Source organism: Comamonas denitrificans, from assembly GCF_017368815.1.
GTDB classification, from domain to species: Bacteria; Pseudomonadota; Gammaproteobacteria; order Burkholderiales; family Burkholderiaceae_C; genus Comamonas; species Comamonas denitrificans.
Map to the genome: position 1 here is coordinate 55,603 of NZ_JAFNME010000008.1, position 53,873 is coordinate 109,475.

At 60.9% G+C, this 53,873-nt stretch carries 50 protein-coding genes and 2 tRNA genes (1 of these 52 running past the window's edge); 26 read left to right on the forward strand and 26 right to left on the reverse strand.

The annotated features are described in order from the left end of the window. The 10 genes from aspS to J1777_RS05330 all read right to left on the reverse strand — a co-directional run. On the reverse strand, positions 1 to 93 hold the beginning of the coding sequence (gene aspS / locus J1777_RS05285) for an aspartate--tRNA ligase (RefSeq protein WP_207574792.1). It extends 1,710 nt beyond the left edge of the window; 93 of the gene's 1,803 nt are visible here — the first part of the coding sequence; the start codon lies at positions 91 to 93; its stop codon lies beyond the left edge, outside the window. A gap of 40 nt (positions 94 to 133) precedes the next feature. Then, a complete protein-coding gene (locus J1777_RS05290; RefSeq protein WP_207574793.1) occupies positions 134 to 757 on the reverse strand; it encodes a DUF502 domain-containing protein in 624 nt (207 codons plus the stop codon). Between the two features lie 193 nt (positions 758 to 950). Further along, positions 951 to 2,417 carry a high affinity choline transporter 1 gene (locus tag J1777_RS05295; protein ID WP_207574794.1) on the reverse strand — a complete coding sequence of 489 codons (1,467 nt, stop codon included), beginning with the start codon at positions 2,415 to 2,417 and terminating at the stop codon, positions 951 to 953. 225 nt (positions 2,418 to 2,642) lie between these two features. Further along, positions 2,643 to 4,208 carry a ubiquinone biosynthesis regulatory protein kinase UbiB gene (ubiB, locus tag J1777_RS05300; RefSeq protein WP_207574795.1) on the reverse strand — a complete coding sequence of 522 codons (1,566 nt, stop codon included), beginning with the start codon at positions 4,206 to 4,208 and terminating at the stop codon, positions 2,643 to 2,645. A gap of 13 nt (positions 4,209 to 4,221) precedes the next feature. Then, positions 4,222 to 4,785, reverse strand: a complete 564-nt coding sequence (locus J1777_RS05305) for a hypothetical protein (protein WP_207574796.1) — start codon at positions 4,783 to 4,785, stop codon at positions 4,222 to 4,224. 52 nt (positions 4,786 to 4,837) lie between these two features. Beyond that, complete coding sequence (locus tag J1777_RS05310) at positions 4,838 to 5,827, reverse strand: Tim44 domain-containing protein (protein ID WP_207574797.1); 990 nt, start codon at positions 5,825 to 5,827, stop codon at positions 4,838 to 4,840. Between the two features lie 133 nt (positions 5,828 to 5,960). Next, positions 5,961 to 6,692: a bifunctional demethylmenaquinone methyltransferase/2-methoxy-6-polyprenyl-1,4-benzoquinol methylase UbiE gene (gene ubiE / locus J1777_RS05315; protein WP_207574798.1), complete on the reverse strand. Its 732-nt coding sequence runs from the start codon at positions 6,690 to 6,692 to the stop codon at positions 5,961 to 5,963. 36 nt (positions 6,693 to 6,728) lie between these two features. Next, entirely contained in the window at positions 6,729 to 7,148 is a 420-nt protein-coding gene (locus tag J1777_RS05320) for a gamma-butyrobetaine hydroxylase family protein (protein ID WP_207574799.1), read from the reverse strand. Positions 7,149 to 7,243: 95 nt separating this feature from the next. Beyond that, positions 7,244 to 7,678 carry an HIT family protein gene (locus J1777_RS05325; RefSeq protein ID WP_207574800.1) on the reverse strand — a complete coding sequence of 145 codons (435 nt, stop codon included), beginning with the start codon at positions 7,676 to 7,678 and terminating at the stop codon, positions 7,244 to 7,246. Further along, positions 7,675 to 11,568, reverse strand: a complete 3,894-nt coding sequence (locus J1777_RS05330; RefSeq protein WP_207574801.1) for a DUF3683 domain-containing protein — start codon at positions 11,566 to 11,568, stop codon at positions 7,675 to 7,677. Before J1777_RS05330 ends, J1777_RS05325 begins: the two co-directional genes overlap by 4 nt. Positions 11,569 to 11,927: 359 nt before the next feature. Between J1777_RS05330 and J1777_RS14450 the strand changes: the two genes are divergently transcribed. The 6 genes from J1777_RS14450 (at position 11,928) to J1777_RS05360 (ending at position 17,798) form a co-directional block, all read left to right on the forward strand. Further along, on the forward strand, positions 11,928 to 13,739 hold the full coding sequence (locus J1777_RS14450; RefSeq protein WP_341352937.1) for a methyl-accepting chemotaxis protein: 1,812 nt from the start codon (positions 11,928 to 11,930) through the stop codon (positions 13,737 to 13,739). A gap of 245 nt (positions 13,740 to 13,984) precedes the next feature. Then, the gene (locus tag J1777_RS05340; protein WP_207574802.1) at positions 13,985 to 14,533 is read left to right on the forward strand and encodes a bactofilin family protein; all 549 of its coding nucleotides are present in this window, start codon (positions 13,985 to 13,987) and stop codon (positions 14,531 to 14,533) included. Positions 14,534 to 14,785: 252 nt separating this feature from the next. Next, the gene (locus J1777_RS05345; protein WP_232092874.1) at positions 14,786 to 15,004 is read left to right on the forward strand and encodes a helix-turn-helix transcriptional regulator; all 219 of its coding nucleotides are present in this window, start codon (positions 14,786 to 14,788) and stop codon (positions 15,002 to 15,004) included. 38 nt (positions 15,005 to 15,042) lie between these two features. Then, positions 15,043 to 15,957, forward strand: a complete 915-nt coding sequence (locus tag J1777_RS05350) for a hypothetical protein (protein WP_197971486.1) — start codon at positions 15,043 to 15,045, stop codon at positions 15,955 to 15,957. Positions 15,958 to 16,938: 981 nt separating this feature from the next. Beyond that, positions 16,939 to 17,577 carry a DNA-binding protein gene (locus J1777_RS05355; protein ID WP_033944999.1) on the forward strand — a complete coding sequence of 213 codons (639 nt, stop codon included), beginning with the start codon at positions 16,939 to 16,941 and terminating at the stop codon, positions 17,575 to 17,577. Next, positions 17,577 to 17,798, forward strand: a complete 222-nt coding sequence (locus tag J1777_RS05360) for a hypothetical protein (RefSeq protein WP_033945001.1) — start codon at positions 17,577 to 17,579, stop codon at positions 17,796 to 17,798. The genes J1777_RS05355 and J1777_RS05360 overlap by 1 nt, the downstream gene beginning before the upstream one ends. 2 nt (positions 17,799 to 17,800) lie before the next feature. Here the strand turns inward: J1777_RS05360 and J1777_RS05365 are convergent, their stop codons facing one another. The 10 genes from J1777_RS05365 to traD all read right to left on the reverse strand — a co-directional run bounded on the left by J1777_RS05365 (position 17,801) and on the right by traD (position 25,800). After that, complete coding sequence (locus J1777_RS05365; protein ID WP_124083171.1) at positions 17,801 to 18,070, reverse strand: hypothetical protein; 270 nt, start codon at positions 18,068 to 18,070, stop codon at positions 17,801 to 17,803. Between the two features lie 56 nt (positions 18,071 to 18,126). Further along, positions 18,127 to 19,248, reverse strand: a complete 1,122-nt coding sequence (locus J1777_RS05370) for a M23 family metallopeptidase (protein WP_096247777.1) — start codon at positions 19,246 to 19,248, stop codon at positions 18,127 to 18,129. Continuing rightward, entirely contained in the window at positions 19,245 to 19,772 is a 528-nt protein-coding gene (locus J1777_RS05375) for a hypothetical protein (RefSeq protein WP_033945004.1), read from the reverse strand. The genes J1777_RS05370 and J1777_RS05375 overlap by 4 nt, the downstream gene beginning before the upstream one ends. Positions 19,773 to 19,787: 15 nt before the next feature. After that, positions 19,788 to 20,861: a hypothetical protein gene (locus J1777_RS05380; RefSeq protein WP_207574803.1), complete on the reverse strand. Its 1,074-nt coding sequence runs from the start codon at positions 20,859 to 20,861 to the stop codon at positions 19,788 to 19,790. Next, positions 20,848 to 21,036: a hypothetical protein gene (locus J1777_RS05385; protein WP_033945006.1), complete on the reverse strand. Its 189-nt coding sequence runs from the start codon at positions 21,034 to 21,036 to the stop codon at positions 20,848 to 20,850. Before J1777_RS05385 ends, J1777_RS05380 begins: the two co-directional genes overlap by 14 nt. Beyond that, the gene (locus J1777_RS05390; protein ID WP_033945008.1) at positions 21,023 to 21,262 is read right to left on the reverse strand and encodes a hypothetical protein; all 240 of its coding nucleotides are present in this window, start codon (positions 21,260 to 21,262) and stop codon (positions 21,023 to 21,025) included. Before J1777_RS05390 ends, J1777_RS05385 begins: the two co-directional genes overlap by 14 nt. Continuing rightward, a complete protein-coding gene (locus J1777_RS05395; protein WP_033945009.1) occupies positions 21,262 to 21,867 on the reverse strand; it encodes a hypothetical protein in 606 nt (201 codons plus the stop codon). The genes J1777_RS05390 and J1777_RS05395 overlap by 1 nt, the downstream gene beginning before the upstream one ends. Positions 21,868 to 21,991: 124 nt before the next feature. Then, positions 21,992 to 22,438 (reverse strand): hypothetical protein, encoded by a 447-nt coding sequence (locus tag J1777_RS05400; RefSeq protein WP_033945011.1) that lies wholly within the window; start codon positions 22,436 to 22,438, stop codon positions 21,992 to 21,994. A gap of 5 nt (positions 22,439 to 22,443) precedes the next feature. Next, positions 22,444 to 25,326, reverse strand: coding sequence for a DotA/TraY family protein (locus J1777_RS05405; RefSeq protein ID WP_033945012.1), 2,883 nt, complete (start codon positions 25,324 to 25,326; stop codon positions 22,444 to 22,446). Further along, positions 25,327 to 25,800, reverse strand: a complete 474-nt coding sequence (gene traD, locus J1777_RS14455) for a conjugal transfer protein TraD (protein ID WP_033945014.1) — start codon at positions 25,798 to 25,800, stop codon at positions 25,327 to 25,329. A 528-nt stretch (positions 25,801 to 26,328) separates the two neighbouring features. On the opposite strand from traD, the gene mobQ reads away from it, so the two are divergent. The 9 genes from mobQ (at position 26,329) to J1777_RS05455 (ending at position 37,201) form a co-directional block, all read left to right on the forward strand. Continuing rightward, the gene (mobQ, locus tag J1777_RS05415; RefSeq protein WP_052178704.1) at positions 26,329 to 27,552 is read left to right on the forward strand and encodes a MobQ family relaxase; all 1,224 of its coding nucleotides are present in this window, start codon (positions 26,329 to 26,331) and stop codon (positions 27,550 to 27,552) included. 224 nt (positions 27,553 to 27,776) lie between these two features. Then, a complete protein-coding gene (locus J1777_RS05420) occupies positions 27,777 to 28,112 on the forward strand; it encodes a hypothetical protein (RefSeq protein ID WP_033945016.1) in 336 nt (111 codons plus the stop codon). Beyond that, positions 28,109 to 29,377 (forward strand): hypothetical protein, encoded by a 1,269-nt coding sequence (locus tag J1777_RS05425; RefSeq protein ID WP_033945018.1) that lies wholly within the window; start codon positions 28,109 to 28,111, stop codon positions 29,375 to 29,377. The genes J1777_RS05420 and J1777_RS05425 overlap by 4 nt, the downstream gene beginning before the upstream one ends. Then, positions 29,374 to 29,664 carry a hypothetical protein gene (locus J1777_RS05430; protein ID WP_033945020.1) on the forward strand — a complete coding sequence of 97 codons (291 nt, stop codon included), beginning with the start codon at positions 29,374 to 29,376 and terminating at the stop codon, positions 29,662 to 29,664. The genes J1777_RS05425 and J1777_RS05430 overlap by 4 nt, the downstream gene beginning before the upstream one ends. 137 nt (positions 29,665 to 29,801) lie before the next feature. Further along, the gene (locus J1777_RS05435; protein WP_124083170.1) at positions 29,802 to 30,026 is read left to right on the forward strand and encodes a hypothetical protein; all 225 of its coding nucleotides are present in this window, start codon (positions 29,802 to 29,804) and stop codon (positions 30,024 to 30,026) included. Positions 30,027 to 30,052: 26 nt separating this feature from the next. Continuing rightward, entirely contained in the window at positions 30,053 to 30,262 is a 210-nt protein-coding gene (locus tag J1777_RS05440) for a helix-turn-helix domain-containing protein (protein WP_033945022.1), read from the forward strand. A gap of 396 nt (positions 30,263 to 30,658) precedes the next feature. Next, positions 30,659 to 31,243, forward strand: a complete 585-nt coding sequence (locus J1777_RS05445) for a recombinase family protein (RefSeq protein WP_033943682.1) — start codon at positions 30,659 to 30,661, stop codon at positions 31,241 to 31,243. A gap of 18 nt (positions 31,244 to 31,261) precedes the next feature. Continuing rightward, positions 31,262 to 34,528 carry an Eco57I restriction-modification methylase domain-containing protein gene (locus J1777_RS05450; protein WP_096247778.1) on the forward strand — a complete coding sequence of 1,089 codons (3,267 nt, stop codon included), beginning with the start codon at positions 31,262 to 31,264 and terminating at the stop codon, positions 34,526 to 34,528. A gap of 18 nt (positions 34,529 to 34,546) precedes the next feature. Next, a complete protein-coding gene (locus tag J1777_RS05455) occupies positions 34,547 to 37,201 on the forward strand; it encodes a TrlF family AAA-like ATPase (RefSeq protein ID WP_033943677.1) in 2,655 nt (884 codons plus the stop codon). Here the strand turns inward: J1777_RS05455 and J1777_RS05460 are convergent. From J1777_RS05460 to ychF, 4 genes are all read right to left on the reverse strand, one after another. Then, positions 37,198 to 37,722 (reverse strand): hypothetical protein, encoded by a 525-nt coding sequence (locus J1777_RS05460; protein ID WP_207574804.1) that lies wholly within the window; start codon positions 37,720 to 37,722, stop codon positions 37,198 to 37,200. The two genes, J1777_RS05455 and J1777_RS05460, sit on opposite strands and share 4 nt — an antisense overlap. Before the next feature lie 85 nt (positions 37,723 to 37,807). Then, a complete protein-coding gene (locus J1777_RS05465) occupies positions 37,808 to 38,512 on the reverse strand; it encodes a hypothetical protein (protein WP_033943673.1) in 705 nt (234 codons plus the stop codon). Continuing rightward, positions 38,499 to 39,686 carry a tyrosine-type recombinase/integrase gene (locus tag J1777_RS05470; RefSeq protein WP_033943671.1) on the reverse strand — a complete coding sequence of 396 codons (1,188 nt, stop codon included), beginning with the start codon at positions 39,684 to 39,686 and terminating at the stop codon, positions 38,499 to 38,501. The genes J1777_RS05465 and J1777_RS05470 overlap by 14 nt, the downstream gene beginning before the upstream one ends. 221 nt (positions 39,687 to 39,907) lie before the next feature. After that, entirely contained in the window at positions 39,908 to 41,002 is a 1,095-nt protein-coding gene (gene ychF, locus J1777_RS05475; RefSeq protein WP_207574805.1) for a redox-regulated ATPase YchF, read from the reverse strand. Between the two features lie 138 nt (positions 41,003 to 41,140). On the opposite strand from ychF, the gene J1777_RS05480 reads away from it, so the two are divergent. From J1777_RS05480 to J1777_RS05510, 7 genes are all read left to right on the forward strand, one after another. Continuing rightward, positions 41,141 to 42,271: an FAD-dependent monooxygenase gene (locus J1777_RS05480; protein ID WP_207574806.1), complete on the forward strand. Its 1,131-nt coding sequence runs from the start codon at positions 41,141 to 41,143 to the stop codon at positions 42,269 to 42,271. 85 nt (positions 42,272 to 42,356) lie between these two features. Next, a complete protein-coding gene (locus J1777_RS05485; RefSeq protein WP_207574807.1) occupies positions 42,357 to 43,073 on the forward strand; it encodes a DsbC family protein in 717 nt (238 codons plus the stop codon). Between the two features lie 49 nt (positions 43,074 to 43,122). Continuing rightward, a complete protein-coding gene (locus J1777_RS05490) occupies positions 43,123 to 44,937 on the forward strand; it encodes a M61 family metallopeptidase (protein WP_207574808.1) in 1,815 nt (604 codons plus the stop codon). A gap of 50 nt (positions 44,938 to 44,987) precedes the next feature. Beyond that, a complete protein-coding gene (locus J1777_RS05495; RefSeq protein WP_207574809.1) occupies positions 44,988 to 45,767 on the forward strand; it encodes an enoyl-CoA hydratase in 780 nt (259 codons plus the stop codon). 57 nt (positions 45,768 to 45,824) lie between these two features. After that, positions 45,825 to 45,901 (forward strand) — tRNA-Met (locus J1777_RS05500). A gap of 23 nt (positions 45,902 to 45,924) precedes the next feature. Continuing rightward, positions 45,925 to 46,001 (forward strand) — tRNA-Met (locus tag J1777_RS05505). Between the two features lie 41 nt (positions 46,002 to 46,042). Next, complete coding sequence (locus J1777_RS05510) at positions 46,043 to 47,284, forward strand: BaiN/RdsA family NAD(P)/FAD-dependent oxidoreductase (protein ID WP_207574810.1); 1,242 nt, start codon at positions 46,043 to 46,045, stop codon at positions 47,282 to 47,284. A gap of 26 nt (positions 47,285 to 47,310) precedes the next feature. Here J1777_RS05510 and J1777_RS05515 read toward each other — a convergent pair whose 3' ends face one another. Together J1777_RS05515 and ffh are read right to left on the reverse strand one after the other, a co-directional pair. Further along, complete coding sequence (locus tag J1777_RS05515) at positions 47,311 to 47,895, reverse strand: C40 family peptidase (RefSeq protein ID WP_242700404.1); 585 nt, start codon at positions 47,893 to 47,895, stop codon at positions 47,311 to 47,313. Between the two features lie 128 nt (positions 47,896 to 48,023). Continuing rightward, positions 48,024 to 49,412: a signal recognition particle protein gene (gene ffh / locus J1777_RS05520; protein ID WP_207574811.1), complete on the reverse strand. Its 1,389-nt coding sequence runs from the start codon at positions 49,410 to 49,412 to the stop codon at positions 48,024 to 48,026. Between the two features lie 124 nt (positions 49,413 to 49,536). Here ffh and J1777_RS05525 point away from each other — a divergent pair, with 124 nt between their 5' ends. Genes J1777_RS05525 through J1777_RS05540 form a run of 4 tightly spaced genes read left to right on the forward strand, consistent with a single transcriptional unit; the run spans position 49,537 to position 53,857 of the window. Then, positions 49,537 to 50,343, forward strand: coding sequence for a cytochrome C assembly family protein (locus J1777_RS05525; protein WP_207574812.1), 807 nt, complete (start codon positions 49,537 to 49,539; stop codon positions 50,341 to 50,343). Continuing rightward, positions 50,340 to 50,585 (forward strand): PP0621 family protein, encoded by a 246-nt coding sequence (locus tag J1777_RS05530; RefSeq protein ID WP_207574813.1) that lies wholly within the window; start codon positions 50,340 to 50,342, stop codon positions 50,583 to 50,585. Before J1777_RS05525 ends, J1777_RS05530 begins: the two co-directional genes overlap by 4 nt. Beyond that, complete coding sequence (locus J1777_RS05535; protein ID WP_207574814.1) at positions 50,582 to 52,351, forward strand: two-component system sensor histidine kinase NtrB; 1,770 nt, start codon at positions 50,582 to 50,584, stop codon at positions 52,349 to 52,351. The genes J1777_RS05530 and J1777_RS05535 overlap by 4 nt, the downstream gene beginning before the upstream one ends. Positions 52,352 to 52,354: 3 nt before the next feature. Beyond that, positions 52,355 to 53,857 carry a sigma-54-dependent transcriptional regulator gene (locus tag J1777_RS05540; RefSeq protein ID WP_207574815.1) on the forward strand — a complete coding sequence of 501 codons (1,503 nt, stop codon included), beginning with the start codon at positions 52,355 to 52,357 and terminating at the stop codon, positions 53,855 to 53,857. Positions 53,858 to 53,873: the final 16 nt, after the last annotated feature.

Below are 53,873 nucleotides of genomic sequence, written 5' to 3' on the forward strand. Positions count from 1 at the left end.
GTCGCGGCGACGGTTCACCCAGCCGCAAAGGGTGACGGTTTGGCCCATCAGGGCTTCGGTGACAAGACCGCAGTATTCGGTGCGCATGGCCATGGTGTTTCTTCCTGCATCTCGGGGATGCGGTTGCAAAAAATTAACGTTTCTGATCGTCCAGGACGGGTGCAGGCGGTACCACCACCCCCATGGACACGATGTATTTGAGCGCGACATCCACGCTCATCTCCAGCTCCACGCAATCGCTTTTGCGCATGAGCACGAAATAACCCCCAGTTGGGTTGGGGGTGGTGGGGACAAAAACGCTGACGTAATCATCCCGCAAATAGCAAGCCACTTCGGTGGCGGGGCTGCCGGTGATAAAAGCCACCGTCCAGACCCCTTCGCGCGGCCACTGCACCAGCACAGCAGTGCGAAAGGCGTTGCCGCTGTCGGAGAAAACCGTGTCCGACACCTGTTTGACGCTGGAATAAATCGAGCGCACCACCGGGATGCGGCTGATCACGGCATCGCCCCAGGAGACCAGCTTGCGCCCGACAAAATTACTCGCCACCGCGCCCACCGACAACAAAATGGCCAGCGTCAGCAGCACGCCAAAGCCCGGAATATGCATGCCCAGCAGGCGATCGGGGTGCCAAGCCTCTGGCAGGATGGCCAGGGTTTGGTCCAGGGTGCTGACAATCCAGTGCAGCACCCACACGGTAATCACGCCGGGCACGATGACCAGCAGACCGGTGAGCAACCACTTACGCACAGCGTTCATGGGCTTAGACCTCGGAGGCCGCAAGGGCAGCAGCGGGTAGCAAAGAGTCTGCGGTGCAGCGGCTGGCGCTGCACCGGTGGGCATAAGTAGGCATAAAAAAGAAGAAAGCTGAGGAAATTTTCCAAAACCCTCGATTATAGGGAGTGCAAACCTCTTCGGGTTTCTACCTGCAGCTTCAGCGCGTGTTTACGATCTAAGCGGGGCAAGCCTGCGGATCGGTTTCGTAATGCACCACAGCATCTTGGCGGTTGTGCAACCATTGGGGCAGCAAGGAACCGGCCAGCATGCCACTGACCGCCGCCAACAATCCGGCCAACTGCTGCGGGAAGGCCTCCGCCCAGCCCGGCACGACAATGAACAACAGCCACACCCCGATTCCCAGCACCACGGCAGCCACTGCGCCCTGGGTAGTGGCACGCTTCCAGTACAAGCCAAACACCAGCGGGGTAAAGGCCCCAACCAGCGGCACTTGGTACGCGCCCGAGACCATTTCGTAAATCGAGCTGTCCTGCATGGTGATGGCGTAAATCAACACGCAGATGGTGAACACCAGCACCGAAAGGCGCATGGCTTTAAGCGTCTGCGCATCGCTCAGGCCCGGCTTGATGTTGCGCAGCACGTTTTCCACAAATGCGGTGGACGGGGCCAGCATGGTGGCCGAGGCGGTGGACATGATGGCCGACAGCAAGGCCCCAAAAAAGGCAATCTGCAGCGCCAGCGGCATGTGGTTCATCACCAAGGCGGGCAGGATTTTCTGCGGGTCTTCGGCCATCAGTGCCTGTGCGCCTTCCGGCATGATCAGCACAGCGGCAGTGACGATAAACATGGGCACAAAGGCAAACAAGATGTACAGCGAGCCGCCGATGATCGGCCCCAGTTGCGCCACGGTGGCATCCTTGGACGACATGACGCGCTGGAACACGTCTTGCTGCGGGATGGAGCCAAGCATCATGGTGATGCCAGCAGCGATAAAGAACAGCCAGGTCTTGCCGTCGGCGTTTTCCGGCAGCAAGCGCAGCTTGCCCTGCGTCGTGGCGTAATCGACGACATGGGCTGTGCCCCCGGCCAGATCGGCGGCAAACCAAGCCATCGCCAACAGGCCAATGCAGATCACCACCATCTGCACCAAATCGGTCACCGCCACCGACCACATGCCACCGTACAGCGTGTAAATCAGCACAATCAGCGTGCCCAGCACCATCCCGGCCGTAATGGACATGGCCCCTTGCGTGAGCAGGTTGAACACCAGCCCCAGCGCTGCCACCTGCGCCGCCACCCAGCCCAAGTAGCTAAAGATGATGATGATGGAGCACAGAATTTCGACCGTGCGGCCAAAGCGCAGGCGGTAATAGTCGCCAATGGTGATCAAGTTCTTTTTGTAGAGCTTATAAGCAAAGAACAGCCCGACCAGCACCAGGCACATGCCGGCACCGAAGGGGTCTTCCACCACACCGCCCAAGCCCTCTTGCACGAACTGGGCCGAAACCCCCAGCACCAGCTCAGAACCAAACCAAGTGGCAAACGTGGTCGCCACGACCATGTACAGCGGCAGCGAGCGCCCCGCAACCGCGTAGTCGGCGGTGCTGTGGACACGGCGGGCAGCAAACAAACCAAGAGCAATCGACCCCAGCAGGTAGGCCGCGATAAAAGCAATCAGCATGGCAGGGCAACTTCACAAGTAAAAAAGGGTTACGCCAAATTACGGGACGGGCGATTATCAACAGTTCACGGCGGTTTGTTGCAAGAAAACTTCTTTTGTCAGCTTATTGCCACACTGCAAGGGGATGCAGAATAAAAAAGATGAGCACTTTGCGCTTATTTATTAATAAATTCAAAGAAAAAACTCTTTGAACCCTTATAAATAAAGCGCAAAGCGCTCTTCTTTTTAAAATAATTGAAAGCGCACGATGGCCTGGGCCACGATCAAGCCCAGCACAAAGCCCAGCCCTGCGTACAACACACTTTGCAGCAAGCGGTTGGTGCGGCGCTGCTCTTGCAGCAGCGCCTGGGTCATCTGTGCTTGCCCCGCATCCTTGTGCTGCAGGTAGTCGCTGAGCAACCGGGGTAAATCAGGCAGGATCTTGGCGTAGCGCGGCGCTTGCGCTTTGAGCTCGCTCCACAAGCGCTGCGGCCCCATCTGGTCGAGCATCCACTTTTCCAAAAACGGCTTGGCCGTGCTCCACAAATCCAGGTTGGGGTCGAGCTGGCGGCCCAGCCCCTCGATGTTGAGCAGCGTCTTTTGCAGCAGCACCAGCTGCGGCTGGATCTCCACCTGAAAGCGCCGCGAGGTCTGGAACAAGCGCATCAGCACCATGCCCAGCGAAATTTCGGCCAGCGGGCGATCAAAGTAGGGTTCGCACACGCTGCGAATGGCCGCCTCCAGCGCCTCAACGCGCGTGGTGGCCGGCACCCAGCCGCTTTCAATGTGCAGCTCGGCCACGCGCTTGTAATCGCGGCGGAAAAAAGCCGTGAAGTTCTGCGCCAGGTATTCCTTATCGAACTCGGTCAGCGCCCCGACGATGCCAAAGTCCAGCGAGATATAGCGCCCAAACGTCTCAGGGGCCAAGCTGACCATGATGTTGCCCGGGTGCATGTCAGCGTGGAAAAAGCCATCGCGAAACACCTGGGTGAAAAAAATCGTCACCCCATCGCGGGCCAGCTTGGGAATATCCACCCCAGCCTCGCGCAGCTTTTCAACCTGGCTGATGGGCACGCCATGCATGCGCTCCATCACCATCACGTCGGTGTGGCAAAAATCCCAGAAAATTTCCGGCACCAGCAACAAATCCAGCCCTGCCATGTTGCGGCGCAGCTGCGCGGCATTAGAGGCTTCGCGCACCAAGTCCAGCTCGTCGTTGAGGTAGGTATCAAACTCGGCCACCACTTCGCGCGGTTTCAGGCGCTTGCCGTCGGCCGAGAGCTTTTCCACCCAGCCAGCCATCATGTGCATCAGCGCCAAGTCTTTGTCGATGACGCGCTTCATGCCTGGGCGCACGACCTTGACGGCCACTTCACGCTCGCCCCCGTCGCGGCCACGGATGGTGGCAAAGTGCACCTGCGCGATCGAGGCGCTGGCCACCGGCTGGCGTTCAAAGCTTAAAAAAATCTGATCGAGGGGCTTGCGGAAGGATTTTTCAATCGTATCGACGGCAATTTGCGAATCAAACGGCGGCACCCGGTCTTGCAGCTTGGCCAGCTCTTCGGCCACATCCGGCGGCAGCAAATCCCTGCGCGTCGAGAGTACCTGGCCAAATTTGACAAAAATGGGCCCCAGCTCCTCCAGTGCCTGGCGCAGCCGCTGGCCGCGCGGCGCATCGAGTTTGCGCCCAAAAGTGACAATGCGCCGCAGCCGACTGAGCCACGGGTGTTGAAAGCTGGAGAGCACCAGCTCATCCAAACCATAGCGCAGTACCACCCAGACAATGGCCCACGCACGAAAAAAGCGTCCCATGATGGCGACTGCTTTACGCTAAACGCTGGCCGTTGCCAGCCGCTTGGCTGGACTGGCCCGCAGCCTTGCCAACAAATTGACGTATGGCATTGGCCGCCGCCAGGGCCAGATTGGCCAGGGTGTGCGCCGGCACGTCGCCAATCACACGGGCCAGGTCTTCTTCGACATCCCAGCTCAGGTTCTCAACCAGCCAGTTGATATCAGCGGCCAGCTGCACATCCCCTTCAATGCGAATGGCCGGCTTGTCACCGCGCAAAGCGGCCTGGACCATGGCCAAGGGGTTGGTGTCGGTCACTTGCAGGCGCAAATCAGGCTGGGCCCCTTCGGCCGCCAGATTGAACAGACCCGCAGGGGTGACAACCAGGGCCATCGAGAATTGCCGCCATTGCACCAAGGCAATGCGGCCCGTTTGGCGCACCAAACGCTCCATGGCCTGGGGCTCTTGCATCACGATGTGGTTCAAGAACAGCACCACGCGTTGCTGGGTCTCAGAAACAAACCAGGCCGGTGGTTGTACGGCCTGGGCGACGCGCTCGGCCAAATTGCCAAGCAAAGAAAAGGGGGACTGTGTTGCCATAGTCCCCCGATTATCGGTCAAGCAATTGCGGCACTGGGCCGCCTGCGGCAATTTAGGTCAGGGCTTGCAAACCGGCCACCAGCCAGCCGCCGTTGCCCGATTTGGGCTTGGCCATGTTCCACACTTCGCGGAAAGGGCTCAGGCCTGCGCCCTGCTCTTCGCGGCTCATGCCCGAGAACTCGACACTGGCCAGGTACACATCGCCTTGGTCTTCAATGCCCAGCAGTTGGGCTTCCAATCCTTCGATTTCATTGATGTTGGCAGTGCCATCGGCCTCAGCCTCGCGCTCGGCCAGCTGCTGGCGCACTTCGCTTAGCATCTCATCGGTCATCATGGAGCGCAGAGTATCCAAATCGCCGGCATCCCAGGCCGCTTGCAAACTCAGGTAGTTGCGCTTGGCCGCGGTGATAAAGCCCTCGGTATCAAAGTCGGCTGGAATGCCCCAGGTTTGCGCACCCGACAAGGCAGCGCCGATCATGCTGCCACCAGCGGCCGCGCCAGCCACCGGTGCGGCTTGGCCAAATTGCTCCCAAGGACGGGCCGAGGCATCGTTGCCAACTTTCTCGGGCTTGTACTGGGGAGGATTGAACACATCGCCCGCTGCAGCCGGGACGGGGGCATTGCCCTGAAAGGCAAAGGGTGCCGCCCCAGCGCCAGACGCACTGGCCGCCTGGCTGCGGCGTTTAACCATGCGGAAAATTGCCAAGCCCGCCATGACCAGCAGACCAATCATCAAAATATTGGCAAACCCTTCGCCCAAGCCCAAGCTGCTGGCCAACCAGGCCAAGCCCAAACCAGCGGCCAAGCCGCCCAGCATGGCACCGACCCCCGAAGGTTTTTTGGCCGGGGCGGCATTGGTTTGCCCTGGTTGCTGTTGGGCAGTTTGCTGGCGAGCAGGAGCGGCAGGCGGGGTGGCTTGACGCTGGGTGACGTTGCTGGATTGGCGACCCAACGAACTGCCACCACCCATGCGCTTGGCTTCAGCCAGTGGTGCTGCCACTAGCATCGCCACAGTTAAAGTCAGTACCCAGAGTTGTTTCATTGTGTTGCTCCAAAAATAAAAATAATCAATTCGTTAATTAACGTAATTTATGCAAATCGGATGACAGATCTATGCGTTATTGCCCGCGTTGTTGTTTTTTGACGACGAATTCGCATGGGCTTTAAACCGTGTTTCAGCATTTGATGCCGACGTGCAGCGCCACCACCCCGGCGGTCATGTTGTGGTAATCGACGTGGCCAAAACCGGCTTGTTGCATCAGTGCCTTCAATTCCTGCTGACCGGGGTGCATCCGAATGGATTCGGCCAAATAACGGTAGCTGTCGGCATCGCCCGCCACCAGCGAGCCGATGCGCGGCAAGATGTTGAAGGAGTACCAGTCATAGGCTTTTTCCAAAGGCTTAGCCACTTTAGAGAACTCCAGCACCAGAAGTTTCCCGCCCGGCTTGAGCACCCGGCACATTTCTTTCAGTGCCGCGTCTTTGTGCGTCATGTTGCGCAGGCCAAAGGCGACGCTGACCAGGTTGAAGTGCTGATCAGGGAACGGTAGTTTTTCGGCATCGCACACCACCGTGGGCAAAAGAATGCCTTTGTCGTTCAAGCGGTCACGGCCCACGCGCAGCATGGCTTCGTTGATGTCGGTGTGTACGACGCGGCCCGTAGTGCCCACTTTTTTGGCGAAGGCCAAAGATAAATCACCTGTACCGCCGGCAATATCCAGCACCTGATCGCCTTCCTTCAAATTGGCGACCATGACGGTGTACGCCTTCCAGGCGCGGTGCAGGCCGCCGGACATCAGGTCGTTCATGATGTCGTACTTGCTGGCCACCGAGTCGAACACGCCACGTACACGGCGGGCCTTGTCGTTTTCATCGACGGTTTCAAAACCAAAATGGGTGCTGCTCATGGGGTACTCGCTTTCATTCGTCGAAGTCTTCAAATCTTAATGGCCACCACAGCCGCCGCTGCCACAACTGTGGCCGCCTTGCTGGCCCGGCATGGGCTGGTCACGGTCTTTGCCGGCAGCGGCCAAGCGGTCCAGGTATTCCTGCCAGAGCGCATCTTTTTGCGTGCCCAGGCGGTACAGGTAGTCCCAGGTGAAGATGCCGCTTTGGTGGCCGTCGCTAAAAGTGGGCTGAATGGCGTAGTGGCCCACGGTTTGCAAATCCACGATTTCCACCCCACGCTTGCCGGTTTGCAGCGTCTCTTGCCCCGGGCCGTGGCCCATGACTTCGGCCGAGGGCGAGTACACGCGCAAGAGCTCAAAGGGCAGCGCCAGCACGGTGCCATCGGCGTAGCCCAGCTCCAGCACACGGGATTCAAGCAGAACATCAATCGATTGGGGGGTGGGTGTGGTGGTCATGTCTTTACCAAAAAGGGAAGCTTCTACCGCTGATTAGAACTTGTTTTTAAATACAAAAGTATCTGAAATCATTTGTTTATCAGCGGAAAGAGCTCTTATTTTTCATAATATGCCGCAAAAGCCTGCTGCAGCGCCGCATCCACCATGGGCAGCTGCGCCACCACGGCGGCTTCACGCGCGCTATCGCGCGGGCGCTGGGCGCTGGCCCAAACGGGGGCGGGAAAGTGGCTGTCCCAGTCGTAGCGGGCAATGATGTGCCAGTGCAGGTGCGGCACAACGTTGCCCAGCGTGGCCAGGTTGATCTTGGTGGGCTGCAGCTGCTGGCGCAGCACTTGCTCGACCAGCGCCACGGCCTCCATGCAGTGCTGGCGCTGGGCGGCGCTAAGGTCAGAGAACTCGGCCACATGCGCGTTCCAGACAATGCGGTAGAAGGCGGGAAAGCCCGCCTCGTCAGCACGAATCAGCCGCAGTTTTTCGCCTTGCCAGATGGGCTGGCCGCCCGGTTCCTGGCATAGCACACAGTCATTCATAGCAGCACCTTCTCGATCCCGCCGTTGTTGGCGCGTTGTACGAATTCGGGCAGCCAGTCCTTGCCGAGGATTTGGTTGCACATTTCGATAACGATGTAATCCGCTTCCAGCAGGCCGGTCTGCAAGTCGTTGGCGTAGCGCGAAACGCCTTGCAGGCAGCTGGGGCAGCTGGTCAGGATTTTGATGTTGTCGGTGGCACCAACGGCCCCGCTGTCGCGCAGCTGGGCTTCGCCCTTGCGGATTTCCTGCTCCTTGCGGTAGCGGATTTGCGTGGAAATATCGGGCCGGGTCACGCCCAGCGTGCCCGATTCGCCGCAGCAGCGTTCGCTTTTGAGCACCTTGTCGCCCACCAAGGCGCGCACGGTCTGCATCGAATCGCCCTGCTTCATGGGGTTGTGGCAAGGCTCGTGGTACAGGTAGCCGCCCTGGCCCGCCGGCAGGGTGATGCCTTTTTCTAGCAGGTATTCGTGGATGTCCACAATGCGGCAGCCGGGGAAGATTTTGTCGAACTGGTAGCCGGCCAACTGGTCGTAGCAGGTGCCGCAGCTGACCACCACGGTCTTGATATCCAGGTAATTGAGCGTGGTGGACAGGCGGTGAAATTGCACCCGGTTGTCGGTGATCATCTTGTCCGCCTGCTCGTACTGGCCGCTGCCGCGCTGCGGGTAGCCGCAGCACATGTAGCCCGGTGGCATCACCGTCTGCACGCCTGCGTGCCACAGCATGGCCTGGGTGGCCAGGCCGACCTGGCTGAACAGCCGCTCCGAGCCGCAGCCGGGGAAATAGAACACCGATTCCGTCTCGGACGTGGTGGTCTGCGGATTGCGGATGATGGGGATGTAGTCCTTGTCCTCAATGTCCAGCAGCGCGCGGGCGGTTTTCGTGGGCAGGCCGCCGGGCAGCTTTTTGTTCACGAAGTGGATCACCTGCTCTTTGATGCTGGCCTTGCCCACGGTGGCCGGGGGGCGTTGCATTTGCGGCTTGGCCACGGTTTTGAGCACGTCCACCGCCAGCCGCTGGGCCTTGTAGCCCACACCGACCACACCGCTGCGCAGCAACTTGATGGTTTGCGGCTCGGTGGTGTTCAAAAGCGCCATGGCCAACTTGCTGCCGGGGTTGAAGCTTTTTTTGTCCATCTTGCGCAGCAGGTTGCGCATGTTCATGGACACGTCGCCAAAGTCGATCTTCACCGGGCAGGGCGTAAAGCACTTGTGGCACAGGGTGCAGTGCTCGGCCACGTCTTCAAACTCCTGCCAGTGGTGGCTGGAGATGCCCCGGCGCGTTTGCTCCTCGTACAAAAAGGCTTCCACCAGCAGCGAGGTGGCCAAAATTTTGTTGCGTGGCGAATACAGCAGGTTCGCGCCCGGAATGTGCGTGTTGCACACCGGCTTGCACTTGCCGCAGCGCAGGCAGTCCTTGACCGATTCGGCAATGGCGCCAATGTCGGACTGCTGCATGATGATCGACTCGTAGCCCATCAACCCAAAGCTGGGCGTGTAGGCGTTGGTCAAGTCGGCAAACATCAGCGCCTCGCGCGGGGATTCGGCCGGGACCAGCCCGTTTTTCTCGCGAATGAGCTTGCCCCGGTTGAAGCGCCCGTGCGGGTCGATGCGCTTTTTGTAATCGGCAAAGGGCGCGAGTTCTTCGTCCGTTAAAAACTCCAGCTTGGTGATGCCAATGCCGTGCTCGCCCGAGATCACGCCGTCCAGGCTGCGGGCCAGCGCCATGATGCGGCCCACCGCCTCGTGCGCGGTTTGCAGCATGGCGTAGTCGTCGCTGTTCACGGGGATGTTGGTGTGGACGTTGCCGTCACCGGCGTGCATGTGCAGTGCCACCCAGACACGGCCTTTGAGCACGCGCTGGTGGATTTTGTTGAGTTCGGCCAGCACCGGCTGGAAGGCCTGGCCGCTGAAGATGTGCGCCATCGGCGCCTTGAGCTGGGTTTTCCAGCTGGCGCGCAGGCGGTGCTCCTGCAATTCAGGGAACAGCGTGGCCACGTTGGCCAGCCACTCGGCCCACTGGGCGCGCACTTGCTGCACCAGCGCCTGGGCCTGGTGTACGCGGTCTTCGAGCAGCTCGGCGGCAGAGATACGGTCTTCGCTCTGCCCCAGCGGCAGCTCGCCCTGGGCGAAAAACTCCAGCAGGGCATCGCACAGCGCCAGCTTGTTGCGCAGCGACAGCTCAATGTTGATGCGCTCGATGCCGTCGGTGTATTCGGCCATGCGCGGCAGGGGGATGACCACGTCCTCGTTGATCTTGAAGGCGTTGGTGTGCTTGGAAATGGCGGCGGTGCGCTTGCGGTCGAGCCAGAATTTTTTCCGCGCCTCGCTGCTGACGGCGACAAAGCCTTCGCCGCTGCGCGTGTTGGCGATGCGCACCACTTCGCTGGTGACACGGGCCACCTCGTCGGCATCGTCGCCCACGATATCGCCCACCAGCACCATCTTGGGCAACTGGCCGTTGCCCTTCTTGCTCTTGGTGGCGTAGCCCACGGCTTTCAGGTAGCGGTCGTCCAGGTGTTCCAGGCCCGCCAGCAGCACGCCGCTGCGCTTTTGCTCCTCGAACATGTAGTCCTTGATCTCGACAATGCTGGGCACGGCCAGCTTGGCACTGCCGAAGAACTCTAGGCACACGGTGCGCGTGTGCGCAGGCATGCGGTGCACGATCCAGCGGGCGCTGGTAATCAGCCCGTCCGTGCCCTCTTTCTGCACACCGGGCAGGCCACTGAGGAATTTGTCAGTCACGTCCTTGCCCAGGCCTTCCTTGCGGAATTTGTGGCCGGGAATGTCCAGGCGCTCGGTGCGGATGGGCGTTTTGCCGTCGGCCTCGAAATACTGCAGTTCAAAGCTGGCCATCTCGGCATCGTGGATCTTGCCCAGGTTGTGGTTCACGCGCGTCACTTCCAGCCACTGCCCGTCAGGCGTAACCATGCGCCAGCTGGCCAGGTTGTCCAGCGCCGTACCCCACAGCACGGCTTTTTTGCCACCGGCGTTCATGGCGATGTTGCCGCCAATGCACGAGGCTTCGATCGAGGTGGGATCCACCGCAAACACAAAGCCAGCATCCTCTGCTGCGTCGGCCACGCGCTGGGTGACCACACCGGCTTCGGTCCACACCGTGGGCACGGGCTGGCTCAGACCGGGCAGTTGCACCATCTCTACGGGGGTGATGGCATCGAGTTTTTCAGTGTTGATGACCACGCTGCGCCAGGACAGCGGAATGGCCCCGCCTGTGTAACCGGTTCCGCCCCCTCGGGGGATGATGGTCAGCTCCAGCTCGATGCAGCCCTGCACTAGGGCAGCCATTTCGGCCTCGGTGTCCGGGGTGAGCACGACAAACGGGTATTCCACACGCCAGTCCGTGGCATCGGTGACGTGGCTGACGCGGGACATGCCGTCGAACTTGATGTTGTCCTTGTGCGTGAGCTTGCCCAGCGTTTTGCTCACCTGCTCGCGCAGCTGAGCGGCCTGGGCGAACATGCGCTCAAACTCCTGCACGGCGCGCTCGGCGGCAGCGGCCAGCTCGGCCACCAGGGCATCGCGCTCGGCATCTTCTTCGGGGCGGCGGCGCTTTTGCACCTCGGCCATGCGGTGGCGCATGGCCTGCACCAGCTGGCCGCGCCGCTGGCTGCTGTGCAGCAGATCGTCTTGCAAATAGGGGTTGCGCTGCACCACCCAGATGTCGCCCAGCACCTCATACAACATGCGGGCCGAGCGACCGGTGCGCCGCTCCGAGCGCAGCAGTTGCAGCACCTCCCAGGCGCGGTGCCCCAGCAGGCGGATGACGATCTCTTTATCGGAAAACGAGGTGTAGTTGTACGGAATTTCGCGCAGGCGGGCAGGCTGTGCGGCAGCTGCCAAAACAGCAGTCTGAGCAATCGGAGCGTTCATGGGATGGGGAGGTGCGAGGGGCGCAAATTGCAAAAGCGGCCGATTTTAAGCGAGGGGGGAAACGGACCGCGCCCCAAGGGCACGCTCTTCGCTGTACTGTCCACCACTTGTGACAAGCACAAAGCGCCTGAGCGCGCTTTTTTCAAGCCTGCAGAACCATAGTTACAAAACAATGTATCCTTTGCAACAACATGGTATTGAGCCTAATACATCGAAGTAACAGAACGTGGCAGGACAGGCAATCTGAAATGCGCTAACGCGTCAAAAATGAAGGCACCAAGCCAACACATGATCGGCCAACGTGGCCTGCACTTGGCTGCTTCAGCACACCATCTCACCAAACTCCTAGGAAAAGCACTGTGAATTTTTCAAGCATGAAAGTCGGCTCGCGCCTGGCGCTGGGCTTTAGTACCCTTATCGTGATCGGTATCGTGGTGGCTGTATTTGGTCGTATCCAACTAGAGCGCCTCGCAGACGAGGTGCAGCTACTCGTAGATGACCGCATGGTCAAAGTGGAACAAATAACAGAGGCGATCAATAACATCAACCTGATTGCCCGCGCTGTGCGCAACATTGCGCTAGCCAGCGATCGCCAGGAGATGGAAGAAGAAAAGAAACGCATCGCCGATGCCCGCGCCCGAACTGCAGACATTTATGCACAGCTGGAAAAATCCATCCACATTCCGGAAGGCCGAGACCTGCTTCAAAAAGTCATTGCCGCAAGCGTCCCCTACTACACCGCAACCGACAAGGCCGTCAGCTTAGGCTTGGCCAATCAAGCCGATGAAGCGCGCGAACTACTACGGACAGAAAACCGCGCTCTGCAGGACGCATATTTCAAAGCGCTGGAAGATGTGATTGCTTTTCAGAAAAATCTCATGCACACCACGGCCAATAGTGCGCGGGATACTGCTGACACCGCCGGCTTGCTGATGCTGATCATTGCCGGAGCAGCGGCTCTGGTGGGTGCGCTGCTGGCGTGGATGATCACGCGCTCCATCACGCGTGCCCTGGGCGGCGAACCCAACTATGCCTCCAGCATTGCGCGTGAAATCTCGCACGGCAACCTGGCCGTGGAGGTGCAGGTTGCGGGTGGCAACCCAGACAGCCTGCTGGCCAATCTGCACACCATGCGCGATAGCCTGGCCAAAGTGGTAGCCACGGTGCGCTCGGGCTCCGAATCGGTCGCCGCTGCCAGCAGCCAAATTGCCCAGGGCAACCAAGACCTGAGTGCACGCACCGAGAGCCAAGCCAGCGCCCTGGAAGAGACGGCCGCCAGCATGGAAGAGCTTTCTTCTACCGTCAAACAGAATGCCGATAACGCACGCCAGGCCAACCAGTTGGCACAAAGCGCCTCGACCGTGGCGGTGCAAGGTGGTGAAGTGGTCAGCCAGGTGGTCGATACCATGCGCGGCATCAGCGACAGCAGTAGCAAGATCGCCGACATCATCAACGTGATTGATGGTATTGCCTTCCAAACCAACATCCTGGCCCTGAATGCTGCAGTGGAAGCGGCCCGCGCAGGCGAGCAAGGCCGCGGCTTTGCCGTGGTGGCAGGAGAAGTGCGCACCCTGGCCGGTCGCAGCGCAGAGGCTGCCAAAGAAATCAAGGCCCTGATCACCGACAGCGTGAACCGGGTAGAGCAAGGCACGACGCTGGTGGACAAGGCCGGCCAGACCATGAGCGAGGTGGTCTCCAGCATCCGACGCGTGACCGACATCATGGGCGAGATCAGCGCGGCCAGCAGCGAGCAAAGTGCTGGTGTCTCCCAAGTGGGGGAAGCTGTGATGCAGATGGACCAAGCCACGCAGCAGAACGCTGCCCTGGTCGAAGAAATGGCCGCTGCGGCCAGCAGCCTCAACACCCAGGCACAAGATTTGGTGCAAGCAGTGGCCGTATTCCAACTGGCGCACGGCCAGGGTGTGACCCGTGCAGCACATCACACTTCGCCAGCACCCAAAGCGCCTGCCCACGTGGCCCACAAGCCAATCGCAACACTAGCCAAGCCAGCAGCCAAGTCGCCAGCCACAGCAAACAAGCCAGCTGCATCCAAAAAACCTGCTCCCGCTGCGGCCAAGGTCGCTGCATTGAGTGCGCCTGTGGCGGCCCCCACAGCAGTCGCCAAGACCAACAAAGCACAGGGCAACAACGACGATTGGGAATCCTTCTGATGGGATCATCGCCCCCTGCGCAGCACGGGGTGATTGCTAGCCAACGGCACTGACATGAAGGGCCGCCCCTGTGATGGCTGGGGGCGGATGAAACGCTTGGCTTGCGCTTACCCTGTATGCAAGCGCAAAGGCTGCAAGCGTGTGCAAGCAATGAGCGCTTTGGTTACTCCTCTTGCAAGACCGTAGCAGTTAGGGCAAGGCTTGGCACCTAGCATCCATGGCTTCTACAAGAAGGAGTTTTCCCCATGGCCGTATCCCCCTCGTTTTTCAGCAAGCGCGAACCTGAGCCCCTGCCGTCACGCACCCCCTCCACCAACCAGGCAAGCAGCCCCCCTGCCCTGCCCATCGCCCGCCCAGCCGGGGTGGCATACACCCCAGCCAACGCACCTACCCCCACCAGCGGCAGCGCAGGTGGAAGCCAACTTACGGTAGGCCCAAACATCAAGCTCAAAGGTGTAGAAATTACCGACTGCGACACCCTGGTGGTCGAAGGCACCGTCGAGGCGACCATGGACTCGCGCGTCATCCATATCGCGGAAGAAGGCGCATTTCGAGGCGCTGCGGAAATTGATATTGCCGAAATTTATGGCCGTTTTGACGGTGACCTGACCGTGCGCGACAAGCTCATGATCTTCGGCACAGGCCGCGTCAGCGGAAAAATCCGCTACGGCAAGCTGGTGATCGAAGAAGGTGGCCAGCTCAGTGGCGAAATTGCCGTGGGCTCCAGCAGCAAGCCACACTTAAAAACCAGCCCTGCTCCCGGCACCGTGGCTGTGCCGGGAGGGGCTGCGTAGCCGTTAGACGTTAAACAAGAAGTCTGGCCGAAAAGCATTTGTATAAGCGGCACTCACCTTGTTTCCTCTCATCTTGTAGTCACTTCCATATACACTTTGGCGGCTGCTACCCAGAGCGAAGCCCGCGTATCGCTTGCCTGTACCGAATCGCCGCTTTCGGATTTTTTGCTGCAAAAATTCCCTTCTGGGAATCCGTGACCGTGACCGGCCCGCCGTCTGAAACTGCCTGCATTCAATCGAAATGCAGGGGTGATGACGATGAAGATTTTACGCAAGAAGGCTGTCTGCGAGAAGCTGGGCGAAATCAATGAAGTGACGCTTTGGCGCATCTCCCGCGCTGATCCGACATTCCCGGTATCCATCCAGATCAACAAGCGTGTCGTCGGCTGGCTGGAGCACGAGATTGATGCGTGGCTCGAACAGAAGGCCGCTGCCGCACGCGCCGCCAGCAACAACGCTGTCTATCCCTGATCGCCGCGTTCCCGCAGGCCAAGGGTCAGGATTCGACGATGCGCAGCCTGGGCAGCTTGCTCGACACTGGCTTGACAGAAGCCAAGCCCAAGCGCGATCCGCTGGCGTGGATCAAGCAGAAAGCTGCCGAAGTGGCAGAGCAGGCAGAGCAGCGGGCAGCAAATGAACCCCGCCAGATGTTCTTGCCCGGCTTCGATATTGGAGCCTTTCCAAACCATTTGAACAGATCAAGCCTCATTGCTCCCATCGCACGAGGGAAACGCAAATTCCATCGGCAAGCTGTGATGGTTACGCGGCGGGATTGCGTGCTGGAGTACACCGGGGAGCAACTGGACGAAGCAGACGGCGACCTCATCATGGCATTGATCGCCTTCGCCCAGCCGTTCCGCTTGGGCACATCAGTACCGCTCAACCGCGCCAAGCTGCTGCGCAGGCTCAAGCGCAGCACGGGCAAGCACGATTACGAATGGCTACATCGCCGTATCAAGGCGCTGACAGAGGCCACACTGTTCCTTGAGGCCAAGAAGCCGGACGGCTCGACCCGGTACAGCATCGGCAAAACGGTGTCTTTCCGCATCATCGCGGCCTTCAGCTACGACGACGAGGCCGAGACGTACAGCTACAGCCTAGATCCCCGCTGGGTACAGATTTTCGGCAATCGGGAATACAGCCTGATCGACTGGGACAAGCGGATGCAGATCGGGCGCGGGCAGGACATGGCCAAGACATTGCAGCGGCTGGTGGCCACGTCCGCTGACCCAGTACAGCGGTACGCACTGGACTGGCTCAAGGGCAAGATGGAATACGGCGGGCGGATGCGTGATTTCCGCGACGCTTTAGCCCGCGCTGTGCGCGAGCTGGAGCGGCTTGAGATCATCACGGCCCACAAGGTCGAGGACAGCACACGAGGCAACCCGCAGCTTGCTCTGTGGCTCCCGGAGGCAGTGGCATAGCGTTCCGCCAAAGACTCACAAAGTGGGACGTTTTTCATCGGGATAGCGTCGCGCCCTCGTCGGGATAGCATCGCGCTTTATCGGGATGGCGTCGCGCTTTATCGGGATGGCATCGCGCACACCATTTGCAAGTATTTGAGTTAATTGAAGAAAAGCAGCATTTTTTCGCTTCTACCTTTCTTCTACTCTTCTTCTACCAGCAGAGCACTGTGGATAACTCGCAAGCGAGTTCCCCACAGCCTTCGCTCCCTCCGGTCGCTGCGCGTCCGCCCGTGGATAACGGCAAGCCGTTACCCACCGGCCTCCTTGCGGCTACTCGTCATTTAAAAATGACAGGGGCTACTTGGCGTCGGCTGTTTTCAATATGCCTCCGGCGGCCCTGCCGGGGGCCACTCGCCGCCGTGAGGCTCGGGGGCAGGGTGGCGGGCTGCGCCCTTCGTCCTTACCCCACTCGCACAGGCTGTCCGCTGCGGTTCAGCGTCAAGGGGCCGTGTCCTCGCCCTTCGGGCTGCGGGCCGCACCAACCCCTTGACCCTGCCCCTTCGCTGGAATCCGACGAGAAGCGCCCAGAATCGCCCGATATGGCGCGTTCTCGGTGAAAGCCATACCTACCCTGCTGCCTGCAACAAGAACGCGCCGCGAGCCGCTCAGGCTGCTTTCCAGTAGAGCCAGTTGGCAAGGCGGGTATGGCGCGACCTTCCCAGTCTTGTCGGCTGGCCGACAACGAGCGCAGCGAGGCGTCAGCAAGTAGCCCATCCAGCATTTGAAAAATGCGAGTAGCCCCAGCAAGGGAGCCGGTGGGCATACCTGCGTACCCGCCAGCGGCGGGCCGTCCACAGCCTTGGCTGTGGGCGGGCAGGTTGTCCACGGGCGGACGCGCAGCGACCGGAGGGAGCGAAGGCTGTTTCACCTTGGCTTACCCTCATCGTTACGTTATCATAACGTAACACGTTACGATGTTACGATGAGAAGGAGGCAGCCATGCAGCAGGTCGTCACTCAACAGGCGGTGGATGCCGCTGCTGATGCCATCATCGCCGCAGGCAGCAAGCCCACCTTCCGGCTGATCCAGCAGCGCGTCGGCGGGTCATTCACCACGCTCAAGCCGATGCTGGCCGACTGGGAGGCTCGACGCGAGAAAGGCGAAGAAGCTGCGGTAGAAGTGCCGGACGCCCTGCTGGCACGCGGGGCAGACCTCGTGCGCAGCATCTACGCCGAGGTTGCCCAGCAGGCGCGGGTGGAATCCGAGGCGGTGCGCAAGGACGCCGAGGCCCGCGTCAGCGCAATGAAGACCGAACTGGCCGAGGCGACCGAGGAAATCGCCCGGCTGGAGGCGCAGGACGCCGCCCGTGCCGAGGAGCTTGCCGCGTTGCGTGAGACGAACCGGGCACTGGAATTGAAGGCTGGCCGTCTGGAAGAGCGTGCGGAGCACGCAACGCGCATGGAGGTCGAACTGCGGGAAGCTCGTGCTGCACTCGCCAAAGCCGAGCAGCAGGTGATCGACTTGCAAGGCCAGCTTGCCACGGCTGGCGATGTTCAGCGGCAGCTTGCCAGCCTCGAAGAGCGACTGGCTGCGGCAGGCGTTGCGCCGAAGGGAGTCAAAAAGGGCCGGGGTGACTGATGCCGACCGCCGCCGAATATCAGAAACTGGCCGACGAGCTGCGGCAGCTTGGCGCGGTGTTCACTCAGGCTATCAATTTGGGCGATCAGGAACTGGCATTGTGGGCAGCCGGGGCGCTGTCGAGTGCTGCCGCACAGCCAGCCTGGTGGGCGCGTGAGGCTGCCGACAACGAAGCGGCGGCTATTGCTGCCGCCGCTATCGTGAAAGCACGACAGGGGTAGGCTTACTGCCCCTCCATGACCTCCTGCTCGATCCGCATCTGGAGCATCGAGATGTACGCAAGCAGCGTGATTTTCTCGACGAAATCAAATCGGTCGCAGTAGATGACCAGCTCCTCGCGGCGGTATTCCCGCTGCCGTCGGCAACTAGACGGAATCAGCACGATTCGAGGTTCTGGCCTGCGTTTTCGGGGCGCGAACGGCAGCAACTCCAAGATCACGCCGGGGCACGAGCGCATGGCCTGGACAAACCTCTGCCGTTCTTCCTTCTCCATGCAGAGACGTTCCATCACGTCTGGATGTAGAAACACAAACATGTTGCCTTCCTCCGCTATTGGATGCTGCGCGACACGCCGCCGCGCTGCGCCCGATCATGTGCTGTGGCAGTCTGCTTGCGCAGCCGCTCGGTCTTCTGCGACGTGTAGGTGGCCAGCAGAGCTTCGACACGCTCCTTCTTGCGGTAGATCGCCTCAGCCAAGTAGTTGCTGACGCCAACGGCATGGGCGTAATCCGACCAGAGCGCCCGGCTGGATACCTTGGTGACGTTGTTATTCCACTCGGCGTCGCTGAGCCGACGCGCCGCCTCAGTCAGCAGCATCTCTTGGGTGCTCATCGTCTGATAGCCGCCGATGGGCGCGGTCGGTAGCGAGCCGTAGCCATCCTTGTCAGACAGCCACTCGGCGGGAGACTTGCCCTCGGCAGCGGCCAGCGCCGCGTCCGCATTCGCCGCCGCGACTTGTGCTGGCTCGAACTTGACGTTCGGAGCCACGCCGCCCGGAGGGACGTTGCCGAACAGGATGGCGTGCTGCTCCTTAGTGTCCTTGCCCAAAATCGGGTAGTGCTGCGGATTGCCGTCTTGGATCGGGAAAGTCGCGCAGAAATACGGGGCTGGGTCGGTCTTCCAGCCGATCCCCTGTTGCTGGTTGAAGGCGGACGGGAGTTGGCCGGGGTTGAAGGTGCCTTTCGATGCGCTCTGAGTAAAAGCCTTGGCGCGGGCCTCATCTTTCTGCGCGGTGCCGTAGGTGAAGTGCAGGTGCTTCACCATCGCGTCGCTGGGTGTGTTCCCGGACAGGCCAATGTACCGCCCGGCTTTGACCTCCATGCCCTGTTTCAGGCCGGTGGCAAAGCCGCTCATGTGGTAGTACGCCACCACGTCGCCATTGCTGCGCTCGATGAGGATCGCGTTGCCCGCCGAACGCCGGTTGCCGATGAAGGTGATCTTGCCGTCCGTGGTGGCGTACAGGGGCTGCGATGCGCCGCTGGTCGAGAAATCCAGACCATCGTGCATGTGCGGCTTCTGGTTCGCGCTGCCGAAGTTCCCCGCACCTCCACCCCGGAATTTGCCGAAGCGCCCGGAGACGGTTTGCTTTTCGGTGGGGGACACCATGCAGGTATCGGCCAGTGCCGGAGTCACGGCCACCAGTGTGGCCAGAGCAAGCAGCTTGTGCATCATGGCTCCCGGTACTCGTTTTCATGGGTGGCGTAGCTGCCGTCAATGGTGCACGTCAGTTGCACCGATTCCGGCCCGAACGGCTGATCGGCCATTAAGCCACCCATCGACGTTTTCCGGTTGTGGAAGCTCTTGCCCTTGTTCAGCTTGGCCGCCTTGGCAACTTCGGCCAGTGTCCTGCCCCGGATGTGTGAGGTGTAGCCGTGGCCAAGTTCGCCGCTGCCGTCATCGACCCAGACCTCAATCTCGGCCACCGGCAGGCCGAACACCTTGAATCCGCTGGGAGGCGTCAGCCGGTAGTGCTGTTCCTCGCCTGCTGGTTTGCGCGGCAGCAGGGCGCGGGTGGCCGGATGGTCAGGCAGGTCTTCGCGGCATTCCAGCGCCGCTTGCAGCATCGGGCCAGCCACGGCCCAGAGTGCTGCGTTGGGTGCGGCTGGTTCGTTGTCGAGAAGCGGGACGGGCATCTGGCCATGGGCAGCGCCGACCAAGCTCAGGGTCAGGAGGGTGGTGGTGATTGTTCTCAACATGGACTCTGCTCCATCTCAGTTAAACAGGTTGCCGATGGACTGGATGAAGCTGCTGCTGTCCGATGCCGCTGGCTTCGGCGCGGCGGCTGGGGCGCTCCTCGCGCTGGCAGTCTGGGTGGCATAGATACTCGGCGAGGTGTTGCCCAACTGGGTTTGCAGGGTCGCGAGCTGCCCGTTCAGGGTGTTGAGGTGGTTTTGGGCGTTGGCGACCTGCTGCTGATACGAGGTGCAGTTGTTGTACTGGTACGCCTGACAGTTCGAGAGCTGCTGCTGGGCCTGCTGGAGCTGGTACTGCGCCGGGCCGACTTGAGCCTGCACGTTGGCGATCTGCTGGTTGAGCGAGTTGATTTGGGCGTTGGTGCTGCCCATGTCCCCATTCGTGCCGGTGGAGCCGCCGAAATCGACCTGCGAGCTGCCGAACGGGTTGGTGCCCACGGTGTAGGTGCCGCCGCTCTGGTTGTTGCTGTAACCGGCTGCGATATTGGGGTCGATGTGGGCCATTCCCTGCTGCACAAGGCCATTGGTCAGCCCGTTGAGGTCGCCGAACGCGCCCATGCCGTTGATCTTGTCGATGGCTTGATTGATCGGCGAGGTGACGAGGCCGGACACCTGATTGACCGCCGTGCAGACCTTCTTCTGGGCGTACTTCGTGACGGCATCGCTGGCAGCGCCGACGATGCTTGCAAGACTCGGGATCGAGAAGGAGAGGTCGTAAATCTGGTTGAGGCCAGAGAAGCAGTCGCTGTTCACATCGAACAGCGATTCGACGTTCACCGGAGCGGCGGCAATCGTCTGGTGAATCTGCATGGCCTGCTGGATCGAGTGGCCGATGCTGCCGTCTTGAGTACCAGTCGCGCAGGCTTCGGCGTCGGCCTTGATGCTGTCCGCGACCACCGAGGTCTGTTGAGAGAGCAACTGGCTGCTCGCGTTGCCGAGGATGCTGCCGCTGCCGGAGCTGACCGCCGACACGGCGTACCCGGCGAACATCACCGACACGCCCACGGCGATGCCGAGGGCGAACCGGGTGTTGCTGCGGACGAAGTGGCTGACCGATACGGCCACTGGGGTGAGCTTGTTACGCATGGGCATGGTGACTCCTGATCCTGATGTTGGCGTTGTGCTGTGCCCTGATGCGTATGGGCTTGGGTTCGGGCTGCTGCTTGGCCTGCCGGTCGAGCCACAGCTCAACCAGCTCGGCGATGACCTGATCGTGCTCGCGCAGCCACGAGACGCGCAGTACGAGATAGCTGTCAGCGGTTTTCATGGGCGGGCCTCACGAGGTAGCGGTAAACGAGCCAGACCAGCGGCGTCAGGTATAGGATTGGGACAACGATGGCGAGGGCGATGGTTCCGAGCTGGTCGGCGGGGCGCCCGTTAATCAGCACGTCCCTTTCCACCCAGAGCGCGAGGCAGGTGCCGAGTGCGCAGCAGATCGCGGTGATTCGCTCGCGGCTAAGGCGTTGCAAGACAGTGCGCAGGATCGAGGTCATTACTGCACCCTCCGAATCCATAGCATGTCGCGCACATAGCGGCTGAATGCGCCGGGGACAAACAGCGTGCCAGTACGCATCTGCCATGCTCGATAGCTCCAGCGGATCGCATTGCTGGAGGCTGCCAACGTGAGCGATAGCACGCTCAGGACGACCACCATGGGAGCGCCCATTGCGAGTAGCCAAGCGGCCATCAGGAACGCAAGCAAGACGACTGCCCAGTATGCGCGAGACTTCCATAGGTGGCTGCTGATGAGCTTGTTCCGCTCGGGGTCACCGAGGAAGGCAAGGCGCTGTTTTCCTCGCTCGGCTATGCGGGCCTCGACGATGCGGCGAATCTCGGTCTGGTCGTTCGGGGCGAACACGCCAAAGCCGCACTTGGCGGAACACTCCCAGCCATAAAGCGCCTTGTCATCGGACTGGGCGTCGGCGGGCAGGTGCATGACGCCGCGGCTGCATTCGGGACAGCGTGGATTGCGCAGGGTGTGCCATAGATCACTGATGAATCCGTGGTTCGCCTTGAGCTGACGCCAGCCAAGGATTGATAGCGGCATGTCCACCAAGGTGAATTTGGCCGCGCGCTTCGCGCCACTGATGAACTTCATGCGCGAGCCCTCCGGGAGTTTTTGCGGCGTTTACGCTGGGCCAACACGGTGTCCGCGACAGACAGCAGGATGGCCAGCACGGCGGCGGGAACGGTGGTGTCGATCATGTCCATATGGCCCTCCTTCATGGGCTGGGGGAGTTGTCGTTGGAGCGTTGCTGCTGCTTCGCCAGAGCCAGTGATTGCTCAAACCATTGCCGCACCAGGTTGGCGATGTCGTGTTCCCGAGCGAGCAAGGCGGGGTCGGTGTGCGGCACGGCACGGATCGCGCCGGGGGCGTTCTGGCCAGCCTTCATCAACCGATTCACTTCTTTGGCGTAGATGTCGGTGACCGCGAGACGATGCTGCTCTGGGGCTGCCTTCAGGGCAGCCAGCGCGGAATAGGCGATGACCGACAATGCGTTTAGCGCATAGGCCAGCTCGCGTTGCTCGCGGAGCGCGGCGTCGTACTGAGGCTGCACATGAGCGATAGCGGCATTCCAGCCCTCGTCGTAGCCTTGGCGGAGGCCGTAAGCCTTACCTACGACCAATCCATGGCTTTCGGCGGTGAATGCCTCGTCGGTTTTGTACATGGTCATCACTCCTTGTCCGGCGAGGTTTCGCCGTTATCGGTATCGGTCGGTGGCGGGGAGTAGCGGCTGTCATAGGACTGGTCGATGCCGTCCGAGTCGGTAACGACTTCGCTGCCGGTGCTAACGGGTTTCCCGCGCAGCGACTCCTTGTAGGCCGCAATGCGGGCGTCGGCCCCCTCGGAGTAGGCGGCCTTGCCTTCGGCAAGAGCTGTGCGACCAGATGCGGCGTAATCATTGGCGGATGCGGAAGCTGCACCGCCAAAGCCAGTGACGGCGGCTGCACCGGAGCCAGTCAGCCCAGCCCGAATGCGCTGACCGAGGCTTGCACCACTTTCGCTGGCGTCTCGGTACGCAGCAACTCCGGCGCTGCCAGTCGAGATCGCTGCATCAGCAACACGGCCTGCGCTGCGGGCGGTAGCTCCCGCTGCACCGGTAGCAGCTCGGCCCAGTCCGACGCCTGCGGCATCGCTGACCTTTTGCCGCCCAGAACGGTTGTCGGACTGATGGGCCGGAGCGGGTGAGTCGGGAGCGGATGGAGCGACACCTTGGTCGCCTGCACTCAGCAACGCCCGCTTAGGCGTCGCAGTGCCGCGAGTGCCACCGCCATTGCCGGTGGGTGGTGTGCCGCCATTGCCGCCACCGGGGAGCAATCCGCCGTCACCCCCGATTCGCCGGGATGGGCTGCTGCCGCCACTGGGCAGCGCACCACTTGACGCGGCGTGTGCCATGCCGCTGCGCATCTGCCCGACTGCTTGCGTCTCGCCGAGGTCGCTGACGCCAGCACCGATCCAGCGCAGCACATGATCCGGCAGGATTTGCGGCAGGCCGAAGGTCATGTAGAGCACCGGCAGGAGCGTCAGGCCGAAGACCATGAACCACCATGCAAACGAGAGGAACGAGCTGATTGCGCCGACCGTGCCGGTTGATGTGACCACGGCACCGCGCATTGCGAAGAAGCCCTTGGCGATGAAGTCGATGATCGGGTCGGACACGAGCATGGCCGCAAACAGGCCGACCACTGCCAGCGCCGGGCGGGCGAACAGCGACAACAGCAGCAGGTAGCCTTGCGATTGGCTGCCGACGAAGGTGCGGTCAGGCGTCATGTGCATGACCGCCCACAGCGGCGCGGCAATCAGCGACTGGAGCACAGCCAGAATCCAGCCGACCACCACGGTCATGAAGATCACGTAGGGCAGGCTTGGCAGGAAGACGCCAAAGTAGAAGGCCATCGGCTCGATGTACGTAGCCATCATGGCAAGCTGCTTGACCGGCACTTCGATCACCCAATCCCAGATTGGCGTTACCACCTTGTCGAGATCGAGGCCGGTGCCGACACCCTTGACCGAGGACAACGTGCCAGCGACTACGCGCAGCGCGGTGGCTCCTGTTTTGATCGCCACGTCTGCTGCACCGATTCCAGCGCGGGCGACCGTTAGGTAGTCACCGATGCACTTCATCCGGTTGAGCGAACCGCCCATCTGGCCTGCGGTGCCGCAGAGAGGCGTGGTGCCGGAGGTGTTCGCGCCGGTTGCCATCTCAACCATCGACTCCATCATGGAGTTGATCCAGAGGCTGACTTTGGCGTCGAAGTCGGCATTGATGCTGCCGATGTTGATGTCGCTCTGCGCGTCCTTCGGGATGACGCTGGTGAGGTCGCCGGGGCCGCTGGTCGGTGCCTTGTAGTTCCCCTTGATCTCGGATTTTTTGCTGATCGCCTCGGTGACCGTCGTCACGCTGCCAATAAGGAGGCTGGCCGCTGCATCGGCGGGCAGCGCGGACAGCGATGGGGCGCTGACGGAGCCAACCGATTCGGACGTAATTGCAGCAATGAGTCCCCGCACCTCGCCCACGCGCTGATACCAGCCGCCACTCATCGCCCAGCCCTCACTGGTCAGGGAAGTGGCCAGCGACTGGAACCCGGATTTCACGGCCGTTGTGTCGCTCAGCGCAGCCATGAGGGCTGCCGCGACTTGGGTTTCCGCGCTATTCACCAGTTCGTTGAACTTGGCTGAATCCACGTTCGACCAATCGCCCGAGATGTCATCCGGCCAGGTATTCACCCATGCTTCCAGATCGGTCATGAGGTTGGTTGCGGCCTGAATCTTGGCGTTCTGCGCTGCTGCGCGGAGTTGCTCCAGCGCTGCCTCAATGCCGGTTGCGTCTTTTGCGGGCTGTGCGGTGTACTGGCTGATGCTGACGGTGCCGCACAGCGGTTCTCCGCCACCCAAATTCGTCGTGGCGTTCCGATCCTTGATCTGGAAGAGATATTCGGTACGCCCGCCATTCGTGGTGGTCTTATCGGCGCTGGGTGCCGCACTGACCTGTGCCCCCGGATAAATCTGGTTTGCAGCGCGGGCACAATAGGAAGCGGCGAGGTACTGCTTTCCGAAGTCGCGCAGCCCGTAGAACGAGCCGGGGTCATTCACGCCTTGAACGACACCATCTGGGCTTAGGACGCCAATCGCCATGCCAGTCTTGTAGGTGCCATTGGCGAACCCGACGCCCCACAGCGCGAACATCAACACCACGAGCTGGATGAAGCTATAGCCGCTAGCTGTCGGCAGCAGAACCGCACCACCGGCCACGATCCGCACGGGCGTCCAGAGCGACGACCAGTTGCGCCCCATTGCCTCGCCATCGTTGGCCGTGTTGATCGTGCCCATTGCCGCGACGTAGCTGACAATGAGCGTGCCAACGATCAGGATGCCGGAGTTGAAAAACGACATCATCGTCGCTATCACGTTGCTCGCGGCGCTGACGCTATCCGGGTCCGCACCAGTTACCAGCGCATCAATGACCGGGCCGAAGATCGACCGCAGCATATCCACGGAGTGATCTGTGCAAGACGTGGCATCGTCGCACGGTGAGAAAGGCATGGCGGCGGCCATTTAGGATGCTCCTTCCTGATAGCGTGATTCCTGAGAGAGCGCGGCAGCGGCCTCGACCTCGGTGTCGTCTTCATCGTCGTCATCGGTCTGCTTGCGGCCCTTGCGGGCGGCGGCACGGGCGGCCAGTACCTCATCACCACGCGCCTTGTATTCAAGGAAGACTGAGCTAGGCCATGTCCCATCGCGTTCACGCTGATCGGCAATGACGAGCATTGCGCCAAGCACGAAGCCCGCATCTGCCTCCAGCAACCCGGCGATCTGGGCGAGACCACCGACCGCGAACTTGCGCTGATTCAGGTAGGTGCGCCGCGCGGCCTTCTGGGCCTTCCGCTGAGCCTCTTTCAGTTCTTCAAGCCGCTGCTGCTGTTTCGCCACTGCCGCTGCCAATGCGGCGATTTCGCGTTCGCGCTTCTCTGTCAGCTCGCTTGCCGGACGCCTTCCCCTGCCGCGCTTCTGTTCCTCTGCTTGCTGCACTTTTGCTCTGCTCCATTTGGCATGTCTCAAAGCGAAATGTCTGCTTGAAATGAAGCATAGTCAAGGGGTGATAAGCACGGTGGCAAAGCAACTTATCCATACTTTTTTCGTTCTCATACTACCTCTATGCAGCAGCAAAATCTTTTCAATCAACGGCTTAAAGATGCGCTAACGCTTTGATTTAATATGGACTGTAGTCCATATCTTGATTCCAAAAAGTTTTCGCCACTCGTGGCGTGCGAGCAACTGCGGACGCGCCGCCAATCAGTTTTCAATCCGCAGGACATGCTGCCATTAAATGCCATTTATCGAGGACAAAAAGGAGCTTCGGCGTTATCATCTGTCTTGTGTCTCGTGTGTCCCGTGTGGGGCCAAGATGGTGGTGGTTTTCATCTGTTGCGGGAACCGCAACAGCGCAGTTACGCATCGCTACGCGACGCCTGCGCAATGGGCTGCGCCCCTTGACCCCCTTCAAGCTGCTTTCAATGGGGGAGGCGGTGCCAACAGGTTTTCAATGAGGGTGGCGGCATGTACCGGATGGAGCTGAACTACATCAGCCGCGACGGCGGCAAGAAAGGCAAACAGCGGGATGCCGCCAAACAAGGCCACGGCTTTTCGGCCACAGCCGCCGCTGCTTACCGCAGTGGCGGCATCGTCACTGACCACCGCACCGGTGAAGTGCATGACTACACGCGCAAGCGCAGGATCGGCCACACGGAGATCGTTGTGCCGCCCGGAGCGCCGTCCTGGGCCAGCCACCGCGAGGCACTGTGGAATGCAGTCGAAGCCGCCGAGGCGCGGAAGGATGCACGGCTGGCACATGAGTTCATCGTGGCGTTGCCATATGGACTCACGAAGGAGCAGGAAATCGAGATGGTGCGCGACCTTGCTCAAAGCATTGCTGACCGGCACGGCCTGCCTGTGGACTTCGCAATCCACAAGGACGACCCGAAGAAGTGGGACGGATCAGTGAAGGGGATTGTCGGCAGTCACGCACATCTTTTGATGCCGACACGAGAACTGACGCCAGAGGGTTTCTCGAAGGTCAAGGGGCGCGAGTTCATTGACCGGAAATTGGGGCCGAAAACACTCCGCTACTGGCGCGAACAATGGGCCTTGATCGGCAACACGCATATGGAGCGGGCAGGACTGGGTGAGCGATGGGATCACCGCACCCTCTCAGTACAGCGCGAAGACGCACTGGAACGGGGAGATTTGGCCGCTGCCGAAGAACTCGACCGCCTGCCCGGTGTACACATCGGAGCGGCTGCCACGGCGCTGGAGCGCCAAGGGATCGACACGTACTGGGGCAACCTGAACCGGATCATCCTCGCCAAGAATGCGGAGCGCAGATTGGGGCACGAGCGCAAACGCATTGAAGAGTCGATGGCCGCGCTGGAGCACCGTCTAGCGGAACTGCGGGCCGCGCAAGAGGCTGACGCCACTCAGCCGGAGCCCAGCGATGATGATCCTCGCTGGGCGGCGTTTGAACGCACCTTCATGCACGCAGCTCAGTTCGAGCACGACCTCAGCTTGACCGTTCTGGCCGCACCGCTTGCCGGACTCAAAGCACGTTTCGCGGCGTACATGGATACCGCTGCGGAGCAGGGTATGACGCCGGAAATGTTCGCTCAAGCCTGCGCAAAAGGCATGGCCGAACAGGATCGTCGGGCTATGCAGGAACAGGCGGCGAGGGATGCCGATCCCCAACCGCCACAAGAGGACTCCCCTGTTGCCACTCCTGCCCCATGATGCCACTGGCAATGGTGGGAACAGTGTGGAAAGACGGTGGCGACATGATGTCAATGATGACGGTAACAAGGTGGTGACATGGTGGAACGATGGTGGCGGGATATTGGTAGGACGGTGGCGACACTGTGGCGGCTGTGTGTGCGTATGGTGGCAATAACGTGGCGCTTCACCACAATGCAGCCACATTCCTGCCACCATCCGATGCCGATTCAGGAGGGTTGCGCATGAAAGTCTGGGCATTCGATGAGAACCGGGCCGACTTCGTAGATGCTGCGCCGGAGCGGCTGAACGCTGATCCGGCTGGGTGCTACATCATCCGGCGCGGTGATGAAGTGTTCGTCCGCGAGCACGGCCAGGAACGGCCCATGCCGGAGCGGCTGACCGTAGCCGGGGTGCTGTTCGACCGGGAACAATTCGAGGATGTCTACCCCTTGCCTCTGCGAGCGGAGATGAAGCGAGACGGTCAATGGGCGCGGGCACAGTTACAGGCCCGTGACCGTGGTGAAGTCAGTCTGCCGCTGGAGCTTCCGATCTGGGTGACGAAGGGGGAGCCAGAATGATCGACCTACAGCGAGCAGCCATCAGAGCACGCCCCGCGCTTGCCGTTCTGGCCGACGAGCTTGGCGAGCCGTCACCGGATACGGTGCGGGCGCTGGCGATCATCGAGCAGATGCTGGGCGACATCGAAGCCGGGCGGCATCCACTCGATCGCCCCGACGACTGGCCCCAGCGTGACCGCTGGCCGGATCGTCCTCATTGGGACAGGTGGCGGTGGGCGATCAAGACGCTTGCCGTTGCCAGCGGCACGACCGCCTATTGCAGCCCGAAATATGAATACATGCGCGTCGATACCAGACAGGCGCGGTCTGATGCCCTGACCGGGGCATTGCTTGACGTTGCGGACGTGATCGAGCTGGCAAGCGTCCGAGAGCCTAGCGGCACCATCGACAGCTTCCTCGGCCTGTGTGCGGGCAGGACTACCCCGGCCTTAACCATCGAGGGCATGAACGAGATAGCGGCGGCGGGCTGGGCGGGCGAGTTGGAGTCAGTCCGGCTTTCCAGCGATCCGCTGGAATCGTTGGCGGGCATCGACGAGATCATCACCCGTGGCGACCGCGAGGCGTTTGCCCGGCTGCTGCACGCCATCATCGAGCAGCCGGGCGGCCCCATCGCTGATCGTGTGCGCGTGCTCTATGAGCGTGTCCAGCATCGCGCAGCCGATCCAGAGTTTGCGGCGTGGCCGCAATATCAGGCGGCCTACTGGCTGGCCGAGGCAATGGGCCAGTTCCGGCCTGCCGACGCGACAAGCCAACGATTCGCCAGTGTTTGGGATGCCATAGAGGACGACCCCGCTGAGGCGGAGAAGATGAAACGATGGTCGGCGCTGCGAATGCGAGCCGACGCAATGGCCACTCTACTCTGTGTGCAGCCTGTAGGCCGAGAAGCTATGGCAGACGAGGTGCAGCAGTGGATCGACTGGTGGCAGCCGTCCTACGAGGCTGCGCAGCGATTGTCTGCTGACGAGATAGCCGCTCTCAAGACCGGTGGATGGTGGCCGCCTGCTGCCGATAGGCAGGTCGCAGAGATGCCACCACCAGTGGCACAGCGGCAAGTACCGAGCGACGATCCGGCCATCCTGCACGCTCTCTACACGCTGGCCGACTATCCCGTACTCGCCGCGCTGGCAGCCGAGCGCACGGAGGCCACACGGCTAGATGGCCGGGCTTGCCGAGCCATCTATGAGGATGCACGGCAGCGCATCGACTGGCAGGCCATGCCGCCCCATGAGCGCGAGTTTGCGCAGCGGCTGGGCGTGGGGCCATGAGCACTGCCCGCGACATCGAGGGGGCGATGCTGGAGCGATGCCTCCAGATTGTCACCACGCCGGGCGCTGTGCCCCGAGATCAGGCGGAGGCCAACGTTTGCCGTTTGGCCGGGATGATCGTGGACGGCAGGTATCCAGTGGCAGGCAAACGACTGTCTGATGCGGCTGCGACCTACTTTGCCGACCATCCAGAGCAGCAAGTGCCGTCCGCCGAGGTCGCCCGGCGCGGCTGGATCATAAACGCCCCACGCCTCCGGACGCGACTGGAGCGCCTGCTGGGCGGGTAAGCTAGGCGAAACCGAGGACAAGGAGTAATCCCGACAACGTCGTGAGGTGGAATTGAAGAATGCGCTCATTGAGCGTATATTCTTAATTTATGAAGCTGCCGATCCATCGACATCGAAATACGCAACGGAGCGACATCATGGCCAACACCGTGTACACCATCGTACCGACCGACAACAGCATCGAATCTTGGGCTGCGGCGGATGCTTTAAACACCGCCCTCACAACATTTGGCGACAACTGCAACAAAGCGGCTGCCGAGGCCAAAATAGCTGAGTGTGCAGCTTGGCTGCGCGATGGATTGAGAGTTGTTGCCTCTATTGACCACTCAAATTACGACCCCCGTGACCTCTATCCGAGGTAATCCAGCGAGCCGGAGATCATGAAAACATGAGTAGCAGCCCTACGCCGGACGCCATCCGCACCCTCCGGGAGAAAGCTGAGCTTACTCAGACGGATGCTGCTGCGCTGGTACATAGCGGCCTGCGGACATGGCAGCAGTGGGAAGCTGGCGACCGCCGTATGCACCCTGGTCTATGGGAGCTTTTCCGGCTCAAGACCACGCTCATTGAGCGCCCAAAGACGGGGATTAATCAATGACTCATGATGAGCTGATTGCAGCCGTGCCAGTACATGAGCGTGATGGCCGACCGCTCTACGTCAGTCTGGAGGACATTCCGCAGCCGAGGCGGGATCAGTTTTGGGCGGCGCTGCGCGGCTCCCAATGCCCAAAGGTTGAGGGCGTAGTTCCCACTTGACGCCCTGCGGGCGCGGTTTTCGCCCGACGGAGGCGGTTCTGCGGGGGGGGGGCTGGCCGAGGCCGTGAAGGCGTGGCAAGGCGGGCAGTGAGCGGGATTTGTTGGTGTTTCATCGTACCCGGCGAGTGTTCAGCAAACGGTGGTTTCCGGGATTTGTTCGGGGCCTCGGAAAATTCGGGCGGAATAGGCGCTTTTCTGTCAAAATCGCCGTCAATTTATCAACGTCTCGCAACTGTTAATGAATCAACGCATCGGCTACGCGCGAGTTTCGACTGGAGATCAGAACCCTGACCTGCAACGGGATGCGCTCAAGCAGGCTGGGTGCGATGACATCTATGAAGAAACCGCCAGCGGCAAGAGCACCGACCGGCCCCAGCTTACCGAGTGCCTTCGGCGCCTGCGGCGTGGTGACACGCTGGTGATCTGGAAGCTGGATCGCTTGGGCCGGTCCCTCGCCGACTTGGTGCGGATCGCTGACGACTTGCGCACACGAGGCGTCTTTATAGAGCTGCTACTGCCCCGCGTAGTGTTCGATGACTCGACGTTGGGCAAGGCCATGTACGCAATGTTCGGCATGTTTGCCGAGATGGAGCGCGACCTGATCCGGGAGCGCACGCATGCAGGCTTGACCGCAGCACGCGCCCGTGGGCGGGCTGGTGGTCGCAAGCCGAAGCTCGACGAAAAGCAGGTGCGGGAAATCAAGGCGCTGATGCGTGACCCGACCATTCCGGTCAGCACGATCGCGAAGAGATACAAGGTTTCGCGAACGACAATTTACAAGGTGGCCCCCGTCAGGCAAGCCGCGTCGGCGCGAAGAAACTGAGCAAGCAGAAGGACAACAATGGACACCAATACGAAGAAGGGCTATGACCTTATCAACCGACGCCGGAAGCAATGGGCGAACGAGGAAGAGGTACGCCACGCATGGATGAAGGGGCTGGAAGAGGCCTTGCAGATTGATCTCGATGCGGAGCGAGCCAAGCGCGATTCCAGCTACAACAATGTTGTCATCGAATTCAAGGGGCCTGGACTGTTCAAGGGCAGCGAGACGAGCCCCAAGTTCACGGAGGCCACCGAGGGCCGCTTGCTCAAGTACATCCAGCGGCTAGCGGCTGAGCAAGGCCTCGACGAGAAGGACTACATCGGCATTGCCATCGACGGCGACCATGTTGGCTTCGCACAGGTGCAGGGTGGCAAAATCATTCACCAGCCCTTGATGCCCTTCTCGACCATCACCTTCCAGATGGTCGTCGATGCGTTGCGGGCCAACTTTCGGCGGGCCATCACGTCCGAGAATCTGGCCGAGGACTTTGGCCACCTGTCCACTACCGGCCGAGAGTTCATGCAGGAGTTGTCGAATGCACTGGCCGACGCTCTCGGTCATCCCGGCAACCGCAAGATCAAGATGCTTTTCGAGGAGTGGGCGACCTTGTACGGGCAGGCCGCCGACCTCAGCATTCAGCAGCGCAAGAAGATCAACGGCTCGCTGGGTTTCGACTTCAATGGCCCAGCGCACATCGACCTGCCTGCAAAGCTGTTCGTTACTCACACCTTCCACTCACTGCTGATGAAGCTGATCGCGGCCGAGATCGTGGCAGCGCATGGTATGGCATCCAGCACCTCGCTCATCCATGAACTGCTGGCCATCGACAAGGACGAGGCGTTGGTTGCTGCGCTGCGCGCTGACGTGGAGAACGGTGGATTCTTTAACGCAGTAGGTCTGCACGGTTTCGTCGAAGAAGCGATCTTCAGTTGGTATCTGGACGCGACCAGCAAGAAGACGATCCGCACGTCGCTGTGTCTGGCAATCCGCACCCTGTTGGCCCAACTGTCGGTCTACCGCTTCGACACGATCAAGAAGACCGGCCGTTCGCGAGATGTGCTGCGTGACTTCTATCAAGACCTCGTGCCGGAAGAGCTGCGCAAGAGCCTTGGCGAGTTCTATACGCCGGACTGGCTGGTGGAGCACTCCGTGGCCAAGCTCGGCTACAACGACGCCAAGTGGCTTGTCGCTCGCCTGCTAGACCCGACCTGCGGTTCAGGATCGTTTCTGCTTGAAGCCATCGAGCAGAAGCGTCGTGCAGCACTTGCCGCCGGCTGGAACGCGAGCCGCACTGTAGACATGCTCACGACAACGGTCTGGGGCTTCGACCTCAACCCACTGGCTGTCCAGTCTTCTCGCGTCAATTTCCTGATCGCCATTGCTGACCTGTTGCAGCAGTGCAAAGGCAAGGACGTTGAGATTCCGGTGTTGCTGGCGGATGCCGTGTATTCCCCTGCACCACACCCTGACGGCGACCAGAAGGTGATCGAGTACAGCATCGGTAGCGAACAAGCCAACCTGCAAGTTGTGCTGCCCGCCGAGCTCGCGCGTGATCGTGCTTTGCTCGATCAGGTGTTCCAGCTCATGGGCACAGAGGTCGAGAACGACACCGAATACCCGGCCGTAGCCAAGGCCATGATGAAATCCGGTGTGCTCACAAAGGCGCAGGCCGACGAGTGGCAGGATTATCTCAAAGAAACTTACGACCAAGTACTCGCGTTGCACCGGCAGAACTGGAACGGCATCTGGTTCAGGATCGTTCGCAATTTCTTCTGGTCGGCCACAGCGGGCCAGTTCGACGCCATCGTGGGCAATCCGCCGTGGGTGCGTTGGTCGAACCTACCAGAGGCCTATCGCAACCGCGCCAAGCCGACGTGCGAGAAGTACGCGATCTTCTCCGACACCAAATTCCATGGGGGCAACGAGCTAGACATCTCGGCCATTATCACCTACACGACTGCTGACAAGTGGCTGGTCGAAGAGGGAAGGCTGGTGTTTGTTATCACTCAGACCGTCTTCCAGTCGCCATCATCGCAGGGCTTCCGCCGTTTCCGCATCAACGCGACGGATCGCCTTGTGCCGCTGTCGATCGATGATATGAAGGAACTGAAACCCTTCCCGGATGCAGCGAACAAGACGGCAGTCGCGATGTTCACCAAGAAGATTCAGGGCGTGACCACGTACCCGCTCGACTACCGCGTTTGGCTCGGAAAACCGAAGAGCGACAACGCTGGCAACCCCAAGAAGGGGCGCGGGGGGCGGCCTCAGCGATTGAAGGCCATCGACCCTCGCTTGCATCGACCGGACGTGCTAGGGCTGGTCGACGTGATCCAGATGGAGGCCAATCCGGTATCGGACACGATGGAGGGCGCACCGTGGGCCGTGATGAAGCCCGGCCACTTTGCGGCGTGCAAGCCACTTTTCGGGGCTTCGACGTGGGTCAATGGCCGCAAAGGCATCACCACCGATTTGAACGGCGTCTATTTCGTCGATGTGATCGACTCGAACGCAGCAGACAAGACCGTCAAGGTTCGTACCCGGCCACAAGAGGGTAAGACTGACCTCGGGAAGCCACGCGACTTCTGGGTGGAAGCCAAGAGCCTGTATCCGCTCGCCAAAGGTGCAGGCGACCTGCACCCGTGCTACTTCCTGCCTGAAAATAACCTGTACGCCTTCGTTCCAAACAAAGGCATCGACCGGGCATCGCTCGACACGGCGGCAGCGAGCTACAGCACGAACACCAATCCCAAGACCTTCAAGTTTTTCAAAGCCTACAAGGATTTCTTGGAGTCGCGCTCGACCTTCAAGACCCGCATGAAAGGAGCGCCCTTCTTCTCGATCTACAACGTCGGCGACTACACCTTTGCCCCATACAAGGTGATCTGGGCCGAAATGACGGGCGATTTTGCCGCCGCCGTCGTGGCTTCGGGCACGGTGCCGGGATACGGCTCGCGCGTGTACGTCCCCGACCACAAACTCTATTTTGCCGACTTCAAAGAACCAGAGCCCGCTTACTTCCTATGTGGGCTTCTGCATTCAGAGATCGTCAAGGAAATGATCGAGGCCCATAACGTCGCCACCAACATGGGGGACATCTTCAAGCATGTCAGCTTGCCCCAGTTTGATCCTTTGAACTCGGACCATACCGCGCTCGCGAACTTGGTGAAACAAGCACATGGTGAGCACGATTCAACGACACGGGCTCGCACGGTTGCCAAGGTGCGGAATGAAGCAGCCACATTGATCGAAGCGGAAATCAGGCAACGGAGCCAGTCCGTCTGCTGATGCAGGCCGAGGAGGAATATGAGCGATCAATACACTTACGCGAGATTTTGGCGATGCGCGCTACAGGTCAATCCTGTTGGCTACAACGGTGCCTACAGGGGAGCCGATCACGGTCTGGATGAGGGCGGCTACAATCAGGCCCTGCTTCAAAAGTGCCTTGAGCTGGGTATCAAGGTTGTTGGTTTGGCCGACCACGGCAGCGTGGCCAGTGTTGATGCTTTGCGTCAGGTGCTACAGCCGCATGGGATCGTGGTGTTTCCCGGCTTCGAGATCGCCTCGAACGACAAGACCCATTACGTCTGCCTGTTTTCCGAGGAAACCACGGGACAGCAGCTCGAACGCTACCTTGGAAATCTCGACCTTCTTGACCCAACAGACGGTGTTCGCCCATCTCGATTGAGTTCCGAGCAGTTGATCGAGAAGGTCGATCAACTCGGAGGCTTCATCTACGCTGCGCACTGTACGTCGGACAGTGGCCTTCTAAAAAACCGGCTCAACCATGTGTGGAAGCTCCACAAGCTCCGCGCAGCCCAGATTCCGGGGCCGATAGATGACTTGGCGGGGGTGGAAAGTGACTTCTACCGCAGGGTGCTGCTGAACAAGGATGATGCCTACCGGCGCGAGAGGCCCGTAGCTGTCATCAATGCCAAGGATGTTGCAAAGCCGGAGGACTTGGAACAACCCGGTGCCACTTGCCTTATCAAGATGACGCGGCCCAACTTCGCGGCGTTTAAGGTTGCCTTCCTCGATCCGGGATCGCGAATCCGCCTTAACTCTCAGCAGGCCCAAAGCCCGATTGGCAAGGTGGTACGCATGACGGTGGCCGGTGGCTACCTTGATGGCGTCCGGGTGGATTTTTCCGACCATCTCAATACGGTGATCGGCGGTCGTGGAACGGGTAAGTCAACCTTGCTCGAATGCCTGCGCTTCGCCTTGGACTTGCCACCCAAAGGCAAACAGGCACAGAAGCTCCACCAAGAGATCATCAAGGAGAACCTTGGTCGCTCGGCCGGTCGGGTCGAGCTGACAGTAGTGTCCTCTGCCCAGAACGGCAAGCAGTACACCATCTCGCGCCGTCATGGCGAGCCGCCGATGGTGCGTGACAAGGATGGCAATGTCTCCACTCTGCTCCCGCGCGACTTGCTGCCGGGCATCGACATTTATGGGCAGAACGAGATTTACGAGCTGGCCCAAGATGAAACCAGCCGGGTGCAGTTGCTGGATCGCTTTCTTCCTCAAGACGGGGAGTACGAGGCGAAGAGCGCCGACGTGCATAGGCGCTTGAAGGACAACCAGCAGAAGCTCACGAAGTCCCTGGCCGATCTTGATGATCTGAATGCGCAGGTTGAGCGCTTGCCCAAGCTGGAAGAGCAGCTTCGCGGTTTTGATGAGCTGGGGATCAAGGAGAAGCTGGCCAAGACCTCATTGCTCGCACGCGAGCGAGAGATAGCCAAGACCGCTGCTGATGGCGTGCAGAGCTTTCGCGACATGCTTGCAGACCTGCGCGATGGCTTGCCCGATCTCGCCTTCATCAACGATGAGGCCCTTGAAGGATTGCCTGACGCTGCCCAGTTGCTTGCTATCCGCACGACGCTGGATGGACTCAAGCAGGGCTTCACCGGCCATCTGACCGCCATGCAGGCCTTGCTCGATGAAGGGGCAGGACAGTTCACCACCCAGCATGGCGCATGGCAGCAGGCGATTCAGGAGCATGAGGCCGAGTTGGAGAAGGCGCTGCGGACGCTGCCCGCCACTGCTGGAAAAAGCGGGCAGGAGGTCGGCGTTGCCTATCAGAAGTTGATGGGGGAGATCGAGCGTATCAAGCCGATGAAATCGCGGTTGACCACCTATGAGTCCCAGCGCGATACCTTGCGTCAGGAGCGACGCAACTTATTGGGCGAGTTGTCCGATTTACGTGGGCAGCGCATACAAGCGTTGCAGAAGGCCGCGAAGAAGCTGAACAGGCGGCTTGAAGGCAAGCTCAAGGTGGAAATCGTGCCGGAGGCTGACCGCACGCCATTGGTGACGTTCCTGCTTGGTTGCAAGCTGGACGGTGTTGGTGAAAAGCGGCTTGCGTTCATTGAGGATGCTGAGACGATCAGCCCGCTGTCGCTGGCCCAGTCGATTCAGAAAGGGTCTGCCGACGTGCAACTCGATTGGGGCGTCACGCAGATGGTGGCCGACGCACTCACCAAGCTCCAGTCGTCTCAGCTCATGGAGTTGGAGGCTTTGGAGCTGGAGCATCGCGTGGACATCTTTTTGAATGTCGCTCACGGCCAAGCCGATCCGGTTTTCCGTCCGCTCAACAAGCTCTCTACGGGCCAGCAGTGCACGGCAATCCTGCACATGCTGCTGCTTGAGAACGTTGATCCCCTTCTGATGGATCAGCCGGAGGACAACCTTGACAACGCCTTCATCGCAGATCGGATCGTCGCCGAGTTGAGGGAGGCAAAGACCAGTCGGCAGTTCTTGTTCGCGACACACAACGCGAACATCCCGGTGTTCGGTGATGCCGAGTGGATTGGCGTGTTCACGGCCGCTGAGAACCAAGGGTGTCTCGGGCTGGAAGCACAAGGCTCGATTGACGTTCCTGTAATTCGAGATCAGGTGGCCAGCATCTTGGAAGGCGGACGTGACGCCTTTATCCAAAGAAAGGAGAAGTACGAGTTCTAGCCATTGAATTTTGGCAGCGCCGCCATCCGCTCATACATCTCTTCCTGCTCGCCAGCCAGCATCGGATCATCGTAGGGGTTGGCGACAAGATCATCCGGTGTCGGCGTTTCGCTCTTCGACGGACGCCCTCGTGCTCGGCTTGGTCTTGGGTGTCCTGCCTTCTCCAGAGCCTTCGCCAGCACATCCAGCGCATCCCAAATCCGCTCGGGTCGGACTGGTTCCACTCCAGCAGCCAGTGCTTTCGCCGCCCATCCCATGTGCTCTGCAGCGTGCAGCAGGTGATTTTTTTGCTTGTACTCACCAAGCTGCCGGTCTCTCTCGGTCATCCATTCCGTGAACTCTTCACGCTCGGCATCGGTCAGGATGCTTTCCAGTTCCGAAGGCAACGCCTTTGCCCAGTAATCAACCGTTCCCAGCACAACTTGCCCTGAACGTTTTTTCACACGGTCATAGGCGTAGCGTAGCAAGGAAATTGATTTTCCCAGTCGTGTGTTTCCGCTCTTATCGCGGTAAGTCTGCACACGTATATGCATCGAAATTGCGCTTCTCTGTATGCTGATTTTGTAGATGATAGCCCTGGCGAGAGGCTTGAGAGAAGCCTTTCTGCTACTCCACCAGCTTGATGCCGTTAAACTCAGGCATTTCACGCAGGAAAAGCCGGAAGTCCTCAGCATCCCCCGCCGTAACTGGTATTTCCCCCTCTGAAAACACCACCTTCTCTTCGTCAGGATCGGTCAGCATCTGAAAGCCCAGCTTGACGATGGCGGCGGCTGTACCCCAATGCAGCTTCTTCGCATCGGCTTCCAGCATGGCGAACATCACGCAGCGCATGGCAGTCGTCACATTGCGCTCATCCACATCCCAGTCATTGCGCGTGCTGAACGGGATTCCGAACATGGAAAGCGTGTTGGCAATGCTTTTCGCCGTCCGCCGTTTCCGCAGCCGCACGATGTCCGCCTGTTCGCCCTTGATGACGCGTGCCAGCGCATCGGCATCATTGGCCAGTTCCTCCAGGGCGTACAGACGGGTTGAGAGCGGGATGGTCTGGCTGTAGTTGAAGTCCAGGCTGGCGGCGTCCTTCGCATCGAGACGGCCAAGCGCAGCACGCAGCCGACGCGCATCGGACGCAGCCTTTTCAAGCGCCCGGATACGCGATGTATCAGGCGGGGTATCGGTGATGCTCCAGCCATTTGCCAGCCACCGGAAAAGCAGCTTTTTGTGGTCATGGGGCAGCCTCCTGACCGACTCACAGCGCAGGATGCTTTTCACCAGTGCGAAGCGGAACCGACGCCGCTCGTCAGCCTTTGCCATTGAGCGCCTCCTGCTTCCAGAGTTCGAGCTTGTCCGCCCATGCCTGCATCATTCCCCGCCGCTCTTCGAGGTAGGTGGCATGGTTATAGGTGCGGCGTACCGAGTTGGGTTCCGCATGGGCAAGCTGCGCTTCAATGGCATCGGGGCGGCAGCCCATCTCATTCAGCCGGGTGCTGCCGGTGGTTCTGGTGCCGTGCGGACTGTAGGTGCCGCTCCAGCCCAGCACCTTGAGCGCCTGCCGGATCGAATGCACCGACATCGGCCTGTTGCGGTCATCCCTGCCGGGGAAGAGGTGCGTCCGGTCGCCGCTGATGGCGTGCAGGCGGCGCAGCATTTCCACTGCCTGCGACGGCAGCGGCACAACATGCTCGCGGCGGGCTTTCATGCGCCGGGCAGGGATCGTCCAAAGCGCAGCATCCAGGTCAAACTCAGCCCATTCCGCTTCTGCCGCCTCGCTCGGGCGCGCCAGTGTCCACCACATCAACTGTATGCAGAAATTGACCTGATAGCCGCAGCGGTGGTTGTCGAAGTCATTAAGCAGCTTGCCGACCTGCACGCTGGTAAGGGCCGTCTTGTGCTGTGTTTTGTTGGCGGGCAACGCCTTGCGAACGGGCCAGACAGGGTCGTTGTCTGCTCGCAGGGTGGCAACTGCGAGTTCAAAGACACTGGACATGGTGCGCTTGGCTTCGGCTGCGACAGTCGGCGCACCGCGTTTCACGGTCTTGGTAAGGATGTCGAGAACGTGCGCAGGGGTGATGTCGCGCACCGGGAGTTTGCCAATGCTGGGGAAGACCACCCGCTCCAGCATGTCCAGACGGCGTTTCTTGGTGATGTCCTCCCAGTCCCGCAGGGCCAGCCATTCCTTGGCGACAGCCTCGAAGGTGTTGGCGGAATCCTGTTCGCGCTTAAGGCGCTCAAGCTGCCGGTTCTGAACGGGATTGATGCCCTGCTTGACCAGCTTCCGCGCCTCCTCGCACCTGTCACGGGCTTCGGCAAGGCTGACGGCGGGGTAGTCGCCGAGTGCGAACCATGACCCCTTGCCCGCTAGCTTGAAGCGGTAACGCCAAGCCCTCACCCCATTGGGCTTCACTTCGAGGTAGAGGCCCCGAAGGTCATTCAGGCGGTAAAGCTGCTCCTTCGGTTTGGCAGCACGGCAGTGGGCATCTGTAAGCACGGTGTCACGGGATCGGCGAAGAGGAACGATGGGGTGATCATATACACCTTTCGCTGCCTCGTCCAACCCGCATATACACCAGCGTAGTCACTTTGCGCGGGTAAGGCCGGGCAACGAAATGCAATCTATAGAAACGAAAAACCCCGGATTTTCCGGGGCTCTGTCGCTGTATCAGGGCTTCAAAGTAATGATGTGAAATCCCGAGAAATGGCTTGCTTGGGTCAGACGTTGAACAAAAAATTGAGTACATCGCCATCTTTAACGATGTACTCCTTGCCTTCTGCCCGCATCTTGCCGGCATCTTTTGCACCTTGTTCGCCCTTGTAGGCAATGAAGTCATCAAACGCAATGGTTTGGGCACGGATAAAGCCACGCTCAAAATCACCGTGAATGACACCGGCTGCCTGGGGGGCTGTGGCACCCACACGCACGGTCCAGGCACGCACCTCTTTTACACCGGCGGTGAAATAGGTTTGCAAGCCCAGCAACTTAAAGCCTGCACGAATCAGGCGATTGAGGCCGGGCTCTTCCAGGCCCAGCTCTTGCAGGAACATATCGCGGTCTTCGTCTTCCATCTCAGCCATTTCGGCTTCGATCTTCGCGCAAATTGCCACTACGGGCGCACCTTGTGCATTGGCATAGTCTGTCAGGCGATCGAGCAAAGGATTGTTAGTAAAGCCATCTTCCGCGACGTTGCCGACAAACATGGCCGGTTTGGCCGTAATCAGGCAAAAAGGCTTGAGCAAAGGGGCATCTTCCTTGGAGATAGGAACCACGCGTGCGGGCTTGCCTTCGTTCAGTGCCGCCTGAATCGGCTCCAGCAAAGCCACCAGCTTGGCCGCATCCTTGTCGTTGCCCGAGCGGGCGGCTTTCGAGTAGCGGTTCAGCGCTTTGTCCACCGTGGCCAAATCGGCCAAGCACAACTCGGTTTGAATCACTTCGATATCAGAAATCGGATCCACCTTGCCAGCCACGTGAATCACATTGGGGTCTTCAAAGCAGCGCACCACGTTCACGATGGCATCCGTTTCACGGATATGGGCCAAAAACTGGTTGCCCAGCCCCTCCCCCTTGCTCGCACCGGCCACAAGACCGGCAATATCGACAAACTCCACAATCGCCGGAACGATGCGCTCAGGGTGAATAATTTGCGCCAACTGCTGCAGCCGAGGATCGGGCACTTCCACCACGCCAGTGTTCGGCTCAATGGTGCAAAAAGGGTAGTTCTCTGCCGCAATACCTGCCTTGGTCAAAGCATTAAACAGGGTGGATTTACCCACATTGGGCAAACCGACGATGCCGCACTTGAGACTCATACAACTTCCTTAGAAAAAACGAGGGCAGCCTGTTGCTGCCCTCAAAATTAGCCTTGATTGTAATAAAGGCGCTGCCCTGCGCAAAAACAGCGCCGCGCTGCAGGCTTTTGCCTCCTGTTGCGCTCCTACAATCGCGCCATGGCCCAACATTTTGACATTTGCATTCGTGGCGCTGGCATTGTTGGCCGCGCTTTAGCCTTGCTTCTCGCCCGAGAGCGTTTGCGCGTGGCGTTGGTCGCAGCGCCACAAACTGCGTCTAAAACCCAGGATGTGCGTGCCTACGCACTCAATGGCGCATCGAAACAACTCCTGGACAGCCTGCGCGCCTGGCCCGACGCGCAGCACGCCACCCCCATCCAGCGCATGCACGTGGTGGGCGATGGCAACAGCCACGTGCAGTTCGATGCCCAAGCGCAAGGCGCTGAAGCCCTTACGTGGATTGTCGATGTGCCGGCGCTGGAACAACGCCTGGCCGATGCTGTGCGCTACCAACCGCTGATTGAAGTGGTCGATACCCCCGTCGCCGCACCCCTGACGGCCATTTGCGAAGGCCGTGCCAGCAGCACCCGGGCCGAATTGGGGGTGGAATTTGACATCACCCCCTACCCACAAACGGCCATTGCCACCCGCCTGGACTGCACCCAGCCCCACCACCAGGTGGCCCGCCAATGGTTCAGCCCCTTGGGCATTTTGGCGTTTTTACCGCTCGGCGGACCGCAGGGCAGCAGCGTGGCGGTGGTGTGGTCAGCCCCCAAAGACATCGTGCCGCAATGGCTGGAGGCCGAGCCTGCAGCCTTTTGCGAGCTGCTTGGCAGCATCAGCCAAGGGGTCTTGGGCGAGTTGCACCTGCAAGGGCCACGCATGGCCTGGCCCCTGCAGCACGCCATGGCCCAGCGCTGGTGTGGCAGCTTTCCGGCCCATAGCCCTCTGTCCGGAAGCTGGGTGCTGGTGGGCGATGCGGCGCACAACGTCCACCCCTTGGCCGGCCAGGGCTTGAACCTGGGCCTGGCCGATGTACACACCCTGGGCCAGTTGCTGCAGCAGCGCAAGGACTGGCAAAGCACGGGCGACTTGCGCCTGCTGCGCCGCTACGCCCGCACGCGCCAGGCCGCCATGCTGCCCATCGGCCTGGCGATGGATGGCATCCAGCAGCTGTTTGGCCGCACCGAGCCCAGTCTGCAAGTGCTGCGCAACTGGGGCATGAACCAGTTTGAGCGCTGCGCCCCCCTCAAGCACTGGGTCACCCAGCAAGCCATGGGCCTGCGCTAAGGCGCTTTTACCCCCGGAACCTTTGCCACCCCCCGGCCCCTAACGGCGCTTTACCGTATTGACCTTTGCACACTGGAATCCCCACATGAAGTTGCTTGCCACTGCCGCCACAGCTATTTTTGCCGTCCTGACCCTGGGCCAGGCTTTTGCGGCCAGCCCGGAAGACACGATTCGCCAAACCCTGAATGAGCGCATTCCCCAACTGACCAAGATTGACGAAGTGCGCACCACCCCCATGCAAGGCCTGTACGAAGTGCGCGTGGGCACCGATGTGTTTTATACCGATGCCCAGGGCAACTACCTGATCCAGGGCGAGTTGATTGATACCCAGGCCCGGCGCAACCTGACCGAAGACCGGATCAAAGCATTAACTGCCGTCAAATTCAGCGATCTTCCGCTAAACGATGCCATCAAAGTGGTACAGGGCAAAGGCGAGCGCCATATCGCCGTCTTTGCCGACCCCAATTGCGGTTATTGCAAACGCTTTGAACGCGATATGCAAAGCGTGGACAACGTGACCATGCACGTCTTTTTAATCCCTATCCTCAGCCCCGATTCGGTAGAAAAATCGCGCAACATCTGGTGCGCCAAGGACCAGGCCAAGGCGTGGCAGGACTACATGCTCAAAGGGGAAAAATCCACGTCTGCCACCTGCGACACCAAAGCACTGGAGCGCAACTTGGCGTTTGCCCACAAGTACAAAATCACTGGCACACCGACCATTATTTTTACTGACAACACCCGCGTACCCGGCGCAATCTCAGCCAAAGATGTTGAAAAGCGCTTAATCTCGGCTAAATAACCTCATCATCATTTAACACCCGTGGTGGCAGGGTTGATGCCACCTTGCCATGACTGCCCACACTGCTGCCACCACCCCCCTGACTCCCCCGCCGCTTGCGCCCATCCACTACCAAGTGGCATTGCACGATGTGCAGGCCCACCTTTTTCGCATCACGCTCACCATCGCCCAGCCCGCCCAGCAGCAAGAGGTGAGCCTGCCTGTATGGATTCCCGGCAGCTACCTGGTGCGCGAATTTGCCAAAAACCTGCACCAACTCACCGCCCAGCAAGGCGGCCAAGCCTGCACCGTCACCCAGTGCGACAAGCACCGCTGGCGCATATCCTGCACGCACGGTACGCCACTGGTGCTCACTTACCTGGTCAGCGCCTACGACAGCTCGGTGCGCATGGCCTGGCTGGACCAGCGCCGGGGGTTTTTCAATGGCACCAGCGTGCTCTTGCGTATTCATAATCAAGAGCACGTTGCGCATGATTTAGAAGTCATTCAGCATCAAAACCACCAAAATTGGCAATTAATAACAGCGCTACCAGCTATCAAAATAGAAGATAACGGCTTTGGCCACTACCGCGCCCAGAACTACGATGAACTGGTCGATAGCCCCGTGGAAATGGGCACTTTCTGGCATGGCCGCTTTAGCGCAGGGGGCGTGGAACACCACTTTGTCGTGGCCGGTGCCCCCGCCACGTTTGACGGGGAACGCCTGCTGGCCGATACGCAAAAAATCTGCGTAGAGCAAATCCGCCTGTGGCACCCCGACGGCAGCCCACCAGAGCAGCGCAACTACGTCTTCATGCTCAACGCCACCCACGACGGCTACGGCGGCCTGGAGCACCGGCACAGCACCGCCCTCATCTGCAACCGCGCTGACCTGCCCCGCCAAGGCGTGGCGCAGCAGGCCCAGGGCTACACCACCTTGCTCGGCCTGATCAGCCACGAATACTTTCACACTTGGAACGTCAAGCGCCTGCGCCCGGCGGCCTTCGCCCCCTACAACTACAACCAAGAAAATTACACCGAGCTGCTGTGGTTCTTTGAAGGCCTGACCAGCTATTACGACGACCTGGTGCTGCACCGAACCGGCCTGATCGACACCCCGGCCTACTTCAAGCTGCTGGCCAAAACCATCAACCAAGTGCTGCAAACCCCGGGGCGCAAGGTGCAAAGCGTGGCCCAGGCCAGCTTCGATGCCTGGGTGAAGTACTACCGCCCGGACGAAAACACCGCCAACGCCACCGTCAGCTACTACACCAAGGGGGCGCTGGTCGGCCTGTGCCTGGACCTGCAATTGCGCCGCGAGGGCAGCAATCTGGACGCTTTGATGCGCCACCTGTGGCAACACTGCCCGGATCGGCAAGTCACTGAAGAGCGCATCCTGGCCAGCCTGCACGCCCTCACCGGGCGCAGTTGGCAGCCAGAGCTCAGCGCCTGGGTGCATGGCACCGACGATTTACCACTGGCCGACCTGCTGGCCACCTTTGGTGTCACCCTGGAAAGCCAGCCCGCCGCCACGGCCCAAGCGCTGGGCCTGCGCGTGCAAGAGGGCAGCAGCATCACCATTCGCCAAGTGCTGCGCGGCAGCCCGGCGGAACAGGCGGGCATGATGGCCGGGGACGAGTGGTACGGCATCGAAATCAATGCAGGCCATGGCCCGCAAGGCTGGCGCATCGGCACGCTGGATGAACTGGCGCTGTACACCCCCCCGGGCAGCGCCCTGACGGCCCTCATCGCCCGCGACAAGCAACTGCTGCGCCTGCCCTTGCAGCTGCCGCCAGCGGCCAACCAGCCCTTGAGCAACGTGCAACTACGTACCAGTGATAACACCCAGCTGACCCAGTGGCTGCCCAGCGTCTCACCGGTATAGCTTCGGTATAGTTAAAGTTTGCCCATACATCCATTGAAAAGGAGCATCCCTTGGCCTACGAAACCATTGAAGTACGCATTGAAGCCGACAAAGTCGGGGTCATCACCCTGAACCGTCCCAAGCAGCTCAACGCCTTGAACGACCAGTTGATGAACGAACTGGGCGCAGCGCTCAAAGCCTTTGATGCCGACGACAACATCGGCTGCATGATCATCACCGGCAGCGAAAAAGCCTTTGCCGCTGGCGCTGACATCTCGGTCATGGCCAAGTACAGCTTTGCCGATGCTTACAAGGGCGACTTCATCACGCGCAACTGGGAAACCATCCGCAGCATCCGCAAGCCCGTCATTGCTGCCGTCAGCGGCTTTGCCCTGGGCGGCGGCTGTGAGCTGGCCATGATGTGCGACTTCATCATCGCGGCCGACAACGCCAAGTTTGGCCAACCCGAAATCAAGCTGGGCGTTATCCCCGGCGCTGGCGGCACCCAGCGCCTGCCGCGTGCCGTGGGCAAGTCCAAAGCCATGGACATGTGCCTGACCGCCCGCATGATGGATGCCACCGAGGCCGAGCGCAGCGGCCTGGTCAGCCGCGTGGTGCCGCTGGACAAGCTGATGGAAGAAACCCTGGCTGCGGCCATCACCATCAGCGGCTTCTCGCAAATCACCGTCATGGCGGCCAAGGAATCCGTGAACCGCGCCTTTGAAGGCACGCTGGCCGACGGCGTGATGTTCGAGCGCCGCCTGTTCCACAGCCTGTTTGCCACGCAAGACCAAAAGGAAGGCATGGACGCTTTCCTGAACAAACGCCCCGCGCAATTTACCCACCAATAAACCGGGTTATCAAACAACTCAACACAGCCGCAAAAATTGTCTATAATGCGCGGCTTCGGTCGTGTAGCTCAGTTGGTTAGAGCGCAGCATTCATAATGCTGATGTCGAAGGTTCAAGTCCCTCCACGACCACCAAATTATTTGCCTTTATTGCATTCGGTCGTATAGCTCAGTCGGTTAGAGCGCAGCATTCATAATGCTGATGTCGAAGGTTCGAGTCCCTCTACGACCACCATCTCAAGCCAGTGTTTCTTTGCAAACACTGGCTTTTTTCTTATGCCTTATTTTGACGTTGTCATTGTGGGCGCAGGGGCGGCAGGCCTGTTTTGCGCCGCACAAGCGGGCCAACGCGGCTTGCGCGTGCTGCTCATCGACCACGCCGAGCGTGTGGCCGAAAAAATCCGCATCTCCGGCGGTGGGCGCTGCAACTTCACCAACCGCCACCTCGACCCGCGCACCGGCCACCAGCACTACCTGGGGCAGAACCCGCAATTTGCCCGCTCCGCCCTGTCGCGCTTTACGCCGCAGCACTTTATCGACTTGGTAGAAAAAAACGGCATCGCCTTTCACGAAAAACACAAAGGCCAGCTATTTGCCGACCGCAGCGCTCAGGACATCGTACGCATGCTGCTTGATGCCTGCGCACTGGCCGGAGTGCAGCGCTGGCAGCCCTGCACCATCGAAACCATAGAGGCTGAAGCGGCCTGCGCCCCCCGTTCAGGCTTCAGCCGCTACCGCCTGCACACCAGCCAAGGCCTGGTGCAGGCACACAACCTGGTTGTGGCCACTGGCGGCCTGTCCATTCCCAAAATTGGTGCCACCGACTTTGGCTACCGCATTGCCAAGCAATTTGGTCTGCCCATCGTTGCCCAGCGTCCGGGTTTGGTGCCCTTGCGCTTTGCGGGGGAGGATTGGGCACCCTACGCCGATTTGGCCGGTGTTGCCCTGCCGGTGCGCATCAGCACCGGCGAGAAAAAGCCAGCCATCGCCTTCGATGAGGATTTGCTGTTCACCCACCGGGGGCTGTCTGGCCCAGCCATCTTGCAAATCTCCAGCTATTGGCAACCGGGCCAGCCGCTGACCATCGACCTGCTACCGCACCTGGACATTGCTGCGGCCTTGCAAGAAGCCAAAGCCAGCAGCAAAAAACAACTGCCCAACCTGTTGGCCCAATGGCTGCCCACGCGTTTGGCCGAAGCCTGGTGCCAGCACACCCCGGCCTGGCAAGGGCCAGTGAACCAATGCAGCGACAAAGCCCTGGCGCAGTTGGCGCACTCCTTAAGCCACTGGCAAATCACCCCCAGCGGCACCGAAGGCTATGCCAAGGCCGAAGTCACCCTGGGCGGGGTAGACACGCAAGCGCTTGCGCAACAAAGCATGCAGGCCAAGCAGCAGCCCGGCCTGTTCTTTATTGGCGAGGTGGTGGACATCACCGGCTGGCTGGGGGGCTATAACTTCCAGTGGGCCTGGGCCAGCGCCTATGTCTGCGCCCAGGCGCTGCAGGCCGCGTCGGCGTAACGCCTGGCCTGGGCCACAAGGCGCACTCAGGCAAAAATGCTGCGGGCCTCGGTAAAGCGCTTGGCAAAGTAGGGGTTGTCCATGCGCACGCGCTGCACCGTGCCGCCGCTGGACGGGGCATGCACGAACTGCCCATTGCCGACAAAAATCCCCATGTGCGAATAGCGCCCGCCCAGGGTGTTGAAAAACACGAAATCACCCCGCGCCAGCCCCCGACCCCGCACCGGGCTGCTGGCCTGCGCCCACTGCGCCGTGGTGCGCGGCAGCGGCTTGCTGGTAATGCCGCGCACGGCGTACTGAATCAGGCCGCTGCAATCAAAGCCGCCCTCGGGCGTGTTACCGCCATAGGTGTAGGGGGTATTGATGACCAGCAGGGTGCGGGCCAAGAGCGGCTCGCGCTGCGCGGCGGGCAGGCGCAGGCCCTGCGCACCAGCGGGCGGGGGGGCTGCAGGCGCGGTGGGCCGCGCAGGGCCGCGCTTGGGCGGGGCGCTGGAACATCCGGCCAGCAACAGCAAGGCCGCAGCGGTCAAACGGCCCAGGTCACGGCCTGCCTGGCGGCGTGCGGGGGAAGTGAGTGGATCCAGTGGCTGCATGGGGACAATTATGGCCATGGCGGCATTCAAGAAAAATAAAATAGCTGCTTACGCTGATAGATAAACAGATTTAGAAGCTAAACACTATTAAATCGTTTATTCATCAGCGCAAACAGCTATGTTTTACACCGTATTGCCGCCTGCGTTCAAAACGGCAGCTTGGGCATGCCGCCACCCATCAGGCCCTTCATGCCTTTGGCACCGCCGAGTTTTTTGAGCATTTTCATCATTCCGCTGCCCTTCATTTTTTTCATCATGGACTGCATTTGCTCAAACTCCTTGAGCAGGCGATTGACCTCATGCACCGGCACGCCGGCCCCGGCAGCGATGCGTTTTTTGCGCGTGGCTTTGATGATGGCGGGGTTTTTGCGCTCTTTTTGCGTCATCGAGCAGATGATGCCTTCCTTGCGGCGCACTTCTTTTTCGGCCTTGTCCATGTCCATGCTGCCGGCCTTGCTGGCGATTTCGCTGGGCAGTTTGTCCATCAGGCTGGACAGGCCGCCCATCTGCTTCATCTGCTGCAGCTGGGCCAGGAAGTCGTTCAGGTCAAAGCCATCGCCGCTTTTGACTTTTTCGGCCAGCTTTTGCGCGGCTTCCAGGTCCACGTTTTGCGTCACCTGCTCGACCAGGGCCACGATGTCGCCCATGCCCAGCACGCGCTGGGCGTGGCGGTCGGCATCGAACACTTCCAGACCGTCGATTTTTTCGCTGACACCGGCAAACTTGATCGGTGCGCCGGTGATGGCGCGCACCGACAGCGCCGCACCGCCGCGCGAGTCGCCATCCAGCTTGGTCAGCACGATGCCGGTCAGCGGCAGCGCTTCTTTAAAGGCTTTGGCGGTGTTCACCGCGTCCTGGCCCTGCATGGCATCGACGACAAACAGGGTTTCTACCGGTTTGAGCAGGGCGTGCAGGTCTTTGATTTCCTGCATCAGCAACTCGTCAATGGCCAGGCGGCCGGCGGTATCGACCAGCAGCACGTCAAAGTAATGTTTTTTGGCGTAATCGAGCGCGGCGCGGGCGATGTCCTGGGGTTTTTGGTCGGGGGTGCTGGCAAACCATTCGGCCCCGGCCTGGGCGGTGACGGTTTTCAGCTGCTCGATGGCCGCCGGGCGGTACACGTCGCCCGAGACGGTGAGCACTTTCTTTTTGCGCTTTTCGATCAGGTGCTTGGCCAATTTTGCCGTAGTGGTGGTTTTACCCGCGCCTTGCAAACCGGCCATCAGGATGACGGCCGGGGGCTGGGCGGCCAGGTTGATGTCGGCCACGCCTTCGCCCATGGTGGCGGCCAGTTCGGCATTGACGATGCCCACCAGCGCCTGGCCGGGCTTTAAGCTGCCCAACACTTCTTGGCCCAATGCTTTGTCTTTGACGCGGGCAATAAAGTCACGCACCACGGGCAAGGCCACGTCGGCTTCCAGCAGGGCCATGCGCACTTCGCGCAGCATGTCCTGCACGTTGGACTCGGTAATGCGCGCCTGGCCGCGCATTTCCTTGACCAGGCGCGAGAGTTTGTCGGTAAGTGCGGATGCCATAAATCAAAAACCCTGAAAAGAAGCCAGCAAAAGCGGGCAATTCTACCTGCTAGGGGGTCGGCAGCGGCCCCAAGGGCTGCGGCTGCGCTGCGCGGCAGGTAGCGCCAGCGATATGATGGCGACCATGGCGCTGCACCCCCATTTTTCTGCTCCCACCTCTGTTTGGACCCTGGCCCCTGCGGGCATGGCCACGCTCGCTTATTTGCTGGCGGCATTTTCTGCCCAACGCGCGGGCCAGGCCCGCACCAGCTTGTACACCGCTTGGGGCTTGCACTTGCTGTCGCTGGTGGCGGGCGTGTTCAACACACCCGCCCATTTTGGTTTTGCCCCGGCGCTGTCCATTACCGCCTGGCTGATGCTGACCATGTATTTGGTTGAGCAGCAGCTGTACCCCCGCATGCGGGCAGCCAGCCTGTTGGCGCTGATGGGGGCTGTGGCAGTGCTGTTGGCGGTCTTCTTTCCCGGCACCTCACTGGCCAATGGGCCATCGGTCTGGCTGCCATTGCATTTGACCTTGGGGGTGGCCTCGTACGGTTTGTTTGCCGCTGCCGTGGTACACGCAGGGCTGATGACCCGGGCCGAACGGCGCATGCGCCGCGCCAGTGAAGATGGCACCGGCGTGCCCTTGCTGACGCTGGAGCGCATCATGTTCCACTGCGTAAATGCCGGTTTTGTGCTGCTAACAGCCACCTTGCTGGTGGGCTGGCTGTTTGGGGAAGTGCTGTACGGCCACCCCTGGCGCTTTGACCATAAAACCGTGTTCTCCCTGCTGGCCTGGGTGGTGTTTGCCGTGCTGCTGGTGGGCCGTGCCCGCTTTGGCTGGCGCGGCCTGCACGCTACGCGCATGGTGTATGCCGGGGCGGTGATGCTGCTCTTGGGCTATGCCGGTTCGCGCTTTGTGCTGGAAGTGCTGCTGGGGCACGGTGCATGAGTAAATACTTGCTGGTCACGCTGGTGCTGCTGGTGGCCGTTGCGCTGTGGCGGCACAAGCACCGTAAAACCGTTGCGCCCAAACCGCGCCCAGGCGCGGCCCCGCGCAACCACCTGCCGGTGCAAACCATGGTCTGCTGTGCCCACTGCGGGCTGCACCTGCCCCAGGCCGAGGCCAGTGCCGCCCAGGGGCAGTTTTTTTGCAGCCCTGCCCACCAGCAGCGCGGTGCCCGTCAGCCATGATGGCCCAGGCCACCCATCCGCAAAGCACCACCACCTTGCCCCTGGCCATGGCCCGGCGTTTATGGCGGGCCTTTAGCCTGGGGCGGGTGTTTTCTGCCCTGATGCTGCTGGGCATGCTGGTGCCGCAAACCAGCCACTTGGATTCGGTGCTGACCAATTTTTCTTGGTTTCTGGGCGGGCTCTACCTGATCCTGACCTGCGCCGCATGGTTGCTGCTGCGCAACCATCCGCCTGGGCAGCAATGGGGCTTGGCCTGGGTGGCCACGCTGGCGCTGGAGGTGGGCATCATCAGCCTGGTGCAACTGCTGCAGCTGTGGCAACCGGGCGGCACGCTGCACTTTTCGCCCTTGCTGGCCCTGCCCATTTTGGCGGCTGCTTGCCTGGGCAGCCTGCGCATGGCCTTGGCCACCACGGCCAGCGTGACCTTGCTTTTACTCGGCGGCTATACCTTGGCCGCCTTGGATGGCCTGCCCAATGGGTGGGAGCTGACCGTGCAGGTGGCCACGGTATGCGCCGGGTATTTTGCGGTCGCCTTTCTCACCCACCACCTGGCCCAACGCCTGGGCTGGCAAGAGCGCTTGGCCCGCCGCCACCACCGCCTGGCCCGATCGCAAGAAGAGATCAACACCCTGATCATTGACCGGCTGACCGAAGGGGTGCTGGTGGTCGATAGCAGCTTGCAGATTCAGCAAGCCAACCCAGCGGCCTGCCAACTGCTAGGGGGCGATTGCAAGCCGCCCATCGCTCTGAATCACCGCCCCGCTTGGCAGCCGCTGGGCGAATTGGTGTTGCAAGCCTTAAGCACCGGCCAGTCCCAAGATGCGCGCTTGCAGCTGGTGGAGGCCAACCTGCCCCCGGTGGGGCTGTACGTGCGCGTCTGGCCCAGCGACCACAGCACCGACGATGGCCTGCAAGACAGCGAGCACCCCTTTCTGTCCGAAGACAGCCAGTACACCGCACCGGCCACGCAATTTCTGGTTTTTCTGGAAGACTTGCGCCAGCTGGAGGCCCGCCTGCGCACCGAAAAAATGGCCGCCATGGGCCGCATGTCTGCCGCCGTAGCGCATGAAATTCGCAACCCGCTGGCGGCCATCAGCCAAGCCAATGCCTTGTTGGCCGAAGACATTACCGACCCGGCCCAGCAGCGCTTGGTCCACATGGTGGCCGCCAACGCCCAGCGCATTGCCCACACGATTGAAGACGTGCTGGATATTGCCCGGGTGCAGCAGCAAATTCAGCACAGCCCCTCGATTGGCCTGGCGCTGGACGAGGTCGTCAGCACCATCTGGCGCGAATGGCAAGCCCAAGACAGTGCCCAGCGCCAAGGCCGCTGCCACCTGGACTGCCCCGGCAGCGTGGCCTTTGACAGCGAGCACCTGCGCCGCATCATCGTCAATCTGCTGGACAACGCCCAGCGCTACGCCCAGCCCGATGCAAGCGGGCACAAACAACTGTGGCTGGGCACGGGCCGCCAGCGCAATGGCCGGGCCTGGGTGCAGGTCTGGAGCAGCGGGCCAGAAATTGAAGCCAGCATGCAAAACCATTTGTTTGAGCCGTTTTTTTCCTCGCACAGCCGCTCCAGCGGCCTGGGCCTGTTCATTTGCCGCGAGCTGTGCCAGCGCCACGGTGCCAGCCTGCGCTACCACCGCCAAGCTTGCCCTGCTCAGCCTGAAGGCCCGCCCGGCAATGCCTTTACCCTGCGCTTTGCCCACAGCAGCCCCGCCGCTCGGGGGCAGACTGGCGCTTTGTTTACTGCTTCGGATTGACCTATGCCCACTGCCCCTGCCCGCATTTTGGTCGTGGACGATGAGCCCGATCTGCGCACCCTGTACGAACTGACCTTGCTGCGCGATGGCCACCACGTCAGCACCGCCGCCAACCTGGCCCAAGCCAGCGCCTTGCTGGCCAGCCAGCGCTTTGACGTGCTCATCACCGATATGCGCCTGCCCGATGGCCTGGGCATGGCGCTGCTGCACGAGTTGCACCAGCAGCAGCGCCAAGAGCGCAGCATTGTGATTACCGCCTATGGCAGTGCCGAAAACGCCGTTGAGGCACTGCGCTATGGCGCGTTTGATTACCTGACCAAGCCGGTCGATCTCAAGCAATTTCGCCGCGTCGTGGCCTCGGCCACCGAAGGCCTGCCCGCGCCCAACACCCCGGCCGCACCGGCCTTGGCAACCCCAGCCTGCAGCGCCTTCCCCCCTTGCGATAGCAGCACCCATCCCGCCGCCTGTGCCGCACTGGAGCGCTTGGCCGGCCAATCCCCCGCCATGCAATTGCTGCGCCAGCGCATCCAAAAAGTCGCCCCCAGCATGGCCCCCGTGCTCATCACGGGCGAATCAGGCACAGGCAAAGAGCTGGTCGCCCGCGCCCTGCACGCCTGCAGCCACCGCAGCCACGGCCCTTGGGTGGCGGTGAACTGCGGGGCCATCCCCGAGCATTTGCTGGAGGCCGAATTTTTCGGTGCCCGCAAAGGGGCCTTTACCGGGGCCAACGCCGACCGCCAGGGCTTTTTTCAGGCGGCCAACGGCGGCACCTTGTTTTTGGACGAATTGGGCGAGCTGCCCCTGGCCATGCAGGCCAAGCTGCTGCGCGCCATCCAAGAGCGCAGCGTGCGTGCCCTGGGGGCCACCCAAGAAGAAGGCGTGGACGTGCGCATCATCAGCGCCACCCACCGCAACCTGGCCAACGATGTGCAAACGGGGCGCTTTCGCCAAGACCTGTTCTACCGCCTGAATGTCATTGACGTGCAGTTGCCCGCCCTGCGCGAGCGCCGCGAAGACCTGCCCCTGCTGTGCGAGCGCCTGCTGGCCAATATGGCGCAAGAAAACGGCCTGCCCGTGCTGCCACCCAGCCCGGCCCTGCTGCAGCATGTGCAAAGCCTGCCCCTGCCGGGCAATGTGCGCGAGCTGGAAAACCTCTTGCACCGCTACGTCGCCCTGGGCGACGAGGGCCTGGGCCAAACACCCACGGCGCCGCTGGCCGCGTTCACCGCGCCCATGACCTCCCCCGGTGTAGCATCCGCTGTGCCCTCCGCTGTCTCCCCAGGTGTGCCCGCCCACGCGGCTACAGCCCCCACGCCAGAAAATCCCCAGCCCAAAAGGCATGCCTTCGCGGCCTGGCTGGATGCCCAAGAGCGCCAACTGCTCGCCCAGACCCTGCAAACCCAAGGGGGCGATATCACCGCTACCGCCGCCCACCTGGGGTTGGAGCCCACGCAAATTCAGTACCGGTTGCAGCGGCTGCACCTTCCCCATCCAGCGGCCCACTAGCCCATGCCCGCCCCCA

Coding starts and splice junctions, on each gene's coding strand:
- J1777_RS05290 (WP_207574793.1), bottom strand. CDS start 757: ATGAACGCTGTGCGTAAGTGGTTGCTCACCGGTCTGCTGGTCATCGTG.
- J1777_RS05295 (WP_207574794.1), bottom strand. CDS start 2,417: ATGCTGATTGCTTTTATCGCGGCCTACCTGCTGGGGTCGATTGCTCTT.
- ubiB (WP_207574795.1), bottom strand. CDS start 4,208: ATGGGACGCTTTTTTCGTGCGTGGGCCATTGTCTGGGTGGTACTGCGC.
- J1777_RS05305 (WP_207574796.1), bottom strand. CDS start 4,785: ATGGCAACACAGTCCCCCTTTTCTTTGCTTGGCAATTTGGCCGAGCGC.
- J1777_RS05310 (WP_207574797.1), bottom strand. CDS start 5,827: ATGAAACAACTCTGGGTACTGACTTTAACTGTGGCGATGCTAGTGGCA.
- ubiE (WP_207574798.1), bottom strand. CDS start 6,692: ATGAGCAGCACCCATTTTGGTTTTGAAACCGTCGATGAAAACGACAAG.
- J1777_RS05320 (WP_207574799.1), bottom strand. CDS start 7,148: ATGACCACCACACCCACCCCCCAATCGATTGATGTTCTGCTTGAATCC.
- J1777_RS05325 (WP_207574800.1), bottom strand. CDS start 7,678: ATGAATGACTGTGTGCTATGCCAGGAACCGGGCGGCCAGCCCATCTGG.
- J1777_RS05330 (WP_207574801.1), bottom strand. CDS start 11,568: ATGAACGCTCCGATTGCTCAGACTGCTGTTTTGGCAGCTGCCGCACAG.
- J1777_RS05340 (WP_207574802.1), top strand. CDS start 13,985: ATGGCCGTATCCCCCTCGTTTTTCAGCAAGCGCGAACCTGAGCCCCTG.
- J1777_RS05345 (WP_232092874.1), top strand. CDS start 14,786: ATGACGATGAAGATTTTACGCAAGAAGGCTGTCTGCGAGAAGCTGGGC.
- J1777_RS05350 (WP_197971486.1), top strand. CDS start 15,043: ATGCGCAGCCTGGGCAGCTTGCTCGACACTGGCTTGACAGAAGCCAAG.
- J1777_RS05355 (WP_033944999.1), top strand. CDS start 16,939: ATGCAGCAGGTCGTCACTCAACAGGCGGTGGATGCCGCTGCTGATGCC.
- J1777_RS05360 (WP_033945001.1), top strand. CDS start 17,577: ATGCCGACCGCCGCCGAATATCAGAAACTGGCCGACGAGCTGCGGCAG.
- J1777_RS05365 (WP_124083171.1), bottom strand. CDS start 18,070: ATGGAGAAGGAAGAACGGCAGAGGTTTGTCCAGGCCATGCGCTCGTGC.
- J1777_RS05370 (WP_096247777.1), bottom strand. CDS start 19,248: ATGATGCACAAGCTGCTTGCTCTGGCCACACTGGTGGCCGTGACTCCG.
- J1777_RS05375 (WP_033945004.1), bottom strand. CDS start 19,772: ATGTTGAGAACAATCACCACCACCCTCCTGACCCTGAGCTTGGTCGGC.
- J1777_RS05380 (WP_207574803.1), bottom strand. CDS start 20,861: ATGCCCATGCGTAACAAGCTCACCCCAGTGGCCGTATCGGTCAGCCAC.
- J1777_RS05385 (WP_033945006.1), bottom strand. CDS start 21,036: ATGAAAACCGCTGACAGCTATCTCGTACTGCGCGTCTCGTGGCTGCGC.
- J1777_RS05390 (WP_033945008.1), bottom strand. CDS start 21,262: ATGACCTCGATCCTGCGCACTGTCTTGCAACGCCTTAGCCGCGAGCGA.
- J1777_RS05395 (WP_033945009.1), bottom strand. CDS start 21,867: ATGAAGTTCATCAGTGGCGCGAAGCGCGCGGCCAAATTCACCTTGGTG.
- J1777_RS05400 (WP_033945011.1), bottom strand. CDS start 22,438: ATGTACAAAACCGACGAGGCATTCACCGCCGAAAGCCATGGATTGGTC.
- J1777_RS05405 (WP_033945012.1), bottom strand. CDS start 25,326: ATGGCCGCCGCCATGCCTTTCTCACCGTGCGACGATGCCACGTCTTGC.
- mobQ (WP_052178704.1), top strand. CDS start 26,329: ATGTACCGGATGGAGCTGAACTACATCAGCCGCGACGGCGGCAAGAAA.
- J1777_RS05420 (WP_033945016.1), top strand. CDS start 27,777: ATGAAAGTCTGGGCATTCGATGAGAACCGGGCCGACTTCGTAGATGCT.
- J1777_RS05425 (WP_033945018.1), top strand. CDS start 28,109: ATGATCGACCTACAGCGAGCAGCCATCAGAGCACGCCCCGCGCTTGCC.
- J1777_RS05430 (WP_033945020.1), top strand. CDS start 29,374: ATGAGCACTGCCCGCGACATCGAGGGGGCGATGCTGGAGCGATGCCTC.
- J1777_RS05435 (WP_124083170.1), top strand. CDS start 29,802: ATGGCCAACACCGTGTACACCATCGTACCGACCGACAACAGCATCGAA.
- J1777_RS05440 (WP_033945022.1), top strand. CDS start 30,053: ATGAGTAGCAGCCCTACGCCGGACGCCATCCGCACCCTCCGGGAGAAA.
- J1777_RS05445 (WP_033943682.1), top strand. CDS start 30,659: ATGAATCAACGCATCGGCTACGCGCGAGTTTCGACTGGAGATCAGAAC.
- J1777_RS05450 (WP_096247778.1), top strand. CDS start 31,262: ATGGACACCAATACGAAGAAGGGCTATGACCTTATCAACCGACGCCGG.
- J1777_RS05455 (WP_033943677.1), top strand. CDS start 34,547: ATGAGCGATCAATACACTTACGCGAGATTTTGGCGATGCGCGCTACAG.
- J1777_RS05465 (WP_033943673.1), bottom strand. CDS start 38,512: ATGGCAAAGGCTGACGAGCGGCGTCGGTTCCGCTTCGCACTGGTGAAA.
- ychF (WP_207574805.1), bottom strand. CDS start 41,002: ATGAGTCTCAAGTGCGGCATCGTCGGTTTGCCCAATGTGGGTAAATCC.
- J1777_RS05480 (WP_207574806.1), top strand. CDS start 41,141: ATGGCCCAACATTTTGACATTTGCATTCGTGGCGCTGGCATTGTTGGC.
- J1777_RS05485 (WP_207574807.1), top strand. CDS start 42,357: ATGAAGTTGCTTGCCACTGCCGCCACAGCTATTTTTGCCGTCCTGACC.
- J1777_RS05490 (WP_207574808.1), top strand. CDS start 43,123: ATGACTGCCCACACTGCTGCCACCACCCCCCTGACTCCCCCGCCGCTT.
- J1777_RS05510 (WP_207574810.1), top strand. CDS start 46,043: ATGCCTTATTTTGACGTTGTCATTGTGGGCGCAGGGGCGGCAGGCCTG.
- J1777_RS05515 (WP_242700404.1), bottom strand. CDS start 47,895: ATGGCCATAATTGTCCCCATGCAGCCACTGGATCCACTCACTTCCCCC.
- ffh (WP_207574811.1), bottom strand. CDS start 49,412: ATGGCATCCGCACTTACCGACAAACTCTCGCGCCTGGTCAAGGAAATG.
- J1777_RS05525 (WP_207574812.1), top strand. CDS start 49,537: ATGGCGCTGCACCCCCATTTTTCTGCTCCCACCTCTGTTTGGACCCTG.
- J1777_RS05530 (WP_207574813.1), top strand. CDS start 50,340: ATGAGTAAATACTTGCTGGTCACGCTGGTGCTGCTGGTGGCCGTTGCG.
- J1777_RS05535 (WP_207574814.1), top strand. CDS start 50,582: ATGATGGCCCAGGCCACCCATCCGCAAAGCACCACCACCTTGCCCCTG.
- J1777_RS05540 (WP_207574815.1), top strand. CDS start 52,355: ATGCCCACTGCCCCTGCCCGCATTTTGGTCGTGGACGATGAGCCCGAT.